Annotated in this window: 51 protein-coding genes, 1 tRNA gene and 3 pseudogenes (1 of these 55 running past the window's edge); 29 read left to right on the top strand and 26 right to left on the bottom strand. The window is 63.1% G+C overall.

The features are described from left to right. From HUI96_RS26885 to HUI96_RS26865, 5 genes are all read right to left on the bottom strand, one after another. On the bottom strand, positions 1–560 hold the 5' portion of the coding sequence (locus tag HUI96_RS26885; protein WP_188257779.1) for an alanyl-tRNA editing protein. Its footprint begins 181 nt before the window's first position; only the first 560 of its 741 coding nucleotides appear in the window; the start codon lies at positions 558–560; the stop codon falls past the left edge of the window. Positions 561–562: 2 nt separating this feature from the next. Further along, a complete protein-coding gene (locus HUI96_RS26880; RefSeq protein ID WP_188257778.1) occupies positions 563–1,594 on the bottom strand; it encodes a cysteine synthase A in 1,032 nt (343 codons plus the stop codon). Between the two features lie 198 nt (positions 1,595–1,792). Next, complete coding sequence (locus HUI96_RS26875; protein WP_188257777.1) at positions 1,793–2,992, bottom strand: MFS transporter; 1,200 nt, start codon at positions 2,990–2,992, stop codon at positions 1,793–1,795. Positions 2,993–3,101: 109 nt separating this feature from the next. Then, complete coding sequence (locus HUI96_RS26870; protein ID WP_337918656.1) at positions 3,102–4,559, bottom strand: DEAD/DEAH box helicase; 1,458 nt, start codon at positions 4,557–4,559, stop codon at positions 3,102–3,104. 331 nt (positions 4,560–4,890) lie between these two features. Beyond that, positions 4,891–5,439, bottom strand: a complete 549-nt coding sequence (locus HUI96_RS26865) for a DUF1697 domain-containing protein (protein WP_188257776.1) — start codon at positions 5,437–5,439, stop codon at positions 4,891–4,893. Positions 5,440–5,579: 140 nt separating this feature from the next. Between HUI96_RS26865 and HUI96_RS26860 the strand changes: the two genes are divergently transcribed. Together HUI96_RS26860 and HUI96_RS26855 are read left to right on the top strand one after the other, a co-directional pair. Beyond that, complete coding sequence (locus tag HUI96_RS26860; RefSeq protein WP_188257775.1) at positions 5,580–7,037, top strand: potassium transporter TrkG; 1,458 nt, start codon at positions 5,580–5,582, stop codon at positions 7,035–7,037. 72 nt (positions 7,038–7,109) lie between these two features. After that, positions 7,110–8,263 (top strand): annotated as a pseudogene (locus HUI96_RS26855) (alpha/beta hydrolase). A gap of 13 nt (positions 8,264–8,276) precedes the next feature. Here HUI96_RS26855 and HUI96_RS29700 read toward each other — a convergent pair. The 3 genes and pseudogenes from HUI96_RS29700 to HUI96_RS26845 all read right to left on the bottom strand — a co-directional run. Then, a pseudogene (locus tag HUI96_RS29700) lies at positions 8,277–8,658 on the bottom strand (adenine deaminase C-terminal domain-containing protein); the annotation flags it as partial. Beyond that, the gene (locus HUI96_RS30370; RefSeq protein WP_210320338.1) at positions 8,649–8,888 is read right to left on the bottom strand and encodes a hypothetical protein; all 240 of its coding nucleotides are present in this window, start codon (positions 8,886–8,888) and stop codon (positions 8,649–8,651) included. The pseudogene HUI96_RS29700 and the gene HUI96_RS30370, both read right to left, overlap by 10 nt. A 110-nt stretch (positions 8,889–8,998) precedes the next feature. After that, positions 8,999–10,039, bottom strand: a complete 1,041-nt coding sequence (locus tag HUI96_RS26845; RefSeq protein ID WP_188257774.1) for a zinc-dependent alcohol dehydrogenase family protein — start codon at positions 10,037–10,039, stop codon at positions 8,999–9,001. 204 nt (positions 10,040–10,243) lie between these two features. Here HUI96_RS26845 and HUI96_RS26840 point away from each other — a divergent pair, with 204 nt between their 5' ends. The 7 genes from HUI96_RS26840 (at position 10,244) to HUI96_RS26810 (ending at position 15,427) form a co-directional block, all read left to right on the top strand. Continuing rightward, a complete protein-coding gene (locus HUI96_RS26840; protein WP_188257773.1) occupies positions 10,244–11,221 on the top strand; it encodes a tripartite tricarboxylate transporter substrate-binding protein in 978 nt (325 codons plus the stop codon). Positions 11,222–11,344: 123 nt separating this feature from the next. After that, complete coding sequence (locus HUI96_RS26835) at positions 11,345–11,806, top strand: tripartite tricarboxylate transporter TctB family protein (protein WP_188257772.1); 462 nt, start codon at positions 11,345–11,347, stop codon at positions 11,804–11,806. Positions 11,807–11,812: 6 nt separating this feature from the next. Beyond that, complete coding sequence (locus tag HUI96_RS26830; protein WP_188257771.1) at positions 11,813–13,321, top strand: tripartite tricarboxylate transporter permease; 1,509 nt, start codon at positions 11,813–11,815, stop codon at positions 13,319–13,321. A gap of 253 nt (positions 13,322–13,574) precedes the next feature. After that, positions 13,575–14,177 (top strand): thioesterase domain-containing protein, encoded by a 603-nt coding sequence (locus HUI96_RS26825; protein WP_188257770.1) that lies wholly within the window; start codon positions 13,575–13,577, stop codon positions 14,175–14,177. Positions 14,178–14,274: 97 nt separating this feature from the next. Then, positions 14,275–14,361 (top strand) — tRNA-Leu (locus tag HUI96_RS26820). Positions 14,362–14,502: 141 nt separating this feature from the next. After that, positions 14,503–15,162 carry an isoprenylcysteine carboxylmethyltransferase family protein gene (locus HUI96_RS26815; RefSeq protein WP_188257769.1) on the top strand — a complete coding sequence of 220 codons (660 nt, stop codon included), beginning with the start codon at positions 14,503–14,505 and terminating at the stop codon, positions 15,160–15,162. A gap of 82 nt (positions 15,163–15,244) precedes the next feature. Beyond that, a complete protein-coding gene (locus HUI96_RS26810; protein ID WP_188257768.1) occupies positions 15,245–15,427 on the top strand; it encodes a DUF3606 domain-containing protein in 183 nt (60 codons plus the stop codon). 181 nt (positions 15,428–15,608) lie between these two features. On the opposite strand, the gene HUI96_RS26805 is transcribed toward HUI96_RS26810, so the two are convergent. From HUI96_RS26805 to wrbA, 7 genes are all read right to left on the bottom strand, one after another. Then, complete coding sequence (locus HUI96_RS26805; protein WP_188257767.1) at positions 15,609–16,364, bottom strand: SH3 domain-containing protein; 756 nt, start codon at positions 16,362–16,364, stop codon at positions 15,609–15,611. Between the two features lie 187 nt (positions 16,365–16,551). Beyond that, positions 16,552–17,313: a trehalose-phosphatase gene (gene otsB, locus HUI96_RS26800; RefSeq protein ID WP_188257766.1), complete on the bottom strand. Its 762-nt coding sequence runs from the start codon at positions 17,311–17,313 to the stop codon at positions 16,552–16,554. 8 nt (positions 17,314–17,321) lie between these two features. Continuing rightward, complete coding sequence (locus HUI96_RS26795) at positions 17,322–19,118, bottom strand: alpha,alpha-trehalose-phosphate synthase (UDP-forming) (RefSeq protein WP_188257765.1); 1,797 nt, start codon at positions 19,116–19,118, stop codon at positions 17,322–17,324. 102 nt (positions 19,119–19,220) lie between these two features. Then, positions 19,221–21,407 (bottom strand): amylo-alpha-1,6-glucosidase, encoded by a 2,187-nt coding sequence (locus HUI96_RS26790; protein WP_188257764.1) that lies wholly within the window; start codon positions 21,405–21,407, stop codon positions 19,221–19,223. Continuing rightward, entirely contained in the window at positions 21,407–22,495 is a 1,089-nt protein-coding gene (locus HUI96_RS26785) for a glycosyltransferase family 4 protein (RefSeq protein ID WP_188257763.1), read from the bottom strand. Before HUI96_RS26785 ends, HUI96_RS26790 begins: the two co-directional genes overlap by 1 nt. Positions 22,496–22,607: 112 nt before the next feature. Beyond that, positions 22,608–23,603: an alpha/beta fold hydrolase gene (locus HUI96_RS26780; protein WP_273033223.1), complete on the bottom strand. Its 996-nt coding sequence runs from the start codon at positions 23,601–23,603 to the stop codon at positions 22,608–22,610. A gap of 126 nt (positions 23,604–23,729) precedes the next feature. Next, positions 23,730–24,329 (bottom strand): NAD(P)H:quinone oxidoreductase type IV, encoded by a 600-nt coding sequence (gene wrbA, locus HUI96_RS26775; protein WP_188257762.1) that lies wholly within the window; start codon positions 24,327–24,329, stop codon positions 23,730–23,732. Positions 24,330–24,497: 168 nt separating this feature from the next. On the opposite strand from wrbA, the gene HUI96_RS26770 reads away from it, so the two are divergent. The 13 genes from HUI96_RS26770 (at position 24,498) to HUI96_RS26710 (ending at position 41,657) form a co-directional block, all read left to right on the top strand. Continuing rightward, on the top strand, positions 24,498–25,238 hold the full coding sequence (locus HUI96_RS26770; RefSeq protein WP_188257761.1) for a competence/damage-inducible protein A: 741 nt from the start codon (positions 24,498–24,500) through the stop codon (positions 25,236–25,238). 62 nt (positions 25,239–25,300) lie between these two features. Next, positions 25,301–26,137: a universal stress protein gene (locus HUI96_RS26765; protein ID WP_188257760.1), complete on the top strand. Its 837-nt coding sequence runs from the start codon at positions 25,301–25,303 to the stop codon at positions 26,135–26,137. Between the two features lie 92 nt (positions 26,138–26,229). Beyond that, positions 26,230–26,727 carry a xanthine phosphoribosyltransferase gene (gene gpt, locus HUI96_RS26760; protein WP_188257759.1) on the top strand — a complete coding sequence of 166 codons (498 nt, stop codon included), beginning with the start codon at positions 26,230–26,232 and terminating at the stop codon, positions 26,725–26,727. 123 nt (positions 26,728–26,850) lie between these two features. Beyond that, positions 26,851–27,342: an NUDIX hydrolase gene (locus tag HUI96_RS26755; protein ID WP_188257794.1), complete on the top strand. Its 492-nt coding sequence runs from the start codon at positions 26,851–26,853 to the stop codon at positions 27,340–27,342. A 100-nt stretch (positions 27,343–27,442) separates the two neighbouring features. Further along, positions 27,443–28,978 (top strand): inorganic phosphate transporter, encoded by a 1,536-nt coding sequence (locus HUI96_RS26750; protein ID WP_188257758.1) that lies wholly within the window; start codon positions 27,443–27,445, stop codon positions 28,976–28,978. A 578-nt stretch (positions 28,979–29,556) separates the two neighbouring features. Then, positions 29,557–33,423 carry a vitamin B12-dependent ribonucleotide reductase gene (locus HUI96_RS26745; protein ID WP_188257757.1) on the top strand — a complete coding sequence of 1,289 codons (3,867 nt, stop codon included), beginning with the start codon at positions 29,557–29,559 and terminating at the stop codon, positions 33,421–33,423. Between the two features lie 381 nt (positions 33,424–33,804). Next, on the top strand, positions 33,805–34,980 hold the full coding sequence (locus tag HUI96_RS26740) for a hypothetical protein (RefSeq protein WP_237684402.1): 1,176 nt from the start codon (positions 33,805–33,807) through the stop codon (positions 34,978–34,980). Next, positions 34,940–37,168, top strand: a complete 2,229-nt coding sequence (locus tag HUI96_RS26735) for a ThiF family adenylyltransferase (protein ID WP_188257756.1) — start codon at positions 34,940–34,942, stop codon at positions 37,166–37,168. Before HUI96_RS26740 ends, HUI96_RS26735 begins: the two co-directional genes overlap by 41 nt. Next, on the top strand, positions 37,168–38,319 hold the full coding sequence (locus HUI96_RS26730; protein ID WP_188257755.1) for a patatin-like phospholipase family protein: 1,152 nt from the start codon (positions 37,168–37,170) through the stop codon (positions 38,317–38,319). The genes HUI96_RS26735 and HUI96_RS26730 overlap by 1 nt, the downstream gene beginning before the upstream one ends. Positions 38,320–38,451: 132 nt before the next feature. Next, positions 38,452–39,294, top strand: coding sequence for a DUF3800 domain-containing protein (locus tag HUI96_RS26725; RefSeq protein WP_337918654.1), 843 nt, complete (start codon positions 38,452–38,454; stop codon positions 39,292–39,294). 321 nt (positions 39,295–39,615) lie between these two features. Then, the gene (locus HUI96_RS26720; protein ID WP_188257754.1) at positions 39,616–40,293 is read left to right on the top strand and encodes a hypothetical protein; all 678 of its coding nucleotides are present in this window, start codon (positions 39,616–39,618) and stop codon (positions 40,291–40,293) included. A gap of 42 nt (positions 40,294–40,335) precedes the next feature. Beyond that, positions 40,336–41,058, top strand: a complete 723-nt coding sequence (locus HUI96_RS26715; protein ID WP_188257753.1) for a hypothetical protein — start codon at positions 40,336–40,338, stop codon at positions 41,056–41,058. Between the two features lie 275 nt (positions 41,059–41,333). After that, on the top strand, positions 41,334–41,657 hold the full coding sequence (locus HUI96_RS26710; RefSeq protein WP_337918653.1) for a metallophosphoesterase: 324 nt from the start codon (positions 41,334–41,336) through the stop codon (positions 41,655–41,657). Here HUI96_RS26710 and HUI96_RS26705 read toward each other — a convergent pair. Beyond that, complete coding sequence (locus HUI96_RS26705; RefSeq protein WP_188257751.1) at positions 41,629–41,892, bottom strand: helix-turn-helix domain-containing protein; 264 nt, start codon at positions 41,890–41,892, stop codon at positions 41,629–41,631. The two genes, HUI96_RS26710 and HUI96_RS26705, sit on opposite strands and share 29 nt — an antisense overlap. A gap of 203 nt (positions 41,893–42,095) precedes the next feature. On the opposite strand from HUI96_RS26705, the gene HUI96_RS26700 reads away from it, so the two are divergent. The 5 genes from HUI96_RS26700 (at position 42,096) to HUI96_RS26680 (ending at position 45,448) form a co-directional block, all read left to right on the top strand. Next, the gene (locus HUI96_RS26700) at positions 42,096–42,437 is read left to right on the top strand and encodes a DUF6634 family protein (protein WP_188257750.1); all 342 of its coding nucleotides are present in this window, start codon (positions 42,096–42,098) and stop codon (positions 42,435–42,437) included. A 9-nt stretch (positions 42,438–42,446) separates the two neighbouring features. Beyond that, positions 42,447–43,196 carry a hypothetical protein gene (locus tag HUI96_RS26695; RefSeq protein ID WP_188257749.1) on the top strand — a complete coding sequence of 250 codons (750 nt, stop codon included), beginning with the start codon at positions 42,447–42,449 and terminating at the stop codon, positions 43,194–43,196. A 352-nt stretch (positions 43,197–43,548) separates the two neighbouring features. Then, on the top strand, positions 43,549–43,854 hold the full coding sequence (locus tag HUI96_RS26690) for a hypothetical protein (protein WP_188257748.1): 306 nt from the start codon (positions 43,549–43,551) through the stop codon (positions 43,852–43,854). Positions 43,855–43,870: 16 nt separating this feature from the next. Beyond that, entirely contained in the window at positions 43,871–44,629 is a 759-nt protein-coding gene (locus HUI96_RS26685) for a metallophosphoesterase (protein ID WP_188257747.1), read from the top strand. 210 nt (positions 44,630–44,839) lie between these two features. After that, positions 44,840–45,448 (top strand): metallophosphoesterase, encoded by a 609-nt coding sequence (locus tag HUI96_RS26680; protein ID WP_237684401.1) that lies wholly within the window; start codon positions 44,840–44,842, stop codon positions 45,446–45,448. A 489-nt stretch (positions 45,449–45,937) separates the two neighbouring features. Here HUI96_RS26680 and HUI96_RS26675 read toward each other — a convergent pair whose 3' ends face one another. From HUI96_RS26675 to HUI96_RS26630, 10 genes are read right to left on the bottom strand one after another with little or no spacing between them, the layout of a single operon-like run. After that, positions 45,938–46,999: a putative sulfate exporter family transporter gene (locus tag HUI96_RS26675; protein WP_188257746.1), complete on the bottom strand. Its 1,062-nt coding sequence runs from the start codon at positions 46,997–46,999 to the stop codon at positions 45,938–45,940. A gap of 10 nt (positions 47,000–47,009) precedes the next feature. Further along, positions 47,010–48,527, bottom strand: coding sequence for a tripartite tricarboxylate transporter permease (locus HUI96_RS26670; RefSeq protein WP_188257745.1), 1,518 nt, complete (start codon positions 48,525–48,527; stop codon positions 47,010–47,012). An 18-nt stretch (positions 48,528–48,545) separates the two neighbouring features. After that, the gene (locus HUI96_RS26665) at positions 48,546–49,007 is read right to left on the bottom strand and encodes a tripartite tricarboxylate transporter TctB family protein (protein ID WP_188257744.1); all 462 of its coding nucleotides are present in this window, start codon (positions 49,005–49,007) and stop codon (positions 48,546–48,548) included. A gap of 21 nt (positions 49,008–49,028) precedes the next feature. Continuing rightward, complete coding sequence (locus HUI96_RS26660; RefSeq protein WP_188257743.1) at positions 49,029–50,003, bottom strand: tripartite tricarboxylate transporter substrate binding protein; 975 nt, start codon at positions 50,001–50,003, stop codon at positions 49,029–49,031. A gap of 26 nt (positions 50,004–50,029) precedes the next feature. Beyond that, positions 50,030–51,334 (bottom strand): NAD(P)-dependent malic enzyme, encoded by a 1,305-nt coding sequence (locus HUI96_RS26655; RefSeq protein ID WP_188257742.1) that lies wholly within the window; start codon positions 51,332–51,334, stop codon positions 50,030–50,032. A gap of 55 nt (positions 51,335–51,389) precedes the next feature. Then, positions 51,390–52,544: a hypothetical protein gene (locus HUI96_RS26650; RefSeq protein ID WP_188257741.1), complete on the bottom strand. Its 1,155-nt coding sequence runs from the start codon at positions 52,542–52,544 to the stop codon at positions 51,390–51,392. A 29-nt stretch (positions 52,545–52,573) separates the two neighbouring features. Beyond that, entirely contained in the window at positions 52,574–53,845 is a 1,272-nt protein-coding gene (gene hisD / locus HUI96_RS26645; protein WP_188257740.1) for a histidinol dehydrogenase, read from the bottom strand. A gap of 30 nt (positions 53,846–53,875) precedes the next feature. After that, positions 53,876–54,649 (bottom strand): HpcH/HpaI aldolase family protein, encoded by a 774-nt coding sequence (locus tag HUI96_RS26640; protein WP_188257739.1) that lies wholly within the window; start codon positions 54,647–54,649, stop codon positions 53,876–53,878. Continuing rightward, entirely contained in the window at positions 54,646–55,416 is a 771-nt protein-coding gene (locus HUI96_RS26635) for an aldolase/citrate lyase family protein (protein ID WP_188257738.1), read from the bottom strand. Before HUI96_RS26635 ends, HUI96_RS26640 begins: the two co-directional genes overlap by 4 nt. Positions 55,417–55,449: 33 nt before the next feature. Then, positions 55,450–56,169, bottom strand: coding sequence for an FCD domain-containing protein (locus tag HUI96_RS26630; protein WP_188257737.1), 720 nt, complete (start codon positions 56,167–56,169; stop codon positions 55,450–55,452). A gap of 234 nt (positions 56,170–56,403) precedes the next feature. Between HUI96_RS26630 and HUI96_RS26625 the strand changes: the two are divergent. Together HUI96_RS26625 and HUI96_RS29170 are read left to right on the top strand one after the other, a co-directional pair. Beyond that, positions 56,404–56,748: pseudogene (locus HUI96_RS26625) on the top strand (TerC family protein); the annotation flags it as partial. Between the two features lie 723 nt (positions 56,749–57,471). Next, positions 57,472–57,671: hypothetical protein (locus HUI96_RS29170; RefSeq protein WP_210320337.1), on the top strand; the 200-nt coding region annotated here is incomplete at its 3' end.

Below are 57,671 nucleotides of genomic sequence, written 5' to 3'. Positions count from 1 at the left end.
GACGGGGGTCGCACGTTCTTCGACTTCACCAGGTTTGGATTGGCGGCGAGATCTTCGTCGGTAATCCAGCGAGTGAAGACCGGGTGGTCGGCAGCGATCAGTTGCATCAGCCGCTCGCTGACCAGTTCCTTCGTGTAGCTCGGATCCGGGATGTCGAAATCCACCCTGCTCTCCGCCTCGCCGACAGCAGCGCCGGTGATCGGGAAGGGACAGACCACGGTGAGCAGATGGCAGGCCGTATGCATGCGCATCAACTGAAGACGCCGCGGCCAGTCGATCACGACCCGGACCATTTCGCCGGGCTCCGGCAGGCTCTGGTCTGGAGCAGGAACGTGGATGATCTCGTCCTTGGTCTCGCCGGTGACCGTCGTCGCGATGGCGATGCGGCCGCCATCCGGCCGAACAATATAGCCCGTATCGCCGGGCTGGCCGCCGGAGGTGGCGTAGAACACAGTACGGTCAAGCAGGATGCCGCCGCGCTCGTTCACTCCGATGACGCGCGCCTCGGTCTCCTGGAGATAGGCATCCTCGCGGAAGAGCGCCCCCGTGCCCTCAGTCATCGTCAAACCTGCTCGTAGGGCACGGAGATTTCGGGCGTGCGGTCCATCCACTCAGGCACCGGCAGGTTCTTGCTGCGCAGGAAGGACGGATTGAACATCTTCGACTGATAGCGAGTGCCATAGTCGGCGAGGACGGTGACTATGGTGTGGCCCGGCCCGAGTTCGCGCGCCAGCCGGATCGCACCGGCGATGTTGATGCCGGTCGACCCGCCGAGGCAGAGCCCCTCCTCCTGCACCAGATCGAACACGATCGGCAGCGCCTCCTCGTCCGGGATCTGGAACGAGAAGTCGGGCGTGAAGCCGTCCAGATTGGCGGTGATCCTGCCCTGCCCGATTCCTTCGGTGATCGAACTGCCCTCGGCCTTGAGTTCGCCGGTGGTATAGAAGCTGTACAAGGCTGCCCCCAGCGGATCGGCGAGGGCGATCTTCACGTCCTTGCGCTTCGCCTTCAGTCCCATGGCAACACCCGCCAGCGTGCCGCCGGTCCCGACTGCCGAAACGAAGCCGTCCACCTTGCCCTGCGTGCCGGTCCAGATCTCCTCGGCGGTCGTTCGGATGTGGCCGTCGCGATTGGCGATGTTGTCGAACTGGTTGGCCCAGATCGCACCGTTCGGCTCGGTGCGCGCAAGCTGCTCGGCGAGGCGCCCGGACACCTTCACGTAGTTGTTCGGGTTCTTGTACGGAACGGCGGGCACTTCGATGAGTTCGGCGCCGAGCACGCGCAGCGCGTCCTTCTTCTCCTGGCTCTGGGTGTCTGGGATGACGATTACGGTCCTGTAGCCGAGCGCCTTGGCGACGACGGTGAGGCCGATGCCGGTGTTGCCGGCGGTGCCTTCGACGATCACGCCGCCCGGACGCAGCAAGCCCCGCTTCTCGGCATCACGGATGATGAAGAGGCCGGCCCGGTCCTTCACCGACTGGCCGGGGTTCATGAATTCGGCCTTGCCGAGGATTTCGCAGCCGGTTTCCTCCGATGCGCGCCGCAGACGAATAAGCGGCGTGTTGCCGATCGCGTCGATCACCGAACCAAGCATTGGACGTTTCCTGTTGTCGACCGGCGCTCACTCGCCCCGGTTGCGATTTAGGCGAAGCAGCGGCGATTGCGCCGCACGCGACCGCTTTCCTGCCAGAGACCGCCCTGACATTCAACGATGGCTGTTCTGGCGAATGGGCTTGGCGTGGACGAATTTTCCAACCGAACCCCGTTCAGCCGATCGGCTTGGCGCCAAGGCTCAGGAGACGGTGTCCGGCTTAGCGTCGCGTGAGAACAGGTAGATCAACAGCGATGCGCCCAGGACAGCCCCAATGAACAGGAAGAGCGCGCGGTAGGCCGCTTCAGGCGCCTCCGGCACCATGCTGCTGGTCACCACCCAGCCGGTTGCGAACTGCATCAGGGCGACGCCGCCGATCGCAAAGAAGTTCATCAGCGTCACGCCGCGCCCGATGAGATGGGACGGCAGAAACGCACGGCCATGCGCCATGAGCAAACCGTAGCTGGCGCCTGCGAGCCCAACCAGCATCAGCAGGACGGTCGAGGCGGTCACCGAATCGTCGGGGAAAGCGCCCAGCGCCAGGATCGAGACCATGCTGAGCATCGTCCCGCCGACAGCGACCCATTTACGCGTACCGAAGAACTGATCGAGCGGCCCGTAGATGAACGAGCCGGCCACCATGGCGAGCGCCATGAAGAAGGTGACGCGGCCAATTCCCAGGACATCGGCTGCAAACACGTCCGCAAGATAGGGTCCGGCCCACAGCCCGCGGATTCCTATCGACGGAGCATAGGCAAACGTCATCAATGGCAAAATCGCCCACAGCACTGGCATGCGGAGCAGTTCCGCGTAACCGGAAAAACCTGCCGGCTGCGCCGACTCGGAGCACTGGCGTTCCGGATCGCGGACGAGGATGTACAAAGCGGCAGCGACAGCGAGCGTCACCAGGCACAGTCCAGCCATTGTCGCACGCCAGCCGAATGCCTGCTCGGCGTAGGCGAGCGGCGCGGTGCCGATGACGTTGCCTGCCGTCCCGAACGCGACCAGCCAGGACGCAAGCATGGCGAAGCGAGCCGGAGAATAGAGGCGCGCGAAGATGAAGAGGGCGGCCATCAGCACGGGTCCGCATCCGATCCCGGTCAGGGCAGTCGCCGCGACGATCATCCAGGGCCCGGTCGCAAGCGCGAACAGCAAGGTGCCGCCGCCGGCTCCGAGCGCGAGAACAATGGCTACCGTCTTGCGGGGGCCGATCCGGTCCAGAGCGACGCCGATCGGAAACTGGGAAAGCGCGAAGGTCAGATAGAAAGCGCCGGAGGCGATCGATAAATCGGCCTTGGTGACGCCGAGTTCAACACCAAGCACAGGCGTCAGCACCGCAAGAAACGAGCGGTAGAACTGGCTGAGTACATAGGCGACCGCGAGCGCCGATATTCCGGCCATGAACTGTCCTTGAACAGAAACGGCCGGAGCCGTGGCTCCAGCCGCCGTAATTCAACTTTCCTCCTCAGGCAATTGGACCAAACCAATACTCGTTCGGCCCAGATGCTTGTCAGGCGGCGTTCTGCTGGCCGCGGCGGCGGAAGGGCCGCTTCTTGCCGGGAGCGCGATTCTCGCCCGCTGGCTGCTCGGCAAAACGCTTGGCGCCCTGCGGCTTGTCAGAAAAGCGCTTTCCGCCCTCCTTGTTTGCGGAGAACGGCTTCTTGCCAAAGCCTTGCCGCGGCTTTGCCGGCCCGCCCGGCCGTCCGGCGCGATGGTGCTCGCGCGGTTGCTGCGCATGTTCCCTGTCCGACTCTGCCTGGCGAATACGCGGCTCGCCCTGCGGGTCCGGCTCGCCAAGATGATCGGCCGCGACCGGCAGCTTCATGCGGATGATCCGCTCCACGGCCCGCAGCTTGGCGTTCTCGTTCGGGTCGACGAGGGTCAGCGCGACACCATCCGCACCATTGCGACCGGTCCGGCCGATGCGGTGGACATAGGTCTCCGCCTCGTCCGGAAGGTCGAAGTTCACTACATGCGAGATGCCGGGGACGTCGATGCCGCGCGCCGCGATATCGGTTGCGACTAGGATGCGCACCGAGCCATCACGAAAACCGTTGAGGGCCTTCTGGCGGGCGTTCTGCGACTTGTTGCCGTGGATGACCGCAGCACTGAAGCCGTCGCGCTCAAGGTCGCGCACCACGCGGTCGGCGCCGTGCTTGGTGCGGGCGAAGACCATGACGGAAGACATCGCCGGATCGGCGAGCATTGTGGCCAGCACCTTGCGCTTCTGCTTCAGCCTGGCCAGCACGACGCTCTGCCGGATCTCGGCCGCCGTGGTACCCTGCGGCGCCACCTCGACATGCACCGGATCCTTCAGGATCGAGCGGGCAAGCGACTCGATCTCAGACGGCATGGTGGCGGAAAAGAATGCGGTCTGGCGGTCGCGATGCGTGGCGCCGGCGATGCGGCGCACGTCGTTTATGAAGCCCATGTCGAGCATGCGGTCGGCTTCGTCGAGAACCAGCCAGCGTGTCTCGTGCAACTTCACCTCGCCTTCGCGGACGAGGTCGGTGAGGCGCCCGGGGGTGGCGATCAGGATGTCGACGCCCGGCGCCATACGCTTGACCTGGCTGAAGCGCGACACGCCGCCAAGCACCAGCGCGGTGGAGATGTGCGTTCCCTTCGACAGAAGACGGATCGTCTCCTCGATCTGGACGGCGAGTTCGCGGGTCGGCGCCAGGATTAGCGCGCGTGCAGTACGGGGAAGCCGCTTCGTACCGAGCGCCGCGATACTGGAGAGGATCGGCAGCGTGTAGGCCGCGGTCTTGCCCGAGCCGGTCTGCGCAACACCCAGGATGTCGCGGCCTTCGATCTGGGGCGGAATCGCCTTGATCTGGATCGGCTTCGGGCTGTCGAAGCCGGCGGCCTCCGTGGCCTTCAGCAACGCGCCGGTAATTCCCAGGGATGCAAAGCCTTCGAGCTTTGCCGGATTTTCAGTTTGCAATGTTTTTCTTCTTTCGTGCGGCATGCAGCCGCGAAGTGCCCGCAACGGGGCGCAACCCGCCATGAGCAAGGAATCGTGAAACAACAAGACGGCGGGAAGAAAACAGGCCCGCACGGCTGCGCTGTCGTGCCCGCGCTTCAGATTTCGCGGGGCTTAGCTTCCTCCCGCAATACGCGGGTAAGGAGAGCCTTAGACGCAACCAGTCCCCTCCGATCGGGAAAGCCGCCAACTCGCGGCCCATGCGCCTGTCGCGCCGCATATGGATGATCGGGGAAGCGAATGCAACCCCGGCTATCTGCATTGCAGCAATGTCTAAGAAGTGGTGCGGAGGCCTCAGACCCCCTTTCTGCGGAGCTCAGCCTGAGGCCGCCTTTTCCGCCAAGTCCCGCAGCTTCAGCACCGAATTCCAGTTTCGCGCGGTGTTCTCCACGCCGATCAGCCTGTCGAACTTCTCGGCGAGCTTCGAAGTGCCGAAGCCGTCGGGCGTGTGGATATAGGCGACCTTGCCAATCACAGCGAAACCTTCACCATCGGCTGCAAAAGCTTGCACCGCCTCGATGCTTTCTTCTGCAGGCCCCTCGGCAAGCACGGCGGCGTGCAGGAACTTTGGAACGGCGACGGCATGCGGGAACGGGTTTTTCGCAATAAGGTCGGTCCACTCCTCGAGGGTGGGCGCGTGAATTGCTTTGGTGAAGCCGAACTTGTCGCGGCAGATCTGCGCAACCGAGGAGATCACCTCGTCCCGGCCGAGCGACGTCCGCACGACCGCATTGCCGCTGTTGATGTAGGTCGCGACATTCTCGAAGCCGGCGGCGGAGAGCGCCTCGCGAAGCGGCGCAGTGGGCAGCTGAGTCTTGCCCCCGACCCCGCGGAACAGGAGGATGTAGACGGTCTTGTCGCTCATTCCGTGTGCTCTCCACGTTCCAAATTCTTTGGAGCGCCACCTGCCGCTATTGCATATTCGGGCTCACCCAGCCACTGTCGCGCCGCCAATGGCGCGGGCATCCGCCTCGCCATCGCATCCGATGCTAGGACACGCATTTCGTGAATAGAGCCGCCGTCCGTGCCGCAGTCCACATTGCGGCGGTGTTTGCGATCTACCTGTCCCTGGCGATGCTGTTTCCAGCGGCGATCGACCTCTATTTCGGCAATCCTGACTGGCGGGTGTTCGCCTTCTCCGCCCTGTTCATGGGTGCCTTCTCGCTGGCCGTGGCGATGTCGACGCAAGGTCGCCCGCCACAGGTCACCACCCGCTTCGCCTTCTTTCTCGTCAACCTGCTCTGGTTCACGCTGGCCATCGCCGGAGCCGTCCCCTTCGTCGCAGCTTCCATCGACATGAGCATCGCCGACGCCTTCTTCGAATCGGTGTCGGGCATCACGACCACCGGCAGCACCGTCATCAACGGCCTGGATACTGCACCGCCTGGGCTTCTCCTCTGGCGCTCGCTGCTCACCTTCATGGGCGGTCTCGGCGTTATCGCCCTGGGATTGTTCTTCCTGCCCTACCTCAACGTCGGTGGGGTGAACTATTTCAAGATTGAATCCTCGGACATCGAGGATCGACCGTTCGAGCGCTTTCAGACCTTCACGATCAGTATGATCGCTATCTACACCGGCCTGGTGGTGACCTGCGCCATCCTCTACACGGCCGCAGGTATGAACGGCTTCGACGCCGTCAACCATGCGATGTCCACGCTGGCGACGGGCGGGATGTCGACGCACGACACCTCATTCGTGCGCTACACCGATATGCCCGGTATCCTCTGGACCGCCATCGTATTCATGTTCATCGGCGGGCTGCCGTTCTCGATCCTGATCCTTTTCGCCGTGCGCGGGCGCCTGGATGCACTGAGGGATCCGCAGATCCGTCTGTTTGCCGGATATTGCATCGTCTTCACCGTCGCGATCGCGATCTATCTGCGCGTGCACTTCGACATGCCGTTCTTCCAAGCCCTTACGCAGTCGGCGTTCAACTTCGTCTCGATCATCACCACGACAGGCTTCGCAAGCGACGACTATGCAACATGGGGGCCGTTCGCGGTGGCCTGCATCTTCGTCGCGACTTTCCTGGGCGGCTGTTCGGGATCGACGACGGGCGGCATCAAGGCCTACCGTTTCCTGATCCTTTTCGAGCTGCTGTCGAACGGCCTGAGGCGATTGATCTACCCGAACAGCGTTCAGCCGGTTCGCTATGGAGATCGCACGATCGATCCGGACATGCAGCGTGCCATCGTGCTCTTCATCTCCTCCTTCCTCGTCATATGGGCGATCGGGACGATACTGCTCGGCGCAACGGGACTCGATCTCATCACGGCCACGACCGGAGCCCTCACGGCAATGACGAACGTGGGTCCGGGCCTCGGGCCGATCATCGGTCCCGCCGGCAACTTCTCCAGCCTGCCGGACTCGTCGAAGTGGATCCTGTCGTTCCTGATGCTGCTTGGGCGGCTGGAAATACTCGCAGTGCTCGTGTTGTTTACACCTGCATTCTGGACTCGCTGACTGTTCTCCCGGTACGCTGAGAGGCCAGCCGTGGATTGGGGACGAAGAGGTCGGCACGCACCGGAGAGGGTCATGGCCGTGCGCCATCTGAGAAGCCTGGTCGCGATGCTGCTCGTCGCGATGCTTTCCGGCTGTGTCAGCCAGTACCCGGTGGAACTGCTTACAGCGGAGAGGGTCGCCGCTAGGGACAGCCAGATCGCCGGTCGCCATCGTGTCTTCGTCGCCACGACGCGCGCGCGGTCCGATCAGCCGCTGGAGGTATTCTCCGGCGGTCGTTCTCCTGGCCCCACTTCGCTTCGGTCTCCCTCACCGTACCGGCGACCCACAAGGCGGGAGAGATAGAACGGCGCAAGAAGGGCGCGAAGGCCGACGCGGCCAAGGTCTTCGTGGCCGAGTCACTCGAACTTTACGCCGGCGAGCAGCAGTTCACCGATGCGCTGCGTGCCGACATCAAGCGTAGCGGCGGCCGGGCGCTGATCTTCGTTCATGGCTACAACACCGCCTTTGACGGCGCTGTATACAGGATGACCCAGATCGTGTATGACGCGGGTTACCCAGGCACCCCGGTGCTGTTCACCTGGGCTTCCGCCGGGCGCACCGTCGACTATGTCTACGACACCAACAGCGCGACGGCCGCGCGCGATGCGCTGGAAGAGACGATCAGGTCGGTAGCCAAGGCCGGCGCGAAGCGCATCGACATCATCGCGCACTCCATGGGCAACTGGGTCACCATGGAGACGTTCCGGCAACTCGCGATCACCGGCAACCGCGACATCGACAAGCGGCTAGGCGATGTCGTCCTCGCCTCCCCGGACATCGACGTGGACGTGTTCAAGTCGCAGATGGCGCGCTATGGCGTGCCGGACAAACCCTTCTACCTTCTCGTTTCTGGGGATGACCGCGCCCTGCGCCTGTCAGGTTTTATCGCTGGGAAGAAGCCGCGCGTGGGGGACTATGCAGATTCCGCCGACCTCGCCAAGCTGGGCGTCGTGGTCGTCGACCTGTCCAAGGTGGAGGCGGGCGACGCCCTCAATCATACCAAGTTCGCCGACAATCCTGTACTCATCAAGATTCTCGGCGAGCGGCTGAGACGCACGGACGATCTCGCGTCACCGCAGGAGCAGATGGACCGCATGACCGCCAACATCACCGGAACCGTCGCCTCCGCCGCCGAGATCGTGATCACCACGCCGATCAATGTCCTCAGGGTAGCGGTGGGCCAATAGGCCCTCGAGCGGTTCAGACGAACAGATCGACCTTTTGGAACGCCCGCACGTCAACCAGGCCGACGTCGGAGATCCGCAATTCCGGGATGACCACCAGCGTCAGCAGCGAATGCTGCATGTAGGCGTTGTTCAGCGTGCAGCCATCTCGCGCATGGCCTGGGTGAGGTGCTCGCCTTCTCTGCCACGATCTCTGCCCGTTCGTCCGACATCAGGCCGGCAATCGGCATCTCGACCAGTGCGAGTTCCCTGCCCTGCGAGACCAGCACGACGCCTCCGACGACCTCGCCCAGCCTATTCGCCGCCTGTGCCATGTCGGCCTTGTTGGTGCCGACGACAATCATGTGATGGCTGTCATGTGCCACGGTCGAGGCCATGGCGCAGTCCTTCATGTAGCCGAGCCGATGGCGTGGCTCGCATCCGGGCCGCAATAGGCGAAGCGTCCGCCCACGATCGCGATCGCAAGGTCGATTCCCGGGATGATCTCGCCGGAATGCACATTCACCCACCGGCCGTTGCGAACGACGAGATCAGCAGGCTTTCGCCCGGTCGCGACAACGACCAGCAGAGGCGCGATTTCGGCCAAAGGCTTCGGCTTCTCGAAACGCGGCGTCGGCTTGTTGGCCATCGGAACACGGCTCCTGAACGATGCGGTGAATGTGCCAAGGCCCGGAGGCTTTGGCCAGCCTCCAGGCCCACCCATAATGATCAAGTCGGGGGTATGGGCAGAACTAGCGGCTAGAAGCTGGTGATGACGCTGATGCCCGTCCCTTCAAACCGGTCCATCGCCATCAGGGCGGCCGGTGCCTCGTCGAGGGAGATATTCCGCCCGACCAGCTTCTGCGGCTTCAGCTTGCCAGTCGCGATCATGTCCATCATCGCCTTGTAGCGGAAGGCCTGCATGCCGTGGCTGCCGAGGATTTCCAGTTCATGCGCGATGATGCGCGCCATCGGCACCTTGGCGTCGGTATGGTCGCCGAGCATCAGGCCGACCTGCACGTGGCGCCCGCGGCGACGAAGGTTTGAGATCGAGTTGTAGCAGGTCACGGGATGGCCGAGCGCGTCGATCGAGACGTGAGCCCCGCCCTGCGTGAGTTGTTTCACTGCGCGCGGGACATTGTCCGTTTCCGCGGCGTTGATGGTGTGGACCGCGCCCATATCCCTGGCGAAGGCGAGTTTCTCTTCGGTCAGGTCGACCGCCACGACGTTCGCCCCCATGGCAGTCGCGATCATGATGGCGGAGAGCCCTACCCCGCCACAGCCATGCACCGCGACCCATTCGCCGGGCAGGACCCGCCCCTGGTCGACGATGGCGCGGAAGGAGGTGACGAATCGGCAGCCGAGGCTGGCCGCGGTGGCGAAGTCGAGATCGTCCGGCAGGCGGACCAGGTTGGTGTCGGCGAAGTCGAGCGCGACGTACTCCGCAAACGAGCCCCAGGCGGTGAAGCCCGGCTGGAACTGCCTTTCGCAGACCTGGTGGTTTCCGGAATTGCACTCGAAGCAATGGCCACAGCCGCACACGAACGGCGCCGTTACTCGGTCTCCTACCTTCCAGCGCGTGACCTGGCTGCCGATCGCGGCCACGGTACCGGCGAGTTCGTGTCCCGGCACGTGCGGCAGCACGACATCCGAATCATGCCCCATCCAGCCGTGCCAGTCGCTGCGGCAGAGGCCCGTCGCCTCGACCTTCACCACCACGCCGTGCGGAGCAGGTGTCGGATCCGGAACGGTCTTGACGCTCGGCGGGGTTTCGAACTGTTCGTAGACTACGGCTCTCATCGGTGACCATCATTTGCGGTTGCGCGACCATATCGTCCGCGGGCGCACGGCACAATGTGACCGATCCCCAGGATAAGTCAGGGCTTTCCCATGCGGTACCGGTTGCAATCAAATCCAGTGCCTTATCTAATATGGCCGAGCCGAAAGCGGGACGACGGGGGACTGCCGACGTCCGCGCGGCAACAGACCTTGGGAGGAAATCGGATGAAAAGCCTGTTGAAATCGCTCGCGGTCGCCGCCGCGCTGGTCATCGCGCCTCAAGTTTCGGAGGCTCAGACCTATCCTGAGCGGACGATCACGGTCGTCGTGCCGTTCTCCGCCGGCGGACCGACGGATACGGTGACCCGCCTGGTCGCGGAGGCGATGTCGAAGGATCTCGGCCAGCAGATCGTGGTGGAAAACGTGGGTGGCGCGGGCGGCACTCTGGGTGCCGGCCGCGTCGCCGGCGCCGACCCGGACGGCTATACGCTGCTCCTGCACCATATCGGCATGGCCACCAGCGCCACGCTCTACCGCAAGCTCGCCTACGACACGCTGAATGCCTTCGAATATGCCGGCCTGGTCACCGAAGTGCCGATGACGATCGTCGGCCGCAAGGATCTGGAGCCCGCCGATCTGAAGAGCCTGGTCGACTATGCCAAGGCCAACAAGGACAGCGTCACCGTGGCGAACGCCGGCATCGGCGCGGCGTCCCATCTCTGTGGCATGCTGTTCATGAGCGCCATCGAAACGCCGCTGGTCACCGTCCCCTACAAGGGCACCGGCCCGGCGATGACCGATCTGCTCGGCGGCCAGGTCGACATCATGTGCGACCAGACCACGAACACGACCAAGCAGATCCAGGGCGGCACCATCAAGGCCTATGCCGTGACTACGGTCGAGCGGCTTGAGGTTCTTCCCGACGTACCGAGCGTCGTCGAGGGCGGTCTGCCGCAGGTTCAGGTCTCGATCTGGCACGGTCTCTATGCGCCGAAGGGCACTCCGGCGGAGGTGATGGACCGGCTCTCGAAATCGTTGCAGGTCGCGCTCAAGGACCAGAACGTCATCGATCGGTTCGCAGAACTCGGGACAAAGCCTTCGCCCGAGTCGGACGCGACGCCTGCGGCGCTGAAGGCCAAGCTGGAAAGCGAGATCGGACGCTGGAAGCCGATCATCGAGGCTGCCGGCCAGTACGCGGACTGAACACGGTCCAAAGCCTGCAAAAATAGCGCAACGCCCACTCCGGCCACGACTGCCTCTCGTCAGGGAGGCGCGGGATAGTCCCCGAAGAGGCCGGCGTGGGAGCCGAACGGGCCACCATCGCACATGGGCAAACTGACCTTCGACCGCACCAATGCGCTCTGCGGGGCGCTCTTCATCGCGGCCGGCCTGTTCTTCATGATCCAGTCCCTGGACCTGGAGATGGGCACGGCCTTCCGCATGGGACCCGGCTACTTCCCCATGCTGCTGTCGGGCATCCTTGTTCTGCTCGGCCTGATCGTGCTGATCCAGGCGACCCGCGTGGAGGGCGAGCCGGCGGGCCCGCTCGCATGGCGCGGCATGCTCCTACTCCTGCCGGCGCCGATCCTGTTCGGTCTCACGGTGCGGGGACTCGGCTTCGTGCCCGCGATCTTTCTCGCTGCGCTGGTCGCTTCCTTCGCCAGCCGCCGCATGACGATCACAATGGCTCTGGTACTTTCCTTGATTCTTACCGTGTTTTCCGTCGCGGTGTTCAGCTACGGGCTCAACCTGCCCTTTCAGCGTTTCGGCCCCTGGTTGAGGTTCTGACCGACGATGGAACTCTTCAGCAATCTCGGCCTTGGCTTTGCGACCGCTTCGACGCTGGCCAATCTCGGCTTCTGCCTGATCGGCGTGCTACTCGGGACGCTCATCGGGGTGCTCCCCGGCATCGGCGCGACGGCAACGATCGCCATGCTCCTGCCGATCACCTTCCAGATCGGCGATCCTGTATCGGCACTCATCATGCTCGCCGGCATCTACTACGGCGCGCAGTACGGCGGCTCGACCACCGCCATCCTGATCAACATGCCTGGCGAATCTTCCTCCGCCGTCACCGCGATCGACGGCTACCAGATGGCGCGCAACGGCCGGGCCGGCGTCGCGCTCGCAGTCGCGGCGATAGGCTCCTTCTTTGCCGGAACCGTGTCGACGTTCCTCGTGGCGATCTTCGCCCCGCCGCTCACCGCGATTGCACTCGAATTCGGGGCCGCCGAGTATTTCTCTCTGATGGTGGTGGGCCTCGTCTCCTCCATCGCTCTCGCCCACGGCTCCGTCATCAAGGCGCTGGCGATGGTCGTGCTTGGACTGCTGCTCGGGCTCGTCGGAACCGACATCTACTCGGGCACGCCGCGCTTCACGCTCGGCATCCGCGAATATGCCGACGGCCTCAACTTTGTTGCGGTGGCGGTGGGGGTGTTCGGCATAGCCGAGATCCTCCGCAACCTGGAGAACGAGCATACTCGCGACGTGCTGATCCGGAAGGTAAGCGGACTGATGCCGACAAGGGAGGATTTTCGCCGCATGACGGCGCCGATCCTGCGGGGCACCGCAATCGGCTCGGCGCTCGGCATCCTGCCCGGAGGCGGCGCGATCCTTGCCTCCTTCGCCTCCTACACAGTCGAGAAGCGCGTCTCCGATCGTCCGGACGAATTCGGCAAGGGCGCGATTGCAGGGGTGGCCGGGCCGGAGTCAGCCAACAACGCCGGCGCCCAGACTTCATTCATCCCGATGCTCACCCTCGGCATTCCGGCCAATCCGGTTATGGCGTTGATGATCGGCGCGATGATCATCCAGGGCATCGTGCCCGGCCCGAACGTCGCCACCGAGCAGCCAGCGCTGTTCTGGGGCGTCATCGCCTCAATGTGGATCGGCAATCTGATGCTGATCGTGCTCAACCTGCCGCTGATCGGCCTATGGGTGAAGCTGCTCACAGTGCCCTATTACGTCCTCTTCCCGATCATCATGGCCTTCTGCTCGATCGGGGTCTACAGCGTGAACTCCAATGTCTACGACCTTTTCGCCGTCTCCTTCTTCGGCCTGCTTGGATACGTGCTGGCCAAGCTTCGCTGCGAGCCGGCGCCGCTCCTGCTCGGCTTCGTGCTCGGGCCTCTCCTGGAGGAAAATCTCAGGCGAGCGATGATCCTCTCGCGCGGCGACCCCTCGACATTCGTCACACGGCCGATCAGCGCCGCCCTGTTGGCTATAGCTGTGGCGGTCTTGGTCGTCGTTCTCTTGCCCGCCGTTCGGAAGAAGCGCGATGAGGTTTTTGTGGAGGAAGATTGAGCTCCGGGAATTCAGTCGTTGATCAGGGATGCCGGTGAAAGCACAGGGCGATCCGCCATGATCGAGGGTGCGTCGGCAACCTTCTACAAAGTCCACTGGGGATAGACAGCATCGCTTCGAGGGCTCTGTGTCGATTTGGTCTGTAGCGCGTTCCTTATGCTTGGCCTTGCTGCTTGGGGTTCCCGCCGGTTGCGTCTCCAGCGAGGTGACGCCCACGGGCGGCCTACCGAACCCGCCATTCTCTGAAAACGGCGTGGTCTACCTCTTTGCAGGATTGACGCCGATGGGCGACACGGTGGCGCGCAGCGGCATGTACACGCTCACCCAGAATATCCGCGCCTCCGGCATCAGGGCGGAGGTCTACAACCCGGCCTACTGGCGCGCGGCCGCGGACGACCTGCTCGCCCAGCCCGGCGCGGCGGAGGTGCCGGTGGCCGTCGCCGGCTATTCCATGGGTGGCGAAGCAGCGACGCGCTTCGCGGAGAGGCTGCGCAGCGCCGGCATACCGGTCCAGACGCTGCTCGCCTTCGAGGCCTACAAGCCGGCTCCGGTCGCGTGCAATGTCCGTCGTGTCATCGATATGTACGGCGCCGCCGGTCCATTGAGGATGTCGACGCGCTTGCAGCCCGGCAAGGCCTTCACCGGCGAGATCGAACAGGTCGACTGGTCGAAGCTTTCGCCGGACGGTCGCCACGACCATCTGGGCGTGTCCAAGGAGCCGGCCGCGCTCCGCTATGTGCAGAACGCGCTGATCGGTGATGGACGCGTGCGCATGAGCGCTCCGCCCCCGGGCGAAGCGGCCTGCCTCGGTAAGCCGGCAGAAAAGCAGACCGTGGCCACGCTCCCGGAATCGTAGGCATCCGGACCGCCCAGCTAGCCAAGCCGGCCCCCACATTCGTGAATGAAGACTCGGGCTTGGCGTTTAGCCCCTGGTGCTTTACCAGTTGCGGCGCGCGGGCGTGGAGAAACTGGTAAACTCAGCAGACTTAAAATCTGCCGCCTACAATGGCTTACGGGTTCGATCCCCGTCGCCCGCACCAGAATTGGCTCGACACGTAGCCTAGACCAGAAAAGATCAAGGCGCTCGCCGGAACAGTGTTATGCGCCGCGCTCGTTTGCATTCAGTGGTTCGGCCGGTCCGCTGACGTAGTATAGATCGCCCCCTAAGGAGCGGTGTCGCCGTGGCGGTCACACCAAGATTGGCGGTCTTAACGATCGTTTCGACGATTGCCTATCTCGGACTGGCCGTGCTCGGCTGGGGTGGCATTTCCGCCTTCTTTTCCAATCCGGCCAGAACTGTCCTCGCGCTCGCGACCATCGTCATGGCTGGCGTGGCGCTCCTCAGCAGCGGCAATTTGAGCTCGGGCGAGCGGGAGGATCGGGGGAACCGATGGGTACTCGTCGTCTTCGGGATCATTGGACTGCTGAGCGCCTGGCTGCCCGCCTATACGGACCGCGTGGATTTCTGGACCATCGACGGCGACGCCGTCCGCTGGTTGGGCGTCGTCCTCTACACAGCAGGCGGTGCGCTCAGGCTGTGGCCGGTCTTTGTGCTCGGCCACCGCTTCAGCGGGCTGGTCGCCATCCAGCCCGGGCACCGGCTGGTCACAAGCGACGTCTACGGCATCATCCGTCACCCCAGCTATCTCGGGCTGCTGGTCAGTGCACTGGGCTGGGCCCTCGCCTTCCGGTCGGGCTTGGGCGTGCTGCTGGCGGTACTGCTCATCCCGCCGCTGCTCGCGCGCATCAATGCGGAAGAACGGCTGCTGCGGACGCAGTTCGGTCGGGAATACGACGAGTACTGTGCTCGTACGTCACGGCTCATACCCGGGTTCTATTAGGGCGGGGCAGAACGAAACGTGATCCCATCAAGGAACAAAGCAGCCCGGTTCTCGATTTCCTCCTACTGACAGGGAGAGCATCATGGCAGACGACAAGAGCAAGCAGGGCAACCGGGACCGCAGCCGCGTGGCGGGCGACGAGGATTACGAGATCCGCTATTTCGCGCAGGAGGCCGGCATCAGCATCGAGCAGGCCCGCGATCTCATCGCCAGACACGGAAACGATCGCGAGACGCTGATACGGGAGGCAAAAAAGCTCTCCTGAAATTGATTACGCGCAAAGCCGCACGCCCGCGGGCGGTTTATGCGATTACGTCCTCCTCGGAGAGGGCCGGAGGGTAGCACCAGCCGACAATACGAGCCCCAGGCTGGGGCTTTCCTCCGAATGCCGTAGCTCAACCCCGCCACGGCCTTGGCCTGGCGGGGTCCTTTTTGACTAAGAAGCGCTATTGCTCGAGATAGATCCTGCGCGGATCCCTACCGTCGCGCCATTCTTCGCGACGTCCATCGCGACGGTTCTCACCCTTGCGATCATGGTGCCGATCTTTACGCGCTTCCTTGCGATCCTCGCGCCGATCTTTACGTGCTTCCTTGCGATCTTCGCGCCAGTCCTTCCGCTCCTCCCGACGCTCTTCGCGCCATTCTTTGCGATCTTCCCGGCGGCCCTCCCGCCAGTCCCGGCGCTCCTCTCGGCGACCTTCGCGCCAGTCCCTGCGATCTCCGCGCCAGTCCCTGCGCTCCTCTTGGCGATGTTCGCGCCAGTCCCTGCGATCTTCACGCCAGTCGCGGCGCTCTTCCCGCCAATCCCTGCGGTCCCATCGCGCGCGATCGCGGTAGAAGGAGCGGCTCCTGTAATGCCTGTCCCAATAGTCTCCCACCGTGAAGGTGACCACGGGAGCGCGTAGCGCCACGATCGCAGGATCGCCGGTGTACCTGCGGCCGCCCTGCAGGAAGGCCATATAGTTCGAGGACATCCAGCCGCGCTGGCCGGCATAGCCGACGTCGCACCAGCTTCGGGTGGATAGGCACCCGAACACATGCACGCTGTCGCCGCCTCCCACAACATTGACCGCGGGATAGGCGGTGGAGGGTCCCGCACGCAGATTCACGTTGGTTGTCGCGATAGCCGTCGCAGCCATCGCGATGCCGGGGATCGCAAGTGCCGAGAGAAATGCGACTGCACCGAGCGTTCTTCTTATCATTCCTGATTCCTCTGTCTGCGGAGCCATCAGCGAAAGCTCCAAGGGAGGCCCTCTATCCGCACCAACATGACTGGGGGATGAACAAGCACATTAACTACCAGGGATTAACCTATTGAGATGGCTCACGCCGGAGCATTCCCCAACGCGAACCGCGTGGGGAGATGAGAAGCTGCCAAACGGGGATACGTCAGCCGGCCTTTCGCGCCCGCCGCTCGGGCAGGACCTGCTCGGCAAGCCACTCCCGCACCGCCGCGACATCGGGCAGTACGTAGCGGGCCTCCGTCTCGCCGCGCGGCCTCACGCGGATCGACATGCCGCCGAGTTCGTTCACGAAGGAAAAGCCGCTCTCGTCCGAGACGTCGTCGCCAATGAAGACCGGGAACCGATCGGCGAAGGGCTCGATCTGCATGAACCGGTCTATGGCCGCGCTTTTCATCGCGTTCACCGGGAGGAACTCGAGTCCGGCATTGCCGACTACAATCCGATAGCCGTCCGACAGACTCGGGAGCGCCGCCTCGGCGGCGGTCTTGACCCGCTCCAGCGCCTCGGGCGCGGCACGAGTGTGGATCGCGAGCACTGGTCCCTTGCGCTCGAAATATATGCCCTTGTTCTCGGCGAACTCGCGCTCCAGCGCATCGGCGACCGCCCGCATGTCCTCCGGCTCGTCCGCCGCCTCGATCTCGCCGCCGGGGGTCATCCTGTGCTCAAGGCCGTAAAGCCCGGCTACAGGCAGTTCCAATGGCCTGAACACTCGGTCGACCATGGCAATGGTGCGCCCGGTGATGAAGGCAAGCGCGCCGTCGACGGCCTCGCCGGCCGAGATCAGCAGCTCTCGCAGCACCGGGTCGACCGATATCCCCTCGGGATTCGGTTGGTGCTCGATCAGCGTTCCGTCAATATCAAGGAACAGCGCAAAAGGTCTTGTAGGAGAAGGTGGTAGTGATCGCATAAAATCCCTCAGACTCGAGCCTTCATAGGCGTCTCGATTACCCGCGCCGGCGGAGGAGAAGCAGCCGGCGTTGCAGCCGATGCCGGCATACTCCCGAGTTCCCTGAACTGCTCACGTTGCCGCAGCCGTGCTGCGTCCATCAGCATGCTCCCTGCCCAGCGGTACACATTGTTGCTACGCACGACTTCGCGGAGCCTTCGCATGCGCATCCTCTGCTCTTCGATTGGCATGGTGAGGGCCTGGTAGAATGCCTCGCCCATGCCGCTGGCATCGAATGGATTGACGATGATCGCCTCCAGAAGCTCGCGCGAGGCTCCTGCGAAGGCGCTCAGCACGAGCACGCCAGCCTCGTCGTCGCGGGCCGCGACGAACTCCTTGGCAACAAGGTTCATGCCGTCATGAAGGCTGCTCACCACGCAGAGATCGGCCGCACGGTAGAGGTCGCTGAGTTCGTGCTGGTCGTGATGCTCAGGGATCAGCACGATCGGCTGATAGCCTTCACTGCCGTAGCGGGCGTTGATCTCCTCGACCAGCGTCTGACACTCCTGATAGAGGGCCTGGTAGGCCGGAAGACTGCTCCGGCTGGGTGCGGCGATCTGCAGGAAGACGAGCCGCCCGATCCAGTCGGAATGCTGCTGGAAGAACTCGTCCATCGCATGGAAGCGGTCGAGGATGCCCTTGGTGTAGTCGAGGCGCTCGACGCCGACGGCGAGCTTCACGTCGGGACGCAGATTGAAGCGCTCGAGCACCCGGCGCCTGGCCCAGGCGGAGGTGCGGCGGCGCGGGGTCGTCTGTTCGGGCCATTCGATCGAGATGGGGTAGGAGTGGACCAGAGTGGTGCGGCCGCCATAAGAGATCGCCGCCCCTTCCCGGTCGACGCGCGACTCGAGGAAACGGTCGACGCTCTCGATGAAATTGTTGCAGTGCAGTTGGATATGGAAACCGAGGATCGAACTGCCCAGCATGCCGTCGAGGATCTGCTCGCGCCACGGACAGACGCTGAACACCTCCGAGTTCGGCCACGGGATGTGCCAGAAGGTGATGATGATCGCCTCCGGCAGTTGCTCGCGGACCAGCCGCGGCAGCAGGGCGAAATGATAGTCCTGGACCAGGACGATCGGCCGCTTGGTCTTCGCCTCCTGCACTACGGCATCGGCGAACTTGCGATTGACCGCCTGATAGCACTCCCAGTCCGCGGCCCGGAAGATCGGGCGCTCGAAGGCGATGTGGCAGAGCGGCCATAGACCCTCGTTGGCGAAGCCGAGATAATAGCCCTTGTACTCCTCCTCGCTCAGCCAGACACGGCGCAGCGTGTAGGCAGGCGCATCCGGCGGAACCATCACGTGATCGTTGGCGTCCGCCGTCTCGCGGTCCGCCGAACCGCCGCCGTGGGCGATCCAAGTGCCGGCGCAGGTGCGGGTGATCGGCTCCAGCGCGGAGACGAGGCCGCTTGCGGGAACCTTCAGCTCGACGCCACCGGGCCCATGTTCATGAACATAGGGCTCCCGATTGGACACCACGATGAGCTCGGTATCAGGCAGTTCGGCCGCGAGAATTTGCTTCAGCATCTCCGGCGACCAGTGGATCAGCGCTTCCTCCGGAGAGCGCCCGTTCTTCTCGCTCTCTCGCAGCAAAGGTGCCGAAGCTGCGGCGGCAGGCATTGGTGCCGCCTTCACAATTGCAGGCCTGTTCCTCAGCAGCACAATCACCGTTGTAAGTGCCGCGACTGAAATGACGAGGCTAAAACCGAGAACTGTCCAAAGAAGAATGGGAGTTATGTCTGTGTATAGGCTGTCGGCTGTCATCTTCTCGCGTCATCGCTGTTGGCCAGCACCCGGAACGTAGGGCCCCTCTGCGGCGAGAGAGTAACTTGCCGCAGCGCAATAAGTTCCGAGGTAGAAGAAGCCTCAGCTTCGCACGATCAGCGGAGCCATGCCCTCGTGACGCCGGTCGAGATAGCAGACGACGCGGTCGCGCAGGCGTTCAAAGACGAGGTCGACGCTCGCTTCACCGACCCTGATGTGCCGGACCGAAAGATTGTCGATGCCGATCGGCAGGCGCGGGTTCGTCACCTCGATCTCCCCCTTCCAGCCGTCGACCTTGAGGCCCAGGCAGGCCTGCAGCAACATGAAGGCGGAGCCCGCCGACCAGGCCTGCGGCAGGCAAGCAACCGGGTATGCAACCGGAGCCTCGCCAGGCGAGCGGGTAAAACCGCAGAACAGCTCCGGCAGCCGCATGCTGAAATTGACCGCTGCCTCGAAGGTGCCGCTCATCAGCTTGACGACGTTGTCGCGGTCGCCATAGCGCGCCAGCCCCGCAGCACAGATCGCCGTGTCGTGCGGCCAGATCGATCCATTGTGATAGGACATCGGATTGAAGGGCAGTTCCGTTTCCGCCAGCGTGCGGATTCCCCAGCCCGTGTAGAAGGGGCCTGAAAGAAGTTGCTCGGCTAGGCGTTCGGCTCTCTCCGGCGCCGGAAGGCCCACGAAGAGAAGATGGCCGGCGTTGGAGGCGCGCACGGCGCACTGCCTCCCCTCCCCGTCCAGAGCCAGCGCATAGTAGCCGTGCTCCTCCATCCAGAAGCGGCGCTCGACCGCCTGCTGTATTTTGTCGGCCAACGCGCGCCAGTGGGCGGCTTTTTCGTACTCTTCACGACGCTCCGCCAGTTCGGCCAGGCCCGCGAATGCCGCGAACACATAGCCCTGCACCTCCACCAGCGCGATTGGGCCGGGAGGCGGGCTTCCGTCGGCATGGAAGATGGCGTCGGCGCTATCCTTCCAGCCCTGGTTGGAGAGGCCAGACCCGGCAGCGCGCCTATAGGTCAGAAAGCCATCGGGGTCACGGGCGCAGGCCTGCTCGATCCAGTCTGCCGCCGCGCACAGCGACGGCCACATATGATCGACGAACTCCAGGTCGCCGGTGCGGGCGGCGTATGCCGAAGCCAGATAGATATAGAGAGGCGTCGTATCGACGCCGCCATAATAGCGGGCGAACGGCAGTTCCCTCAGGACCGCCATCTCGCCCTTGCGCGTCTCGTGCATGATCTTGCCGGGCTCGGAATCGCTGAACGGCGATGTCTCGGTGGCCTGATGGCTCGCGAGGAATGTCAGAACCCCGCGCGCAAGACCGGGATTGAGCCACAGCATCTGCATTGCCGAGATGACGCCATCGCGGCCGAAAGCCGTGGAGAACCACGGTATTCCCGCATAGGGATAGGGGCCGGTCTCTAGCTCGGTAGTCAGCAGGGCAATGTCGGCGCGCGTGCGGGTCAGCCAATCGTTGAAGACACGGCCGGAGCTGTAGACCAGGGCGCCATGCCGGCGCTTGCTGCGCATGGCCCAGCGAGCGCGGGCCGCCGCCGCGCGGAACCGCTCACGGCCGGGTACCGCGTGGTCCTTGCCGACCTCCACATAGATCACCTCTCGTCCCCGGTTGGGGATCGTGATGGTGAACTCGGCCCGGCCGCGCGCCAAATCGTCCGGCGTGCGCGAGAATGCGATCACCGAACGGCGGACGACCTGATCAAGTCCATCGTAGCGGAAGGTGATCGCATCGGGCGCGGTCTCGGCCTCGTAGATGCGGCCGCGCTTGGAGCGCGTCGAGCCACGCACCTCGAACATGTCCCGGAAGTCGACGTCGAAGTCGAGCCGGAGCGGAATGCTCAACGCCTTGCCGGTGTAGTTGGACAGCGCCAGCCGCTCGTACATACGCTCCTGCCACAGGAAGCGCGTGCGTTCCAGGTGAAGCACGCCCTGCCGCAACTCGGTGCTTTCACGCAGCTTGAGAGGCAGATTGGTGAGGTTGGCGGTGAAGAGGATATTGTCCTGCGAGAGCGAGGCACCGAGGAGCGACGGCGTGCGATCGCCGAGATAGACGCGGAAATGGGAAAGCACCCGCGTGTCATCGCGAAAGAACCCGTCTCCTGCCCCACGGATATCACCATAGGCATCGCAGACGGCAAAGCAGTCCTCATGCTTCAATGCAAACTGGCGATGGGGCTCCCTCGGCCCCGATTCATCCATCGCCGCCAGCGCCACCGCCGGATCAAGACGCCGCTCATCGAGCGATACAGCGGCGTCCAGCAGTTCATCCATCAGGTACCTCCAGCCGTCACTTCTGCGAGCTTCGGCGAGCGGGACGGCGCTACGACGGAAGCATAGATTCGCTCGTAGTCGTCGACCATTCGCCGAACGGAGAACCTCTCCTCGAAAATCCTGCGGATTCTATGGCGATCGAGAGGGGCCAGCAATTTGACCTTCTCCACGGCCTCTTCGATCGAATCCACGACGAAACCGGCCTCGCCCTGATCGACGATCTCGGGCATGGCGCCTTCACGCCATGCGATCACGGGCGTGCCGTAGGCCATGGATTCGATGACCACCAGGCCAAACGGTTCCGGCCAGTCTATCGGGAAGACCAGTCCCTCGGCATTGGTGAGCAGGTCGGCCTTCTCCGCCTCGCCCACTTCGCCGAGATAGACGACATCATCGCCATCGATCCGCTGCTCGATGTTGTCGTCGAAGTAAGCACGATCGTCGACGCCGACCTTGGCGGCGATCCTGAGTTGCAGCCCCGCGCGCTTGGCGATCTCGATGGCGCGGTCCGGCCGCTTGTCGCGCGACAGCCGCCCCAGGAAGGCGAGGTAGGGTCGCTCACCGCTCCTTTCCCTGCGCGCCCTGAACGGCAGGGTCTCGACCGGCAGCCCGTGATAGACGGTGCCGACCCAATTCGCATCCGGCAGCGGCTTCCGTTGCCTATCGGAGATCGAGATCATCGGGAAGCCATGCCAGCGGGCGTAAGCGCCAGGCAGGTCGACATAGTCGAGGCGCCCATGCGGCGTCGTCACCGTCCGCTCGCGGATGTGCTCGAAGAAGGGGAAGTGCTGGAAGTGGCTGAGATGAAAGTGCAGCAGGTCGAATTCGTCGGCTCGGCGCCGCACCTCGTCCAGCATGGCAAGGTGCGCCGCGATCTCCGATTTCTTCGGCGCCGGGTCGAGGCGCAACGCCTGCCCGCGCCCGGCAACCAGGCAAGCTGTCGTCTTCGACTCCCCGCTGGCGAAAAGCGTCACCTCATGGCCACGCGCGACCAATTCTTCGGTAAGGAAGGACACGATCCGCTCCGTCCCGCCATAGAGAGGCGGCGGCACGGGTTCATAGAGCGGCGCGATCTGGGCAATTCTCATCGGCTGAGCGAAACCTGGGAACATCTCGGGATGGGATTGATCAGATCAACCCCCGACCGCGCGCGAAGTTCCCCTCGTCGCGAGTGAGCCTGCTGCCTTCATTTTGTCGCAGTCAGTGCCCCGTCGTCAGCACCGAGCGATGAGAAAATGCCTTAGCCGCCATGCGGCGGATAAAATCCTCGACGCGGTCGGGCACCACGAACTGCGGCATATGCCCTACGCCTTCGACCAGTTCGAGTTCGAAGTCCCTGATCCGTCCGGCGAGCGGCAAGGCATGCTGTTCGTGGCTGATCAGTTGATCGGCGGTGCCGAACAGGACGCCGACAGGCATCCTGAGTTCCTCCAGCCTCGCCTCGTAGCGCCCCAATTCGTGTTCCAGGGCCACGAAATCGGCGACGGTCGCTTCGAAATGCGCAGGGCGCAGGCCGAGGATACCGCCTGCGCCGATGATGAAATCGTCAGGCGTGGCCTGTGGGCCGAACACGAAGGCCAGCGTCTGCGGCGCGTGCTTGAGAGCCAGGGGAATGGCCATCGTATGCGCCAGAAATTTTCGCTTGAGCGCGGAGCGGATCAGCATGGGCTGGAATGCGGGCGGAATACTCTCCTGCTCGTGCGTGAGCGGGGAGAGCAGCGCCAGGGCGCCGACCTTATCCGGATGATCGAGAGCCGTGGCCAGCGCCACTGCGCCACCCAGAGAATGCCCCACCACTAGAGGGCGTTCGAGCGACAGCGCATCGATGAACTCCGCGATCACCGCTGCTTGCTCGCCGAGGCGACCGCTGGCACTCCTGGCGCGAACCGAATAGCCGGAGCCGGGACGGTCCAGCGCAATCACGCGATAATCGCCCGCGAGTTGGTCGAACAGCGTGTGTCGGAAGTGATGCAATTGCCCGCCCAGTCCGTGGACGAAGAGGATCGGCGGCCCCTGCCCCGCCTCGACATAGTGGATGCGGTTGCCCCGGATCGCCACGAAATGGCCGTTCGCCGGAACTTGCTTCTCCGCGCTGGCGGCGAGGCGCCGGGTCTGAAAGACGAAATACGCGAGCACCAGCAGGCTCACGGTCAGCAGCGCCGCCACCGCCCAGCCGATCATGTGAATTCCCGCCATCGCTGCACTCCTGCGGAAGTCAGGCTGCGGGGAGCGTAGTGGAAGCGGCGGGCCGGTCCAAGCCTCGTCCGCACATCGCGTGGCGGGAGCGCGGGTGGGCGCCGCGCTCCCGCCGGTTCCTACGGGTCAGCCGCGCAGCTTTGCGGTGATCTCGGCGACGCGCCGTCCCTGGAACCTCGCGCCTTCCAGTTCCTGCGCAGAAGGCTGGCGCGAGCCGTCGCCGTCCGAGGTCGTGGTCATGCCATAAGGGGCGCCGCCGCGAACGACGTCGTTGCCCATCTGGCCCTGATATGCGTACGACAGCGGCACGATGACCATGCCGTGATGCTGCAGGTGGATCTGGGCGTTGATCAGAGCGAGTTCCGCACCGCCATGCTGGGTGGCGGTCGAGACCATCACCGAGCCGACCTTGTCGACCAGCGCGCCGCGGGCCCAGAGCGGGCCGGTCTGGTCGAGGAAGTTCTTCATCTGCGCAGCCATCGTGCCGTAGCGGGTCGATGTGCCGATGATGATGGCGTCATAGTTCTCGAGCTCGAGTGGTTCGGCGACGGGCGCCTCCTGGTCGAGCTTGTAGTAGGCCGCCTTGGCGACCTCGAGCGGCACCAGTTCGGGCACCCGCTTGATCGTGACGTCGGCGCCCGCCTCACGCGCACCTTCAGCGGCTGCCTTCGCCATCTGCTCCATGTGGCCCCAGCTCGAATAATAAAGCACCAGTACCTTCGCCATTCTTCTTCTCTGTCCGTTTCATGTTGTGGTTGCGGGAAGGGGTAGAACTATCGGACCAGCCTACCTTTTCAATCATGGGCCCGCGGACACAGTGTTCACCGTTCGGGGACCGTTGCCGGCGCGGCGCAGTGGCGCTATCTCCGGTTGTTCGGTGTCCCGGGGGCGAGCATGACGGAAACAGTGACCGCAGCGATGATCGTCATCGGCGACGAGATCCTCTCGGGCCGGACCAAGGACCGCAACATCGGCCATCTCGCCGAGATGATGACCGCGGTCGGCATCGACCTGAAGGAGGTCCGCATCGTCGCCGACGACGAGGATGCGATCGTCGAGGCGGTCAATGCCCTGCGCGAGCGCTACACCTACGTGTTCACGACCGGAGGCATCGGCCCGACCCATGACGACATCACCGCGGACTCCGTCTCAAAGGCTCTCGGCGTTCCCTGCGAGCACGACGAGAAGGCGATGGCGCTTCTGGCCGAACACTATGCCCGTCGCGGCATGGAGTTCACGGAGGCACGGCAGCGGATGGCGCGCATGCCGCGCGGCGCCGAGCACATCGACAACCGGATCTCCATCGCGCCCGGCTTCCACATAGGCAACGTCTACGTCATGGCAGGCGTGCCCGCGATCTTCCAGGCCATGCTCGACGCGGTCGTGCCGACGTTGAAGACCGGCCAGAAGCTCCTGTCCGTCGCGATCACCTGCCCCTACGGCGAAGGGGTGATTGGAGGGCCGCTGGCCGAGATCCAGAAGGCCCATCCGGACACCATTATCGGCTCCTATCCCAAATACCGGGACGGTTCCTTTTGGACGGAACTGGTTGTACGCTCGCGCTCGCAAGAGGCGCTTGATGCCGGTCGCGTCGCGGTCGAGGCCATGCTGAAGGACCTTGCCCACGCGACTTGACCGAAGCCCTCGGGGCGACAGCACTGGCTGCGTCCCACCGTCCAGGCAAGGGAGGCTCGCCTATGCCGTACAAGACGCTCGCGGTTATTTTGCAAAGCACGGAAGACACCAGGCGGGTTCTAGACAGCGTCCTCCCCCTGGCGCAGGCTTGGAACGCACATGTGGTCGGGGTCCATGCGGAGCCCTATCCCGTCGCCTACAGCGCAGCCGTGGGCTTTCCCGACGTGACGGTGATCGAGGCGGCAGCGGAAGCGGCCGAGGAACGCACGACCGAGATCGAGGCGCTGTTCCACGGTCAGATGCGGGCTGCCGGCCAAAGCCATGAATGGCACGCCTCCCGCAGTTTCTCCGGAGACACCGCCTATGCAGGCGCCGCGCTTGCCAGGACCGCCGATCTGGTCATTGTGGCACAGCGAAATCCTGACTGGGCAGCCGACGATGCGAGCGGCGTCGAAGGCGTCCTCTACGAGGCCGGGCGGCCGGTGCTAGTGGTCCCGCATTCAAGCCCGATGGTGAGGACGTTCTCCCGGATCCTGCTCGCGTGGAACGGAAGTCGCGAATCAGCCCGCGCCGCGTTTGACGCCCTACCGCTGATCAAGGAGGCGGAAAGCACGGAGATCTTCGTCGTCGACCCGCCCGCGGAGGGCGAGGATGTCGAGGCGAGCGCCTCGTGCCTCGCCGCGGCCTTGTCCCGCCATGGTGCGGAAGTGGTGGTGGCCACCGAGCAATCTCGGGGCCGCCACGTCGACGAGGTCATTCGCGACCGCGCAACTGCCATGGGCGCCGACCTGTTGGTGCTCGGCGCCTACAGCCACTCCTGGCTGCGGCAGTTGCTGTTCGGAGGCGTCACCCGCACCGTGCTCCAATCCATGCAGGTGCCCTGCCTGATGTCGCGGTAGCGGGGTTGCCAAGTCGGGCGAGTCACAGCTAAGTCAGCGCGCATTCCATTCATTTCCCGCGTCAGGCGGCGCGTCAGCGGAGTGCGCATTCCATGTCCCTTCCCGAAAAGGCCTTTCCCGTCTCCTGGGATCAGTTTCACCGGGATGCGCGGGCGTTGGCCTGGCGACTCGCTGGGGCGAACACGCAGTGGCGTGCAATTGTCTGTATAACCCGTGGCGGCCTCGTCCCGGCTGCCATCATTTCGCGGGAACTCGGCATCCGCGTCATCGAGACGGTCTCTGTAGCTTCCTATCACGACTATGCGTCCCAGGGGGAACTTGCGGTCCTGAAGGAAGTTACCCCCGCACTGCTGGAGAAGGATGGCGAAGGCGTTCTCATCGTCGACGACCTGACCGACACCGGCAAGACCGCAACAGTGGTGCGCGCGATGATGCCCAAGGCGCACTTCGCCACCATCTACGCAAAGCCGAAGGGACGGCCGTTGGTCGATACGTTCGTCACCGAGGTGTCGCAGGATACGTGGATCTACTTTCCGTGGGACATGGGCTTCACCTACCAGAAGCCGATTGCGGAGGATCACGCGGGCTAGGCACCTGCGGATCGCGCAAAGGCCTCGACCGAGCCGCCGTAACGCGATCCTCCCTTTCAATAGCAGGCGTTCGCCGTAAAGTTGTCGAGGCGGCTAATGAGTCGCGTCCGGGCGGCACCGATGATGCTCATGGGATACATCAAGCGCGGCTATTTGGCCGAGAAGGTACGGCGCCTTCTCGGGGGAACACCGTCGCGCATCCAGGTGGCTGCCCTCCCCTGGCGGACGACGGCCAGTGGCGTCGAGGTGATGCTTATCACCAGCAGGGAAACGCGCCGCTGGGTCCTGCCGAAGGGCTGGCCGGAGGGGAACGAAGAACTCTGGGACGCCGCGGCGCGCGAAGCCTTGGAAGAGGCAGGCCTTGGCGGTCGGATCGCCCACCGGGAACTCGGCCGATACTACTATGCGAAGCTGCTGCGCTCGGGAGCAGAGAAGCGTTGCGAGGTGCACGTCTTTCCGATGCGGATCGAGGAAGTCAGGGAGAAATGGCCCGAGCGCGAACAGCGCGAGCGCCAGTGGTTTTCGCCCAAACAGGCAGCGCTGAGCGTGCGCGAGCGCGATCTCGCCGAACTCATCCAGGACTTCGGCAGAGACCCCAGCCGGTTCGCAGCGTGACCGGTCTCATTGCATCGCGGCATTGCCGCGCTTCGATCCCGTCGACGGGTGCCGACAGAGTGACCGCTCCACCATTCGGGAAGCGGGACGACGGTCTCGAATGACGGCAAGGCCCAAGAAGAGCGCGCTCGACAAGGATCTCGCCAAGGTCGACGCCATGAGCGAGGCCGCCCGGGTCGTCTCCCGAAGATTGGTGGCGCCAGGGCTTGCACTCGCATTCATGGCGCTGGCGGGGATAGTCGCATTTCTCGGCACGGGCGCAACGCCAGGGACGATCGTGATCGCGCTCGGGGCCGCGATCGCCGCCTACATGGCGCTGAACATCGGCGCCAACGATGTCGCCAACAATATCGGACCGGCAGTCGGCGCCAAGGTGCTGACCATGGGCGGCGCGCTGGCCATGGCCGCGATATTCGAAGCAGCCGGGGCACTGATCGCGGGGGGAAATGTCGTCCGGACGATCTCCAGCGGGATCGTGGTTCCGACCGACATCGCGCCATCGGACCTGATCCGCGTAATGTTCTCCGCGCTCCTGGCAGCAGCGATCTGGATCAACCTTGCGACCTGGCTTGGTGCGCCGATCTCGACGACTCACTCGATCGTTGGCGCGGTAGTGGGTGCGGGGCTGATAGCTGCCGGGACCGCCTCCCTGGACTGGTGGACGCTTGCGACCATCGGGCTCGGATGGCTGTCATCGCCTGTCCTGGGCGGGATCATCGCGGCCGCATTCCTCGCCCTGATCCATGCGGCACTCGTCTATCGCGACGACAAGATCGCAGCCGCGCGCTTATGGGTACCGCTGCTGATCGCCATCATGGCGGGGACATTCGCCACTTTTGTTGCACTCCAGGGGCTGGAGAATGTCGCCAGTTTCTCCGAACGGGGCCTGGAAATCATCGGGTTGGCAGCCTTTTCGTCGACATGGCTTGTCGCACACCTTCATGTCCGCCGCGCCGCCAAGGGACTGGAGAACCGCAATCAGTCCCTGAAGAGGCTGTTCAGGCTTCCGCTGATCATTTCGGCCGCGCTGCTTTCCTTCGCGCATGGCGCAAACGACGTCGCCAACGCGGTCGGGCCGCTGGCGGCGATCATGAGAGCTTCTGGGCCGGACGCCGCCGGCCTATCGCAGGCGCACCCGCAGTTCGTAATGGGGATCGGTGCCTTCGGCATATCCGTGGGGCTCCTGCTCTACGGGCCGCGCCTGGTCCGGATGGTCGGGCAGCGGATCACTCGCCTCAATCCGATGCGGGCCTTCTGCATAGCGCTTTCGACGGCGTTGACGGTGATCGTTGCATCCTGGCTTGGGTTGCCTGTGAGTTCGACCCACACGGCCGTCGGGGCCGTGTTCGGAGTGGGCTTCTTCCGCGAATGGTACATCGCGAATTCGCGCCAGCGGCGGCGCTACCTCCAGCGCAAGCGTCAGCGGCGCTTGGCGGAGCGGCGCTCTCAGGGGTTGGACGCACCTGACGAGAAGGAGGACGAACAGCCGGCGCAGCCTTCCCCTCATGACGTCTTGCGCAGGCGACTTGTCAGGCGCGCCCACGTCATCCGCATCATGGCGGCGTGGCTGGCGACCGTGCCGGCCGCGGGCCTGCTCTCGGCGGCGATCTACCTCGTCCTTGCGGGCGTCGCCTAGCCGTTGCCCACCCGGAATACAGCTCTCGCCGTTGGCCAAATACGCAGGTCGAAAAGTTCCATCCTCATCCCCAATATCCACATTCCAACCCACAACATCTTGCGTCGAGTCCATCGCGCTCAACGAGCCCTTGACGGGTGGGGCCGAGTCGATTCTTATGGGGGACGCGCTCGCGTTTTGGGCGCAACCGGTGAGTCCTTGCCGGTCTGATCGAGCGGATCTTCCTGCGTTTCTGGGCATTGCGCCGCCCCTTGGGCGGCCGCCCTGCCGTGCGCGTTTTCTGCTCCGGACTACTGGTAGAAATGTGTGAGTTAAACTATATTTAGTGTTTACGAGCGACCCTGACCGCTACATGAAGGGCTACTACCACGAATGGTAATCTTCGACGGCGGGGTACGCGGAGTGCGTGCGATGTCCGTCGAGGATGGGTTGAGAGGCTTTCCGATACGAGGGCGGGAGGGTCTCTGGGGCATGTCGCGGCATGAAAGCCGCGGCTAGGGAAAATGGGCGGGGCGCGCAATGAGGGCCGTTGGACAGACGGCGGGCGCTCGCTAGATTTGGATGTGAAGGACTGACCCATGCGCATAGAGCGGCATTTCACCAAGTCCGGCCAGTCGCCGTACGCGGAGATCGAATTCCGCAAGGCGACCAGCGAAATCAAGAACCCAGACGGGTCGATCGTCTTCCGTCTGGCTGACATTGATGTTCCCGCGCAGTTCTCCCAGGTCGCTGCCGACATCCTGGCCCAAAAATATTTCCGCAAGGCCGGTGTGCCGGCCCGCCTGAAGAAGGTCGAGGAGAATAACGTCCCTTCCTTCCTCTGGCGCTCCGTGGCCGATGAGGCGGAACTCGCCAAGCTGCTGGAGAGCGAGCGTTACGGCTCCGAGCTTGATGCCCGCCAGGTGTTCGACCGGCTCGCCGGCACCTGGACCTACTGGGGCTGGAAGGGCGGCTACTTCGCCTCCGAGGAAGACGCTCTCGCCTTCCGCGACGAGGTCGCCTACATGCTCGCCACCCAGCGCGTGGCTCCGAACTCGCCGCAGTGGTTCAACACCGGCCTACACTGGGCCTATGGCATCGACGGACCCGGTCAGGGCCACTTCTATGTAGACCCCTTCACCGGCAAGCTGACCAAGTCCAAGTCGGCCTACGAGCACCCGCAGCCGCATGCCTGCTTCATTCAGGGCGTCGGCGACGACCTCGTCAACGAGGGCGGGATCATGGACCTGTGGGTGCGCGAGGCGCGCCTGTTCAAGTACGGCTCGGGCACGGGCTCCAACTTCTCGATGCTGCGCGGCGAAGGCGAGCGCCTGTCGGGCGGCGGAAAATCCTCCGGCCTGATGAGCTTCCTCAAGATCGGCGACCGCGCCGCGGGCGCGATCAAGTCGGGCGGCACGACGCGCCGCGCCGCCAAGATGGTGGTTGTCGATGCCGATCACCCCGACATCGAGGCCTATATCGACTGGAAGGTGACGGAGGAGCAGAAGGTCGCCTCGCTGGTGACCGGCTCCAAGATCGTCAAGAAGCACCTCGCGGCCATCATGAAGGCTTGCGTGAACTGCGAGGGCAGCGACGACGACTGCTTCGATCCCTCGATCAATACGGCGCTGAAGCGCGAGGTCCGGGCGGCCAAGAAGAGCGGCGTGCCGGAGAACTACATCAAGCGCGTCATCCAGTTCGCCAAGCAGGGTTACACCTCGCTTGAGTTCAAGACCTACGACACCGACTGGGATTCGGAGGCCTATCTCACCGTCTCCGGCCAGAACTCGAACAACTCGGTTTCCGTGAAGGACGATTTCCTTCGCGCGGTGGAGTCGGATCACGAGTGGAAGCTGATCCGCCGCACTGACGGAAAGCTGGCTAAGACGCTGAAGGCCCGCGAACTGTGGGAAAAGATCGGCTACGCCGCCTGGGCGTCCGCCGATCCAGGCCTGCACTTCAACACTACGATGAACGATTGGCACACCTGCGCCTCCGCAGGTGCGATCCGGGCGTCCAATCCGTGCTCGGAGTACATGTTCCTCGACGACACGGCCTGCAACCTCGCTTCGATCAACCTGCTGCCGTATCGCCGCGCGGACGGCACGATCGACATCGCCGCTTACGAGCACACGGTCCGGCTGTGGACCATCGTGCTCGAGATCTCGGTGATGATGGCGCAGTTCCCGTCGAAGGAGATCGCAAAACTCTCCTACGAGTACCGCACGCTCGGCCTCGGCTACGCCAATATCGGCGGCCTGCTGATGACCTCCGGCATCCCCTATGACTCGGACGAGGGCCGCGCCATCTGCGCCGCGCTCACCGCGATCATGACCGGCATGGCCTACGCCACGTCGGCCGAGATGGCGGCCGAACTCGGTGCCTTCCCCGACTACGACCGCAATGCCGTCCACATGCTGCGCGTCATGCGCAACCATCGCCGTGCGGCTTACGGCGAGAAGGACGGCTACGAAAAACTTTCGGTCAACCCGGTGCCGCTCGTCCATGCCGACCTCAAGCAGACGGAGCTCGGCGAGCACGCGAAGGCCGCCTGGGACCGCGCCATCGAACTCGGCGACGAACACGGCTATCGCAACGCCCAGGCGACCGTGATCGCGCCCACCGGCACGATCGGGCTGGTCATGGACTGCGACACCACCGGCATCGAGCCCGACTTCGCGCTGGTGAAATTCAAGAAGCTCGCCGGCGGCGGCTACTTCAAGATCATCAACCGCGCCGTGCCGGAGGCGCTGCGCACGCTCGGCTACTCGGAATCGCAGATCGCCGAGATCGAGGCCTATGCGGTCGGCCACGGCAACCTGAACCAGGCGCCCGGCATCAATCCCGGCACGCTCAAGGCGAAGGGTTTTACCGACGAGAAGATTGATGCGCTGAACGCTGCGCTGAAGTCTGCCTTCGACATCAAGTTCGCATTCAACCAGTGGACGCTTGGCGCGGACTGGGTGAAGCAGACGTTCGGCTTCACCGACGAGCAACTCGCCGACTTCAGCTTCGAGATGCTGCCGGCGCTGGGCTTCTCCAGGAAGGAGATCGAGGCCGCCAACATCCACGTCTGCGGTTCGATGACGCTGGAGGGTGCGCCCTTCCTCAAGGCCGAGCACCTGCCGGTGTTCGACTGCGCCAATCCCTGCGGCAAGATCGGCAAGCGCTATCTCTCGGTCGAGAGCCACATCCGCATGATGGCGGCCGCCCAGCCCTTCATCTCCGGCGCCATCTCCAAGACGATCAACATGCCGAACGAGGCGACCGTCGAGGACGCCAAGAACGCATACATGCTGTCCTGGAAACTGGCGCTGAAGGCCAACGCCCTCTACCGCGACGGCTCAAAACTGTCGCAGCCGCTCAACGCCTCTCTGATTGCCGACGAGGAGGAGGACGAGGAGGAAGCCGCCGAGGCGCTGGCCGCGATGCCGGCCGCGCAGAAGGCCGTGCAGGTCACCGAGAAGATCGTCGAACGGGTGGTGGAACGTCTCTACCGCGACCGCGAAAAACTGGCGAACCGCCGCCAGGGCTATACCCAGAAGGCGGTCGTCGGCGGCCACAAGATCTATCTGCGGACCGGCGAGTTCGGGGACGGCCGCCTCGGCGAGATCTTCATCGACATGAGCAAGGAAGGCGCCGCCTTCCGCGCGATGATGAACAGTTTCGCCATCGCCATCTCAATTGGCCTGCAATATGGCGTGCCGTTGGAAGAGTATGTGGAGGCTTTCACCTTCACGAAGTTCGAGCCGGCCGGCGTAGTGATCGGCAATGACGCGATCAAAAACGCCACTTCGATCCTCGACTATGTGTTCCGCGAACTCGCCGTCTCCTATCTCGGCCGGCACGACCTCGCCCATGTCGACCAGTCCGATTTCACCAACACCTCGCTGGGCAAGGGCATTCAGGAGGGCAAGACCAATCTCCACTCGACCGGCTGGACACGCGGCCACAAGCCGACCCTGGTCGCCGGGATGGGTAGCGAGCCGAAGGGTTTTGCCGGTGGCGCCGGCGCTGGCGGAGCCGCTCCGTCCGGGACGGGGTCCCCTGCCCCGGCCCGCACCGCGACGACCGCCTGGACCGGCTCCAACGTTCGGGCGATCGGCTCGGCCCAGAGCGCCTCGGCCCTGAAGCCGGTGGTCTCGGATCTCGCGGAAGAGGCGACCGCCTTCAAGCGCGACTACGAGGAGCGGGCGGCGGAGTTCGCCGAGGAGGTCGAGGAGGACAGCCCGCCGGACCTGTTCGACCAGCCGTCGGCGACGACTGCCCTATTCTCCGACAAGGCGGCCGCCGACGCGGCCTCGGCCAAGACGGAGGCCAAGGCACTCGCCGCCGAACGCCGCCAGCAGGCGCTGATGCAGGGTTACACCGGCAACATGTGCTCGGAGTGCCAGAATTTCACGATGGTGAGAAATGGCACATGCGAAAAGTGTGATACGTGCGGAGCGACGAGCGGGTGTAGCTGAGGGAACTTTTGGAGGAATGGTCGGACACCCAAAGTTGGGTACTTGAAAGCCAATGTTGTGTACTTGGACGCAGATTCCGCGGGGAGATGGGACGGAACGACACCTGCGAGCTTTGACAGAGCCGTGGAAGCACATCTCGTCGCAAGCTTCTGGCACGACCTCTGACCCTGACGCGTCACTGAATCTCGCTCAACGTCAAGGTAGACTGCTCATCCGACACAGGAAGTCTGCTCACCCCCGGTAGCAAGCCGGACAATGCAATACCCCGGGCGCTTCGGCGCCCGGAATTACGAAAGGGAACGAATCGGAAACAGCTGCAAGGCAGGAGGTCGAAACCATGGCCAAATGCCGATCAGATCAGAGAGAGGGACTACCCGCTTCATGACTGCCTATCTGACATTCTTCCCCCTTGGGAACGCTGACACGACGCTGATCCGCCTCGCGAACGACGACCTGGTCCTGATGGACTACGCGGACATGCGTGTAGCGGATGACCCGACCGACAAACGCATCGACTTGCCGAAGGCCCTTCGCGACGAACTTGACGACGCGGGGCGCGACTCGTTCCGGGTCGTGGCCTTCACCCATCTTGACGACGACCACATCTGTGGCGCTCGGGACTTTTTCTGGTTCGATCACGCTCGAATCCTGCAGGGCGACGACCGCGTGAAAATCGATGAGCTTTGGGTCCCGGCGGCAGCGATTACTGAGACAAACCTCACAGGGGATGCGTGGACCATCCGCGCGGAAGCCCGCCACCGTCTGAAGGAAGGTTATGGCATCAAGGTCTTCTCGCGCCCGGAAAACCTCGCCGAGTACCTAGCCGAATGGGACCTCACCGTTGAGGATCGAGCGGACTGTATCGTCAACGCCGGAGAACTCGTCCCCGGCTTCTCGAAGTGGGATGCCCGCCAAGCGGAGTTCTTCGTCCACAGCCCGTTTGCGTGGCGCACCGACGATGGTCTCGAAGATCGCAACGAATGCTCGATCGTGGTGCAAATGACGGCGCGCGAGGGGCTGAGCGAAAGCTACGCTCTTCTTGGCGCCGACATTGACTACGAGTCGCTTTCCCAGATCGTCAGGACATCAAAGAGGCATGGGAACGAGGACCGTCTCAGGTGGGACGTGCTCAAGCTCTTCCATCATTGCTCGTACAAGTCGCTGTCGCCCGAGAAGGGCGAAGACATCACCGACCCGGTAGAAGACGTCAAATGGCTCTTCGAGGAGCTTGCCCGGGAGCGGGAGATCATCGTCTCGCCGAGCTGGCCTATCCCGGCGAAGGGAACGCCAGAGGACAGGGACAAGCAGCCCCCGCACCGACAGGCCGCGAACTACTACAAGAAGATCATCCGGGACTCGAACGGGCAGTTCAAGGTCACGATGGAAACGCCGACGCAATCCAAGCCGAAGCCGATCAAGCTGAAAAACCTCGGCGGCGGGGGTAGCAGTGGTAATGACGGCCGCCCCGACGGTCGCCAGCGTGGCATCCGCATCCACGACACGCGCGGGCTGACGCATGTGGCAGCCGGAAACGAGCGAGCCGATCAACCCGGATGAGCTCGCCGTCCCTCTTGCCTGCGCATTCGCGATGCATGTCGCGAAGGCATGCTCGGACTTCGCTCGCGTGGTCGAATGCCGCAGGCAGCCCGAGAATGGGGTCGAGATCGTCACTTTCGAGATCGACATCGGCGTGCCGCAGCGCCCGGTCTATGCGATCAATGCCACGGAGGTGGTTTCGGTCTGCTTCGTGCCCGGCAATAGTGCTCCTCCCCTGATCGCAGTCGGGCGGCCGGACTTTCCAGACACTCCGCACCAGAACCTCGTACCGGAAGGGTTCCCGAGCGTTCTGTGCGTGGACGATCGGCCATGGCAAGACATCCGCGGCGGCTATACCGCCTCGGAACTCATGGCCCGAATCCAGGTGTGGTTCACGAAGGCCTGCGAAGGCGAACTTCACGGAGACGACCAACCGTTCGATCCCTTCTTCCTCTACGACGGGACCCACGAAATCATCGTTTCGCAGGATGCGGCCAAGGCGATGAACGCGAAGGGCAAACTGAGCATTTGGGCCGCCGCCCAGCCGCCGCGTTTCCTGATCGTAACCAGCGCGCGCGAAGGAACGGGCGCTAACGGACAGCTGCACTTGCATGTCCTGCATGTCGATGTCGCGCCGGAGGCGATGAGGCGGATGCGCAAGGCTCCTAGAACGCTAGGCCAGCTCGCAGGGCTGTTGGCGGAAAGGAACGCTGACCTCATCGCGCCGCTGAAGCAGTCGATCCTTGAATGGCTCGCTACCGGCAAGACGGACGAGGATGTGACCTGGCTGACCTGCATCCTAGTGCGCCTGCCACAGATACACCCGCACACCGGAGAAATCGGTGCGGCTAGGCCTATGGCCTTTCTGTGCGCCGACAGTCCGGGCAGGATTGGCGAAGCGCTGGGCGTTCTGAGTAGGAACGGCTCGGACGCAGCGCAGGCGGTCCGCTACCTGCCGATGATATCCCCCGAGATCACTGCGGACGGGCTGGATGGCTTTCCCATTCAGATCGCGCCCGTTCACCTGGAGACGGATGGGGCAGGTGCATCGGACCTTGCCGGAAGGCGGACCGACCTCCGCGAGCTGGTAATGATCGGCGCCGGCTCACTTGGCTCCCATTTAGCCGAGTACCTGTCCCGGGAGGGACTGTTCCGCTGGACAGTGGTCGATGATGACGTCTTGCTGCCCCACAACGTCGCGCGCCACACGCTGGCGAGGGTCCATTTCGGACAGGGAAAGGCTCGTAACATCGCATCGCGCCTGGATCTCATCCGCTGCGACACTGCCCCCCGCGCAATCGAAGAAAACGTCTTGGACGTTAAGCCAAGCGACACGCTCGTCCAGGCGCTTCAACGAGCTGACATCATCATCGACGCTTCAGCCTCCGTTCCTGTGTCCCGGTGGCTGTCAGACCGCCCGGATCAAGCGCGTCGGATGTGCGCCTTCTTCACGCCAGACGGGCGTTCGGCCGTTTTGATGGCAGAAGCGGCAGACAGATCGGTGACCCTGCGGGACCTCGAGTCGGCATACCTTCGGGAGATCCTTGCGAACCCGACGCTCAAGGATCATCTCCGCCCGGGCCAGCAGCTGAGATACACGGGGGCGTGCCGTGCCCTCACCAACCAGATTCCAGCCTCGTCCATCGCCGTGCTGTCGGGCCTCCTGGCAGCGGGCGTCGCTGAAGCCTCGGGCGACGATGCCGCCGCGCTGCGTTTCTGGACGATGCGGGAGGATGGCAGCATCGATTGCGCGAACGCTCCTACCTCGGCGATCAAGATTTCCACCTCCGGCTGGACCGTCACTCTCCCGGCAGCGCTGCGCGACGATCTTGTTGCAAGGCGCGAGGGAGCCTTGCCGAGCGAGACGGGCGGTCCGCTTGTCGGCGTGATCGACTACGAGGCCAAACATCTCGCCGCGATTCACGCGCTCGCCACGCCCCCTGACAGCGCCGGGACTCGCGCGCACTTCATCCGCGGCACACGAGGGCTGCAACGCCTCATCGAGGAGGCGCAGAGCCGATCCGGCGGTCAGGTGCGTTACATTGGTGAGTGGCATTCGCATCCGCCGGGGGCATCGGCATCACCCAGTTCCACCGACATCAATCAGATCTATCAGCTATCTTTGGTGTTGGACCTGGACGGGCTTCCCGCGCTGTCACTGATCGTCGGCGAGCAAGGAATGGCAATGCTCGTCGGCAAGGTGGTCTGATGGGCGGAGGTGCTCTCCCCGGTTCTACGCGGCTTGGCCTCGCTCTTTCGGGCGGAGGCTTTCGCGCGGCTGTGTTCCACCTTGGGGTTCTCAGGTACCTGGCTGAGGAGAAGCTCCTGGAACAGGTGACGCAGATTTCGACAGTGTCTGGGGGCACCCTGCTCACTGGCGCAGTCTTCTCCGCCGCCGGCGGTAAGTGGCCGTCCTCCTCCGAGTTCCTGCAAAGCGTCTATCCGTCAATCAGAGACATGCTCGTGTCGGAGGACCTCTTCAGCTTCCGAGCGCTCGGACCCGGCGGCATTCTGCGCCAGAACACTCGCATCCTTTTCCGTCGCGCAAACGTACTTGCTTGGCTCATCCGCAAGCGTTGGTGCATCTCCCTAAGGCTCTCGGACCTCCCCAAGAATCCAGTCTGGCACATCAACACCACCTGCCTTGAGACCGGGAAGAACTGGCGCTTCACCCGCGATTCCATGGGTGACTGGCAGTTCGGCCGTCACTATTCACCTGACGTTGCTCTGGCGGACGCGATGGCGGCCTCGGCAGCCGTGCCATATGCCATAGGTGCCCTCAAGCTAGCGTTGCCGAAGAATGGCTGGTGGCAGACCGATCCTGCGACCAAGACTCCCACGCGCAAAGTGGAACCGCGACATGCGAGCGTCCGTCTCTGGGACGGGGGCGCGTACGAGAACATGGCGCTGGAGCCTCTCTATAAACCCGTGGAAGGCCTCCAAAACTGCGATTTTCTGATGTGCAGCGATGCGTCCGCTCCTCTGGCCGCACCTTCTGGAATCCTGAGGAGCCTGCTCGACGGAAAGCTGGCATCGCCACGTCTGTTCGATATCGCGAGCGATCAGATAAGATCTCTACGTTCGCGCATGCTGATGAAGTCCATCACTCAGGGGGAGATAAATGGCTCCCTGTTTAGGCTCGGCACCCCCGCTCGCGACTTTGAAAAGGCAAGCGGCAATCTGCCCGGGCTAACCGACGAGGAGTGCGCATTCTGCCTAAACTATCCCACCAATCTGACCAAGGTCGCGCCCGACCATTTCGACCTGATGGCTCAACACGGACAGGATGTCGCCCGCATGACGACACGCACATTCGAAAACGCTATCCGTGACGGATCGGCCTCGACGCCAGCACCTTGATCGGGCGTGGATCGAATCGGCCGTTCGTCGCTGCCAACCTCGATCACTTTCAGCAATACAATCTGTAAACCCGGATGAATGTAGTCGTCGCAAGAGCTTAGTGCCGAGAGCATTTGTGATGGAAGAGATACTGTGAACGACGAACAGCCTCATCTAACTTTTTTCATGGACGATTTCGGAACTCGTACCATGTGCAAGCCCGGTGACTCCCTACCTATGGAGGCTCATATATTCAGCTTTGGCCTCGGTGGGATAATCGTTCCTTCGGAGGCGGTCCAGGAGCTGTCTGATGCGACAATTGAGTTTTGCAAGCGCTGGGATGTACCGCAACTGCACGGGAATAAGATTCGAACAGGAAAGGGCAAATTCGGTTTCTTGAAAAAAGACGAGGAACGGAAGAACCGCTTCTTCGAAGAGCTGGACGCCCTGATCATCGAAAAGCGCATTACAGCCCATGCTTGCGTGATCTGCCGCCCGGGCTATCGCGACCGATATTACGAGAAGCACGCCGAAGGTTCGCGATGGGAGATGAGCCGGACGGCCTTCGACATCGCAGTCGAGCGTGCGGCCAAATACGCGAGGCTCGTCGGCCGGAAACTCTCCATTGCCTACGAGCGCACCGGGGCGACCGAAGACCGCCTAATCGAGAACTATTTCCAGGGACTTCTCAAAAACGGAACTGGCTTTGATGCGACAAACTCATCGAAGCATAGCCCTTTGACGACAGATGAGCTGACGGAGACGCTTCTGACCATATGGCCAGACGGGAAAAGCAACCCCATGCTGCAATTGGCCGATCTCGTGCTACACCCCCTCGGTCACCGCCCAACTGGCTTACAAAATCGAGCGCATGACCGTTTGTCAGATGCAGGGCAAATCATCGACTTGAGAAGCAACGGCGACGAGACGATCGCTGTTAAGTACTCCTGCTATGATGATCCCTACAAGGTATGGGTGAACCCCAGAAACACATAAGGGACCCGAAGGTCCCTTAAGGCGGTCGGCGTAAAGCCTGACCCCGTGGCAAAGCCATGAACATTAGTTAGAGCATCGCCTTAGATTTTGCAAGAGTTTTTGGATCATCAGAATTGTGACCCGCCGCTTGAGACGAAGCGCGCGGCACAACGTCGTTCTGCCCAGTAATCCCGGCGCTGCCTGCCGCTCAATCCGATGCGATCAATATCCGATGAGCCGAAGCTACAGTGCCTGAGAACCTTGTGCTCGCTTGCATCAGTGCCTTAACCGCGGCGACTGCCACTGACAAGACCGATCCCTGCTTGATCCCGCAGGCTTCAGATGCCTAAGTTACCTTTGGGGAAGCGGGGGATTAGCGGTCTGGAACCGAATGCTGCGACCATCGACGAACTGAAGACTCGCGTCAACAGGCTATACGTGTATTGCGTGCTGACGGGTTTCGGGGCGGCATCTCTCATCGCTGTTGCAGCGGCTCACTACCTACTCGACCAACCCAGTATCACCTCCCTCGGCTTGGCTCTGGTGGGCAGCTTGATCGCTGTGGGCCTCCTTCTTGCACACAGATGGGCCAGTCGACCGATCGAGAAGCACGAGGCTCGCCAGGCGGCGCTGACGGAAGCGTTCAGGGATATCCGATATTCCTGTTCTGACCGGGTTGAGGAGCTGTTCCAGAGTTCCCCGGCTGCCCGTGCTGACAGGCTGATCACGGAAAGCCTGCACAAAATTACGGATATCCGGGAAAGCGTGGCCGCGCGTTGGGAGCAGGCCTACGCGGGCATGTCATGGTGGGGGAAGGCGACCAGCGAGCCACCGGACCTATCAGGCATGGACAAGAAGATTGCCGAGCTGGAGAAGGCGAAGCAGCGGCTGGCCGCCACCGGGGAGTTGCAGAAGGCGCGGGCGTTATTCAATAACTTGGAGGAGCGCAGCAGGCGTCGCATCGATGCTTCGGAACTTGCCGCTCTGAAATCGGTGCCGCAGTCACATCTGGAGCCATAGGACGAAAAGTCGATTGCTAAGAATGCGCTCCTGTTTTCCGCAATGTCGCTGCCAGTTTCTGCCTGGGGCGATCTCAGCCGCGCAGGCAACATTTACGATACCCTGCGTGAGGTGAACGGGAACTACGCGGGGATGTCCGATTTCGACATCTGGCTGAACACGCTGATCTTGCCGGGGGAAAGCCTTGCCGGTCTCGTCTCCCTGACGAAGGGCGCCTATTTCGAGAAGCTGGTCGAAGCAGATTTCGGCGGCGAGCGCTTTGAGCACTTCAACCATCCTGACACGGACATCGTCATTGATGGTTTAGCGTATCAGCTGAAAGCAACCGACAGCGCAAGCTATGTGGAGAGCGTCGCTGACGGAATTCCCGTCATCGCCACGACAGAGGTTGCCCAGATTACAGGCGCAATAGACGGCGGTTACAGCAACGAGGAAATCGAAGGCTCCGTTGAGTTGGCCCTTGGCGGCACCGTCGTGGATTTTCAGGACACAGCCGTAGACGCTCTCCTAACTGGCGTTGGTGGGCTGGGACTTCTTGCGACCCTAAGGGGCATCAATCATGCCTTCGCCAAGCATCAGGAAGGGAGGGACGGATTCGAAGCCGTACTGGAGGGGGCTGGAGTTGCGGTCGCTGGAACGGCAAAGGGTTTAGTCGACACCGCAGAACTCGGCTACAAAGCCATCACCTCCAAGCCTAGCCGCTTCGTCGGTCGGACACTCCTCAAAGTGGCAGGTGCGGTTGACCGGAAGCTGTTTGGCGGGTGAACCTGTCCGCCCCAAGGCGGGCGGTCCGTTGATGATGGTGGTCAGCAGGCCAGACGCGAATCCAGTCCGGTGCATTCCCTCGCGGCTCATCTGGCCCATCTCCGGCAAACCATCGATATCGATCCGATCATTTGCTCGAGCTAGTGTCTTTCCTGCAGCCGTTTTGGCCCCGCCGAAGTTCTGGTGCACGGGTGAACGCCTCATATCTTGGTCATTCTCCCACCGTGCGCGCCGTCTGCCTCATATGTTGGTCATTCACCCGGCCTCTGCCTCATATGCGACGCAGACGGCGGGCACGGCTTCCCAGCTTAATCAAACGACAACCTGGCGCCGCTACGTCAAATCCGATGCCCTACACCACCTACGCCATCGGTGACGTCCACGGCCGTGCCGACCTGCTTGGGACTCTCCTTGATGCCATCGCCCGCGTGCTTTTCCTCGGGGACATCGTCGACAGGGGACCGTCGCGCCGGCAGTCGATGGATATGGTCTGCGACACCTTAGAACGATGGCCGCGGTCCCTGCTAATGCGTGGCAACCACGATGCCTACTTCTGCGACATAATTCCGCTCAGAACCTCAGATTGCCCTGCTGAATGAGGTCCCTGCGCAGCCGCATTCCAGGCCCCGACACGCCGTCATCGGGGACGAACGTCACGCCGGCCTTCTCGAAGGCATCCTGCAAGCGTCGGCGCGTTTCCAGCGTGACCGTCTCGTCGTTGCGTTCGATGCGCAGGATGGTGCGCTGCCCCACGCCGGAGAGCTTGGCCAGTTCGCGCTGGCCGATGTTGAGGGCGACACGCGCAGCCCGCAAGAGTTCGCTGGGGACATCCATGCCCCATTCCTAGCCGTCGCCTCTCCGGCACTCCAGATCGCGCCAGCGGTAATCCAGAGGCGTCTGCATGCGCGGCGTCGGTGACGCCGATAACGGCCCGGTGGACGCCGATCGTTGGGCGCCGTATGTCTCTCCCGATGATTCCTGGGAATCACAAGGGATCCGATGCACGGATCCTTGGGCGGACAGATGGAGACTTGCTGATGCTGCTATTCAACCACCGGGATGAACCCAGTGCCGACTTTGCGTGCGAGAAAGAGCGCCTCGCTGCGCTGGTCGACGACATGGAGAGGATACATCGTGGTGTGTCGCCGGAGGTCATGGCCGGTGGCGATGCTCCCATTCTCGATCGATGGGTCCTTGCGCGGAGGGTGGTGCCGTGCCTGGCCGGCCTGTCGACCGGCCATCCGGAGCTTGTCGGCGAGAACCGGCTGATCGGCACGTCGGACCTGTGGCTTCTCTCCGAGGACCACGCCTGGGCGCGAACGCTGTCGCGCTGGTATCGGCTGGGTCGCCCGGCCGAAAACCCTGGCCTGAATGCTTGAGGCATGACCATGAGCGCCACGGATTCACAAGCCCGTCATTTCAGCCGCCGGCTTTCTGCGGCGACGCAAGGATTGCACCTCCCGAGCGAGGACGAGTTGCTGCACGGCATGAGCTTCTTCCGGGACGACCTCGGCGAGGACATCCGGGAATATGCCGAACGCCTGTCGCGGCGGATCAGGAAACGCGGCAATCCCGCGCTGGCTTCTCTCGCCGCCGCCCTAGACGAACTGACCGTCGAGCAGAGCGAGGACGGCGTGCAGTGCCTGGAGAAGTCCCTCGATGACGTCGATGACGTGAAGGGCGTGCCGGTCGAGGCGTGCCGGCTGCGGTGCCGGTACTATCTCGCCTCCTTCGGCGATCCTGGCGCTGCGGCATCGATCGCCGGCGAAGCGGCGACGCAGGCGCTGCGGGGCATCAACGGCAGCGATGAGCTGCGCATGGTCGTGCGCGCGCTCGCCTGGGCGGTGATGGCGCGCACGCTCGCCCATGCGGCCAAGGTCGACGGTCTCTATGCGTCGCGCCGCTCGCTGTCCCACATGCGGCACGGCTACGAACGCCAGTTTGAGGCGACAATCCAGCGCGCGGTGAGGCCGAAGGAACCGGAGCCGAAGCCTGCTGTCGTCGATGACCTGGCGGTCGGCCCGGAAGGCGAGGAACCAGACGCTGCCGATATGGATGGATCCGTGGTCGTGTTCACCTCCATCCGGACCGAGCGACGGCGCGCTCGGCGGCACGGCGCGCCGCTGGACATCGGGTGAGCCGAGCCAGCTCTGGCCGCCGCCTGGACCGGAGGCTCGATCCGGAAAGTCGAGGTCTCTCGAAACCCTCGTGGACACCGCGAACGGCCCCGGGAGCGGCAATGGACGTGCGTGTGCTGCAGGATTCGAAGCGGGATCGGACCTTGTCAACAATTGCGGGAATCCTTGGCCGAGCCTCGGCGCGCCGCAGCATTCGGCGAGGGTGCCTGTGACCATCGTTCGTGCCCGTTGGGACTCGACGGGCGCGTGGCTGCCTCAAAAGGGGGTCTTGAATGGACCACAAGCTCGTAAGAGCCCTTAAGGCTGTCGGCAGCAAGAGCAGGCAGGAGGCCGCGACGACGTTGGCTGGGCATTGGTCGCCGTCGGCGCGAGGCGGCATGCGGTTCGGGCGGCTCGGAACGGTTTCAGCGCCATCCTCGCCCAGGCACGGAACGGCACCCCGCATCTGATCGGCCACAAGACCGAGGGCATGACGGTCCTCGTGTCGCTCTCCGCTCTCGTCGACATGGTTCAGGCCGTCGCAAGGACCCAGTCCTTTGGAGAGGCGCTCGATGCTGAAGGATTCCGGCCAGTCTCCGGCAAGAAGATCATGGTCGGGCCGGGCTTCCCTCTGGAACCGCTTGTGAGGAGGAAATTCAAGGGGGCGGACAGCGAATGACTGCGAAGCTGACGACATGAAGATCTGGCTGCTCTCCGACCTGCATCTGGAGTACGCCGACCTGCAGCAGCCGCTGGCGATCCCCGACGCCGATGTCTGCGTCATCGCCGGAGACCTGTGCCGCGCTCCAGCCAATGGCGTGCATTGGCTGGCCAAGCACATCGCCCACGCCATGCCCTGCGTCTACGTCGCGGGAAACCATGAGTTCTACAAAGGCTCGATCAAGGAATCCCTTGAAGACGGGCGATCAGCGGCTGCGGGATTCCCCAATGTCCATTTCCTCGAGAACGACATCGTCGTCATCGGCGGGGTCCGCTTTATCGGTGCGACGCTCTGGACTGACTACCGGATCGAGGGACATCCCGAGGTGGCGATGTTCCACGCGCGCGAACGCATGAATGACCACCGCCAGATCGCCAGGCAGCGGACTCCCTGGCAGCGCTTTGTGCCTGAGGCGGCGTACCGGATGCATCAGCAGTCACGCCTGTTTATCGACTCTGCCCTCAAGGCCGACCCGATCAAGACCGTCGTGGTCACGCACCACCTGCCACACGCCGGGTCTATTTCATCGAGGTTCCAGGGTGACTTTCTCAACGCCGCCTATGCATCGGACCTGTCCGACGTGATCGAGGCCGGCCGTCCCGCGCTCTGGGTCCATGGCCACACCCATGACAGCTGCGACTACAGGGTCGGCGACACGCGCATCGTCTGCAATCCACGCGGCTACGACGTTGAGAACATCAAATTCGATCCGTTGCTGACGGTGCGGGTGTAGCTGCGTCGCCGCTGGCGGCGCGGCCCCGCGTGCATCAGCAAGCGGATGAAGGTGATCGCCTGACTCGATGCTGACATCCCCGCGCCTCCACTGGGCGGCGGTTTTCCTGCCGGGAACGCGCTCCAAGGACACCATCCGAACGAACAATGATGTCCGTTCATCGGCGCGCCGCAAGGCACGCGATTTCACCACCTTACGAGGGGAACTTCCTTGGCCGTCCCGACGAACTACTACACCGCGGATACGCATTTTTCGCATGCGCTCATGCTGTCGCCGACCGCCTGCAACAGGCCCTTTGCCGATGTCCGCGACATGGATGAATTCCTGATCCGCGCCTGGAACTCAGTCGTGATGCCGGGTGACGTCGTCTATCACCTTGGGGATTTTTCCATGGGCCTTCACGACGGCGATCGCGTGCGCAGCATCTTCGCGCGGCTCATGGGCCGGAAGATCTTGATCCTGGGCAACCATGACTACCAGAGGCAAAACCGAATCCACCCGGTTATCGCCTCGCTTGAGTGGGACCAGCCGCCGACGCAGCAACTTGAAATCACCGACGACGGACAGCGCGTCTTCCTCAGCCATTATCCGTGCCGCACCTGGCCCGGGATTCTAAAAGGCGCCTGGCATTTCTACGGTCATGCCCATGGCGAGATGCCGCATTACTACCGCTCCCGGGACGTCGGGGTCGACTGTCCGGATACAGGTTTTGCACCTCGGAGTTTCAGGCAGCTAACGCGGCAAATGAAGGAGCAACGTTTCCCAATGTACAGCCCCCGTGCCAAAACCGCGCATGAGCCGCCGAATTCGAAATTGTGACCCGTATCCCGCAAGGGGATGTGGGAATGGCAGCTTTGGGCCGATTTCAGACTGTCCGCTCTGGGGAAGCCAAAGGCCAAAGCTGCCGTTCCGGTTTCCGATCAAAGTCGCTTTCAGCGCAAACAGGAGCGCATCCACAAAGCAGACTCTCATTCCTGGCCCCCGGTTCGTATTCCTCATCTCGTAAGTGTTGAGGGCCTTGCATTAGCCTGCGACGTAAGGAGCCCAAACGTTCACTACGCGGCACACTGGAACGTGTATTGGATGGCGGGTCTGTCCGAGCCGCGCCTGCCCGTGCCAGAGCAAGGTGGGATGCCGTGCTGTCGCAGATGCTGGCGCCGGTCCGGCATCTACTCGGCAGGCAGATCAGCCGCAGCCGCTTCAGCTCCTCTATGAAAAACATCAAGCGGTGCGGCCGGACATCGATAGCCCGATTTACATGAGCGGTGACGTCCAATGGAAGGGGACTGCTCGCAACCCGGTGGCGGCTCAGGCGAGCGACGCCAGCAGCGATGCGAGAAGGGTGGCTGCGCCAAGACACACCCCCGTTGCCAGCACCACGATGGCGCTGCTCTTGAGCGGGACACGCAGAAGCTCGGAAACCGGGCTGCGGATTGCGATCGCGGCAATGGCGGTGAGCATCAGCCAATCCCCGGCAAGCCTGAGAAAACCGTGCGCCGGGAGATAGTACGGCAGAAGTGATGCGCTGCTGGACAGCAGCGTGTTGGCGACGCACAACACCAGGAAACCAAGCACGAACCAGGGAAACGGTGCCTTGCCGCTCACATTGCCGCGACCAAAGACGTATCCCACGATCACCAGGACAGGCAGCAGCAAGGAAACGCGTGCGAGCTTAACCACCACGGCAGTATTGCCGGTCTGTTCCGATACAGCATAGGCGGAGCCGATGACCTGCGCCACGTCGTGGATCGAGGCGCCGAGCATTACGCCCATTTGCGTGTCGCCAAAACCGAGGGACGCGCCCAGCAGGGGATAGACGACCATGGCGATGGTCGAAAGAATGTTGACGGTCAGAATGACAAAGAGGACATCGGCCTCCTTGCCCTTGTAACTGGGTAGGACCGACGCTGTGGCCAGCGCGGCGGACGCTCCGCAGACCGCGGTGGCGACACCAGCCACAGTGCCAAACAGACTGGATTGGGAGAGCAGGCGCGCCGCGACAACTGCAGCCGCAACCGTCATCGCCATCATGACGACAAGTCCGACAAGCGTGGCCAGGCCGAGTTGGGCAATGTCCTGCAGCGCGACGCGAAGGCCGAGCAGCACGACGGCAACCTTCAGCAGCGTCTTCGCACAGATTGCCAGACCCGGCGCGACGACCGGCTCACGACCGATCTGGCCAATGGCCAGGCCGATGACCAAAGCCAGCACCAGTGCGGGCACATCGACTGTGGGAAGCATCCAGCTCGAAGCAGTCCGGGCCGTGATCGCCACGAGGCCCGCGAGAGCCAGGCCCGGCCAGAGGAGGCTGAATTCCTCCTGAAGGCTGGAGGGGCGCGCGTCGTGCGCCGAGACTGGATCCGCATTCACCGCATGTGCCTCAGAGCTGCTCGGAGACGTGCCCCTCGGCAGCCTCTTCGCCCTTGCGTCGGAATGCACTGACGACTGACCACAGGACGATTGCGATCGTCAGGGCGGCAAGGACCGCAGCGATTGGACGATCGATGAAGCCGATGAAGCTTCCGTCCGCCTTGATCATCGAGGCGACGAAGTTGTTCTCGAGCATCGGCCCGAGAACGATGCCCAGAATGATCGGCGCAACGGGAAACTCGTTCTCCTCCAGGAAGAACCCGAAGAGCCCGAAAGCCAGCATGATCAAGACATCGAACAGGTTGTTGTTGATGGCGTAAGCGCCGACCATTGCGAACAGCAAGATGATCGGCATGAGCACCCGGCGCGGAACCTTGAGCACGTGACGTGCTGTCTTGATGATCGCCCATCCAAGCGGGATCATCAGCAGGTTTGCCAGCAGGAAGATCAGGAAGATCGCATAGACGTTCTGCGGCGCGTGGATGAAGATGGTCGGACCGGGATTGAGGTTCTTCATATAGAGCACGCCAATCGCGATGGCGGTGATGGAGTCGCCGGGAATGCCGAAGACCAGGGCGGGAATCCAGGTTCCGCCCAGCGCGCTGTTGTTGGAGGCGCCCGCTTCCACCAAACCTTCCGGGTGACCGGTACCGAACTTCTCCGGCTCCTTGGAAAAGCGCTTGCTCATGGCGTAGGACATCCAGGCCGCGATATCGGCGCCAGCGCCGGGGAGCGCACCTATAATCGTGCCGAGCACGCTGCCGCGTGCGAGTGGCCAAGGGTACTTCTTTGCCAGCCCCCACATACCGCGGAAGATGCCGTCTATGCCGCCGACATTCGGCGCGCGAACGGCTTCCGGGCGGATGATCGAGCGCAGAACTTCCGAAACAGCAAACATACCCACCATCACAGGGATCAGCGAGAACCCGCTCAAGAGATCGACGCTGCCGAATGTGAAGCGTGGTAGCCCAGCCGGGTTCTGCATGCCGACCAATGCAATGGAGAGGCCAACGAGCAGCATGAGAACGGCTTTGACAGGCCGGCGCGCACCGATGAACACGGCACCGCCGAGACCCAGCAGCACCAGCCAGAAGAATTCGACCGAACTGAAGTGCAGGGCGAAGTCGGCGAGCGCGGGTGCCGCAAGCATCAGGACGAGCGCTCCGAAAAGCCCTCCGATGACCGAAAATACCAAACCGATCCCGAGCGCGCGCTCAGGATGGCCCTTCACGTTCATCTGATGCGCCTCATCGACATAGGCGGCTGAAGCGGGCGTGCCCGGAATGCGCAGCAGGCAGCCCGGGATATCGCCAGAAAAGATCGCCATTGCGCTGGTCGTCACGATAGCCGCGATGGCGGGGATCGGAGGCATGAAGAACGTCAGGGGCACCAGAAGCGCAATCGCCATTGTGGCGGAAAGGCCCGGAATGCAGCCGATCACCAGGCCATAAACGCCCGACAGGAGCATCACCCCCAGCACGTAGGGATTGAAGACCATCTCGAAGGCAAGGAGGTATGCGTCCAACATGACAGATGCTCTTCAGCCCTAGAAAAGATCGCTGCGTGGCAGCGGGACCCGCAGCAGCATGTCGAAAATGCCGTAGACCAGTATGACCATTCCGATCGTAGTCGGTACCGCCACCACGAGCCGTACGGACAGCGCGACAAGCAAGCCAAGAAGGACCAGTGCGGCGGTAAGCAGGAAGCCGAGTTCATCGACGGCGTAGACGTAGAAAATAACCGCGGTTGGCACGAGCAGGAACTGCAGCAGTCGCCGCGGGTCGCGAACCCAATTGTCGAACGCGACAAACGGCTGCGATCCGACCTGCGACCAAGACGCCGCGATCATGATCGCAGCCGAGATGCCCATCGCCAGGGCGATCCACTCGGGGAAGAAGGCCGGGCCATACGTTTGGTCGCCAGGGTTCGGCAGGCCCTGCGCCGATGTCCAGAGGACGATCGAAAACAGGAGCAGAATGATTCCGCTGGTGACGTCGTTTACCTTCATGGCCGGCCTCCCTGCCCTCGCCTACTTCGCCAGACCGAGGTCCTTGAGGATCGCGCCGTTGACGATATCGGCCTCAACCATGAAGGCAGCGAAGTCGGCGCCATTGCGCCACTTCATGCCGAAGCCACGGTTCTTCATGAAATCCGCGAACTCCTGGCTGTTGTAAGCTTTCTCCAGGGCGGCGCTGAGCTTTGCGATGGCCTCATCGGGCATGCCGACCGGGCCGGCAAAACCTCGCCACGTCGCATAGCTCCAGTCGACGCCGGATGCTTCCTTGACAGTCTGGACATCGTCGAAACCTGGAAGGCGTTCGTCAGCCATCACCGCCAGTGGGCGAACCTTGCCGGCCTCGGTAAGGGCACGCGTTTCGCCGAGCGACGAGCCCACGACTTCGACACCACCGGCAACCAGTTCCTGCTGCGCAGTAGCGGCCGAATCCATGGTGACCCACGGGGCGGAGTCGGGAGCAAGACCGGCAGCCTTCATCAGGCCTGCAATGCCGATATGCGACACCGCACCTGCGCCACCGCCGGAGGACTTGTACTTGCCCGGCTCCGCTTTGACCGCCTCGATGAACTCGCCGACCGTCTTGTACGGCGCGTCCGCACGAACCGTCACGGCTGCCGGATCAAAGTTGACTTGGCCAAAGGGCACGAAGTCGGTCGACTTCAGCTGGCTGAAGCCCACCCAGTGCATCGTCGTGACTTCCATCGTGATCATGCCGATCGTGTAGCCGTCCGGCTTTGCGCCGGCGATTGCCTGATGGCCGACGGCGCCACTGCCCCCCGTCTTGTTGATGACGGCGATCGGCTGGCCGAGCTCTTTCTCCATGAGCGACGCTATGATGCGTGCAACCGCATCGGAGCCGCCGCCCGCGCCCCACGGCACCACCATCTGGATCGGGCGATCCGGATATTCAGCGAATGCAGGCGATGCCGCGGTGGACGCCAGCGCCACTGCGGCGAAGGCGGAAAGTAGATTTCTACGAGTCAGCATGATTCCTCCAGAGTGCTGTTCAGTGTCTATTGCTGGGATGGTCTAAGTGCGCCGAGTTCCGACAAGACGTGCTGGCGCTTGGCGACCAGACTGCGAAGGCGACGAGTTTCGGCTTCGACGACGCCGACGCCTGGGTCTCTTCGGGCAAGCCCGGCATCGACGATGGCGCGTGCGGTAACTTCCGAGACGCGTGGATAGAGCGTCTCGGAAAGGGGTGTGGGCAGGATGTTCTGCTCGGAAAGCTCATGGTCGGGCACGTCGCCGGCGATCGCAGCGGCAGCGGCCAGATAGACGTCGCGGGTCAGTCGCTTGGCGCGAGTGTCCAGAGCGCCCCGCATCAGTGCCGGGAAGGCGAGCACATTGTTGCACTGGTTGACATAGTCGAAGCGACCGGTGCCAATGATCGCGGCGCCGCCGGCGATCGCCTCCTCCGGCATTATTTCCGGAATAGGATTGGCCAGCGCCAGGATGACCGGAGCCGGGGCCATCGTCCTGACCATGTCGGCAGTCAACTGCGCAGCGACGGATACTCCGATGAATGCCGTCGCACCCCGGATCGCCTCAGTCAGCCCGCCTGTGATGCGACCATGGTTCGATGCTGCCGCGATGCGCCGGTGATGTTCCGTAGCGCAGGAGCGCCCCTCGCAAAGTATGCCGTCCCGCTCATGAACGATGATGTCACGGACACCCAGGCCGAGCAGCAGATCGAAAACGGCACTGCCGGCGGCGCCAGCGCCATTTATGACTACTCGCTGTTGGGCCGCGGAGCGGCCCAGCACCTTCCACGCGTTGATGAGTGCCGCCATTGCGACGGTGGCAGTGCCGTACTGATCGTCGTGGATGCAAGGCACCGACAGTTCGGCATCAAGGCGTTGCATCACCGAAAAGCAGGTCGGTGCCGACACGTCTTCCAGATTGAAGCCGCCGAACCCCGGCTCGAGCGCCTTGATGGTGTGGACAAGATCATCGCCGTCGGCGACGTTCAGACACAACGGTATTGCGTCGATGCCTGTAAGCAGCTTGAACATCGCTGCTTTGCCTTCCATGACCGGGACGGCGGCATGCGGACCCGTCCTGCCCCATCCGAGCACCGCCGTGCCATCGGTGACTACGCCGACGGTGTTGTCCTTGGATGTAAGCTCATGCAGCGCTTCCGGATGATCCATGATCTCGCGCACCGAGTAGGCGACACCCGGCGTGTAAAGCGTTGCCACGTCGTCCAGGTCTCCGACCAGAACCTTGGGCAGCATCTCGATCTTGCCATGTCCGAAGTAGGGCGAGCGATTTGCCGCCAGCGCCGCTTCGGGCCGGATGGAAAATGGACGATTCATGCAATTTCCCTACGGGCATGGCCGGCTACTAGCCGGCCATGCGGCTGCTACAAATTCAATTTCTGGAAACCAGGCGGCCAATCGTCTTGTTGGCGGCCTCACGGCCTTCCCGCACCAAGATTTCGTAGAGCGGGATCTGGCCGATCTGCGACCAGACGTAATTCTTGAGCTGGTTGTACTCCCGCCCCTTGCCAGCCACGCCGAGCTGGCTCTCGGCATGTTCACGTAGCAGTGGCGCCGTGTAGAGGTGCGCCGCACCCATCGTGTAAGGCCAGTTCATGTCGGCCAGATGGGTGACCCATTGCTCGGCCGGCTGCGGAGCGAGCACGAGCCTGCCGCCCTTGCGTTCGAGCAGCCCGTAGTCGACAGGATCGACCTGCGCGAGAACCGCCGCCGCCTGAATGAAGTGAGAGACCCGATCGAGGCCGACCCAGTCGCAGACCACGTCGCGACCATCCATGCCGGCATTGAGCGCCGAAAGCTGGTGCGCCGCCGCCATCGCCATGACGATGCGCGAATCGTAACGGCGGTACATCAGCTCCGCTGTGACGTAGATGCAGTGCGCGTGCCAGGTGTCGTCATAGACGGTGCGCGGCTCCTCGAGCCACGAACCATCATTCTGCCACTGGTAGAGCCAGACCTTGGGATATTCGTGCACGCACAGCGCTGCTGACGGCAGGTCGCGATTGATCGGGATTCCGAACATCTGGCGGTAGTTGTTCGTGTAGGCCTCGGCCATGCGGATGTTGTACGCGACTGTCACCGCAAGGCCGCCCGGGTGCGCATTGTAGAAATCATTGTGGCTCGAAGGCGCAGTCAGGTAGGTCTGCGGCGTCATGTTGCCGGCCGGGAAGACGTAGTCGGGGCTATCGTCCTTGTTGAAGAACCCAAGCCGGACCATCTCGTCGAAGATCCTGCGACGGTCCTGGTCGGTCGGATAGAGCTCCAGGAACGCGACTTTCGGACCGGCGATGCATTCGGTCATCAGTTCGCGGTACTGCTGGTTTTCGAGGCTGGCGGCGACCTGCAGCAGCTCGTTGTAGGCGGCAGAGACGATGCGCGAGGACCGTGCCATGTCTTCCGGCGACATGGCTACGACCTGCTCGAGTGAGCGAGTCGGCGTCAGGTCGAGTTCGGCCGAAAACGCAGAGTACTCAAACTTGCCTGGCACCGGCGCCCCGACGCAGCCGCAGAATCTTAATTTACACATGACATTCCTCCCGGTGGCGCATGGATTGGTCAGGCCGCGTAGCGCTTCAGCCTGACGTCGGCAGTGATCTCGTGGGCCAGCATGCCTTCCATGTGGCAGAGCCGGCCCATGATGGGCGCAATGCGACCGCTGGCCTCGGCTGACAGCCGCTGATAGGTAACGGTCTTGATGAACTTGCCGACCCAAAGGCCACCCGTGTATCGGGCAGCACCTGCCGTCGGCAGCGTATGGTTGGTACCGACACCCTTGTCGCCATACGCAACCGTGCTCTCCTCACCGACGAACAGGCTTCCGTAGTTGCGCAGCTTCTTCAGGAAGTAGGCATTGTCGGCGGTCATGACTTCGAGATGTTCCGGCGCGTAGACGTCCGACAAGGCAATCGCCTCGTCGAAATCAGCCACGACCGCGACCTCGCCGTGGTCGCGCCAAGCCAGCGACGCGACTGCCGCCGTCGGCAAAGTCTCCAACTGACGCTCGACTTCACGGATGACCGCGGCACCAATCTCTTCCGAAGTCGTGATCAGCCACGCCGGACTGTCCGGCCCGTGTTCGGCCTGACCGAGCAGATCGGTCGCGACAAGCGCCGGATCGGCGGTCTCGTCGGCGATCACCATGATCTCGGTCGGCCCGGCGAGCAGATCGATGCCGACCTGCCCGAACAGCTGGCGCTTGGCCTCGGCCACGAAGGCATTGCCCGGCCCGGTGATGATGTCGACGGCCGGCATGCCTAGGCAGCCATAGGCCATCGCGCCCAGAGCCTGGACACCGCCGAGCACGAACACCTCGTCGGCGCCGGCCTTGTGCAGGGCATAGATCTGCGGCGCGAACATGCCGTCCTTGTCACGCGGCGGCGCGCAGGCAATCACATTTTCGACGCCGGCCACGCGAGCGGTCGCGATGCTCATGATGGCGGCCGAGATCAGCGGATACTTCCCGCCCGGAATGTAGCAGCCGGCGCTTGTGACCGGGATCAGCTTCTGACCCAGCACGATGCCGGGCTCGATCTCGCTTTCGAATTCGCTCATGCTGTCGCGCTGGCGCTTGGCGAATTCGGTCACCATTCGATAAGCGAAATCGAAGTCCTCCTTGAAGGATTCCGGCAGGCGCGAGGAGGCTTCGCGGAACGCATCCTTGGAGACGCGAAAATCGGGTCTCTCCCATTTGTCGAGCGTCGCGGCATAGCGGCGGACGGCATCGTCACGATTCTCGGCGATATCGGCCAGCATCTTGCGCACCGTATCTTCGACGCCATTCGACGCTTGGCGGAATTTTGGCGCAGCCTTCTTCAGGAACTTGGTCATGGTCACAGGTCTCGATTCAATTCACAGACATTAGGCGCTGAATGCGGCGCGACATGTCTTCAATCCGCGGGAATAGGCAGCAGTCAGCATCGCGCGGTCCGAAGGCACGGTCACCGTCTCAGCACCCGCCGCACGCCACGTCTTCATCTCGGCTTCGAGCGCAGCTGGTTCAGTACCTCCCAACGACACGACGCAGTCGCAACCGGCGGACTTTGCGGCCTTCAGGACTCTCTGCTGCGAATCCCACACCTCCGGGCGGCCCGTGTCGCCCTCGAAGCCGAGACTGAACGCCAGATCAAAGGGGCCGAGCACGACGCCGGTCAGTCCGGCGGCCAGGATGGCATCGACGTTCTGGACACCGGGACCGCTTTCGATCAGGCCCCAGATGTGCAGCGCGTTTCCGCGCTTGATCACCGACTGGAAGTCATGGATGCCATGGACGCTGGTGCGCGTGGTTCCGCACGCCCCACGGATTCCCTTGCCGGGAAAGCGGCACGCGGCAACCATGTCTGCGGCCTGCTGGGCTATCTCAACCTTCGGAACAAGGACCCCATCCACCCCGAGATCAAGCGCCTTCTGCAAGGTGCGCTGGTCGCCGCCGAGAACCCGGACTATGGCCGCCGACCCCAAGGCCTGCGTCGCCCGAACGAGATGCACGGTCGTGTCCCAGCCGAACGTCCCGTGCTCCATGTCGATGATGCAAAAATCGTAACCAGCACCGGCCGCCGCTTCGCAGGCCTCCGGGTTGGGTGACTGGATCCAGGTGCCGACGCCGGCGCCGCCCGTCCATGGCTGCGCCATCATGCCGCTCCCTTGACTGCCGCGCGGGCGGCGTCGATTTCGCGCTTGGCGCCGCTCTTCAGGAGTTCGATGTCGGTGGCGACGGTCACCATGCGGTAGCCCGCCTTGGCATAGGCGCCGGCTACTTCTCCATTCGGGCAATGCAGCCCGACAGCGATCCCGGCGGCATCGCAGGCCTTCTTGATCGTGGCGACGGCATCGATGAAGCGTGTGTCATCAGACGGCATCTTCGGCCCGATGCCCAGGCTTATCGAAAGGTCGACCGAGCCGATGTAGATCGCCGACAGGCCGGGCGTGTTGGCGATCGCCTCGACGTTCTCGATGCCTTTCACGGTCTCGATCATGGCTACCGCCGCGACATCGCCGAGCACCTCGGGATCCATCGTCCCCCGCAGCATGGAGGCACGCACCGGTCCGTAGGAGCGGACGCCATGCGGCGGATAGCGGCACGCCTGCACAAGCTGGGCCGCGACACTCGCATGCTCGACCATCGGCACGACGACGCCCGACGCCCCGCCGTCGAGCACCTTGCCGATCATCTCGATGTCGCAATGCGGCACTCGGACCAGTGGATGCGCGCCATGGAATTGCGCGGCGCGCACCATGCCGATGGCCTGCGCGATGTCGGCTACGCCGTGCTGCAGGTCGACCAGCACATAGTCGCAACCCTGAGCGGCGGACATCTCCATCGCGAGATCGTTGTTGAGATAACACCATACGCCGCAGGCAACTTCCTTGCGGCGCCACATCTCGACCAAACCGTTCTTCACGTCGTCACCTCAAAAAATCCATCAATCAGCAGGTCAGCGCGACGGACCGCGCGGCGAGCGTTTGCCATCCGACCCGCGCGCCGGCGCGCTATCTTGGACGACGCTTGGTGCAACCAGCCGGCTCGTCCGCAGCAGGAGCATGAGAAGCGATTCCGCCGTCGCCACATGCTTGCGCATGGCCGCCTCCGCACGCGACCCGTCGGCAGCACGAAGCGCATCGAGGATTTCGGCATGTTCAGCGACTGACTGGTCCTGGCGCTGAGGCATGCCGAGCACCACCTGCCTGAAACTGTTCGTGATCATCCGGAAGCGCTCGATTTCGCGCGCCAGCGGCGGATTGCGCGCGGCCTCGATGATCGCATCATGAAAAATCTGATTGGTCTCGATGAACGCCGCGGGCGACTCTGTCTGCTCGCCCTTCATCCGCTCGTGCATCACGGCGAGTACGTCGACTTCGGTTTTCGTGATGCGCTCTGCGGCAAGACGAGCGGCAAGCCCCTCCATGACGGCAATCATCGGATAGATGTTGGCGACTTCTTCGACGGTCAGCTGACGTACGATGGTCGATGAGCCACGCCGCTCCAGCAGCCCCTCTTGAATCAGCCGGCGGACGGCCTCGCGAACAGGCGTTCTGCTGACATTGAAGCGCGCAGCAAGATCCTCCTCCTGCAGCAACGCCTTCGGAAGCAATCTCTGCTGACGGATATCATCGAACAGCACACGATAGACCACCTCCGATGCGGACTCGCTCACTCCCACCTCCTCAGGCTCGGACGCAGCTCTTAGCCAACAACGGATACATGAATCAAGACCTATGTATCCATGGCGGCGCGAACTTGTTTATAACTGGTAGAACAGTATGCATACCTTTGATGCAACTGATCGGACGCCAGGGCTGCGATCGTCCCTTGGCAGTTGTGCTGTGTGCTGGCGAGGTTTCTGGTGGCCAAGCGACGAAGGGTTTGTCCACCTCGGGAGGTTGAAATGGCCGAAGCATTCGAAGGCCATGACATCAACCTTGATGGAGAGATCGCGGCCGGTGTCCCGCGCAAGACCTTCGCCCAAGCGACATGGCTAATCGTCATCGCCGACGTATCGATGTCGCTCGACAACGTGCTCGCGGTCGCGGGTGCTGCACGTGATCATGTGCCCGTCATGGTATTTGGCCTGGTCCTGTCCATCGCGATGATGGGCCTGGCTGCCACATATATCGCGCGCCCACTGCAGCGTTACCGCTGGATCGCCTATGTCGGCCTCGCCATCATCCTTTATGTCGCGCTGGAGATGATCTACCGCGGGTCCCACGAGGTTTTGGCGCATCTCAATTCCTGAGGTCATAACGCGCGGCCTGGCTGGGATATGACGCAGCCAAGGCCGCCTCTGGCGTTTGGTAAACGGGCAGCGCAGGCCACGTCAGCTTGCGGGACACGATCGGCCTTAGGTGCGCACGGCACCTGCCCCATCTGCCCTAGCGCGCCAGTCCCGACGCCGCACCCTCTAGCGCGAGCGGATTCGTTCTCTGGCGCAGCCGCGACTTACGGCGTGATCTCTGGAGATATCTGCTTCCGGGTAAGCCACAACTGACCTCTACGACCGACATGGGCGCAAAGCTGACATCCCACACCGCAGTCGGCTACGGGTCAGCTCTTCGCCTACGGAGATTGGACCCGGATCAGGCTCTGCTACGCGCCACAATGTTCCGATTTTGGATCTGTATGTCGGAAACGTCGCTTATCGCGTCATTTTCGGTACGCCACATCGAGCACAGCCAAGCCGATTGCCCTGGGCGCCAAGAGATTGTCACGCCCTGTCTCCGCTCTAACCTGCCCAGGAATGTCTGCTTCGGGTACCGGTTTAGCTAATTGCTGCCCTCCGGCAATGTTTAGTCGAGCGTGAGGTCGCGTCTTCAGGCAGCAGGCCGGTGTGATCGACGAGCGCGCCCGCGTTAGGGGCAGCCGCGGCGGTGTCGAACTGCAAGTGCATGTGCCACGATCATGACAAAAGTTGGTCTGCCACCACCACGAATATAGTGACTAACTTTACTCGAGCGAAACGATGCCTGAAACCAAAGCAGCCAAGCGTCCGCGCGGCCGTCCGCGGAAATATCCAGAGGCATCGATGACACCGGCCGAGCGGCAGGCCGAGCGCCGGCGACGGCAGAATCGGGCCGAGTCCGACCTTGACGCGCTCCGGGACGCTATCGGACGGATCATCCGTCACACCGAACGTCTCTATGCGGTCATGTATAGTGGGAA

Source organism: Pseudaminobacter soli (ex Zhang et al. 2022), assembly GCF_014595955.1.
In the GTDB taxonomy this organism is placed as follows: Bacteria; Pseudomonadota; Alphaproteobacteria; order Rhizobiales; family Rhizobiaceae; genus Kumtagia; species Kumtagia pseudosoli.
This window is presented reverse-complemented; position numbering and strand designations above follow the sequence as displayed.

Bases quoted from the DNA above. Each gene is read 5' to 3' on its own strand.
- HUI96_RS26880 (WP_188257778.1), bottom strand. From the start codon at position 1,594: ATGCTTGGTTCGGTGATCGACGCGATCGGCAACACGCCGCTTATTCGT.
- HUI96_RS26875 (WP_188257777.1), bottom strand. From the start codon at position 2,992: ATGGCCGGAATATCGGCGCTCGCGGTCGCCTATGTACTCAGCCAGTTC.
- HUI96_RS26870 (WP_337918656.1), bottom strand. From the start codon at position 4,559: ATGCCGCACGAAAGAAGAAAAACATTGCAAACTGAAAATCCGGCAAAG.
- HUI96_RS26865 (WP_188257776.1), bottom strand. From the start codon at position 5,439: ATGAGCGACAAGACCGTCTACATCCTCCTGTTCCGCGGGGTCGGGGGC.
- HUI96_RS30370 (WP_210320338.1), bottom strand. From the start codon at position 8,888: ATGGCCAACAAGCCGACGCCGCGTTTCGAGAAGCCGAAGCCTTTGGCC.
- HUI96_RS26845 (WP_188257774.1), bottom strand. From the start codon at position 10,039: ATGAGAGCCGTAGTCTACGAACAGTTCGAAACCCCGCCGAGCGTCAAG.
- HUI96_RS26840 (WP_188257773.1), top strand. From the start codon at position 10,244: ATGAAAAGCCTGTTGAAATCGCTCGCGGTCGCCGCCGCGCTGGTCATC.
- HUI96_RS26835 (WP_188257772.1), top strand. From the start codon at position 11,345: ATGGGCAAACTGACCTTCGACCGCACCAATGCGCTCTGCGGGGCGCTC.
- HUI96_RS26830 (WP_188257771.1), top strand. From the start codon at position 11,813: ATGGAACTCTTCAGCAATCTCGGCCTTGGCTTTGCGACCGCTTCGACG.
- HUI96_RS26810 (WP_188257768.1), top strand. From the start codon at position 15,245: ATGGCAGACGACAAGAGCAAGCAGGGCAACCGGGACCGCAGCCGCGTG.
- HUI96_RS26805 (WP_188257767.1), bottom strand. From the start codon at position 16,364: ATGATAAGAAGAACGCTCGGTGCAGTCGCATTTCTCTCGGCACTTGCG.
- otsB (WP_188257766.1), bottom strand. From the start codon at position 17,313: ATGCGATCACTACCACCTTCTCCTACAAGACCTTTTGCGCTGTTCCTT.
- HUI96_RS26795 (WP_188257765.1), bottom strand. From the start codon at position 19,118: ATGACAGCCGACAGCCTATACACAGACATAACTCCCATTCTTCTTTGG.
- HUI96_RS26790 (WP_188257764.1), bottom strand. From the start codon at position 21,407: ATGGATGAACTGCTGGACGCCGCTGTATCGCTCGATGAGCGGCGTCTT.
- HUI96_RS26785 (WP_188257763.1), bottom strand. From the start codon at position 22,495: ATGAGAATTGCCCAGATCGCGCCGCTCTATGAACCCGTGCCGCCGCCT.
- HUI96_RS26780 (WP_273033223.1), bottom strand. From the start codon at position 23,603: ATGGCGGGAATTCACATGATCGGCTGGGCGGTGGCGGCGCTGCTGACC.
- wrbA (WP_188257762.1), bottom strand. From the start codon at position 24,329: ATGGCGAAGGTACTGGTGCTTTATTATTCGAGCTGGGGCCACATGGAG.
- HUI96_RS26770 (WP_188257761.1), top strand. From the start codon at position 24,498: ATGACGGAAACAGTGACCGCAGCGATGATCGTCATCGGCGACGAGATC.
- HUI96_RS26765 (WP_188257760.1), top strand. From the start codon at position 25,301: ATGCCGTACAAGACGCTCGCGGTTATTTTGCAAAGCACGGAAGACACC.
- gpt (WP_188257759.1), top strand. From the start codon at position 26,230: ATGTCCCTTCCCGAAAAGGCCTTTCCCGTCTCCTGGGATCAGTTTCAC.
- HUI96_RS26755 (WP_188257794.1), top strand. From the start codon at position 26,851: ATGCTCATGGGATACATCAAGCGCGGCTATTTGGCCGAGAAGGTACGG.
- HUI96_RS26750 (WP_188257758.1), top strand. From the start codon at position 27,443: ATGACGGCAAGGCCCAAGAAGAGCGCGCTCGACAAGGATCTCGCCAAG.
- HUI96_RS26745 (WP_188257757.1), top strand. From the start codon at position 29,557: ATGCGCATAGAGCGGCATTTCACCAAGTCCGGCCAGTCGCCGTACGCG.
- HUI96_RS26740 (WP_237684402.1), top strand. From the start codon at position 33,805: ATGACTGCCTATCTGACATTCTTCCCCCTTGGGAACGCTGACACGACG.
- HUI96_RS26735 (WP_188257756.1), top strand. From the start codon at position 34,940: ATGTGGCAGCCGGAAACGAGCGAGCCGATCAACCCGGATGAGCTCGCC.
- HUI96_RS26730 (WP_188257755.1), top strand. From the start codon at position 37,168: ATGGGCGGAGGTGCTCTCCCCGGTTCTACGCGGCTTGGCCTCGCTCTT.
- HUI96_RS26720 (WP_188257754.1), top strand. From the start codon at position 39,616: ATGCCTAAGTTACCTTTGGGGAAGCGGGGGATTAGCGGTCTGGAACCG.
- HUI96_RS26715 (WP_188257753.1), top strand. From the start codon at position 40,336: ATGTCGCTGCCAGTTTCTGCCTGGGGCGATCTCAGCCGCGCAGGCAAC.
- HUI96_RS26710 (WP_337918653.1), top strand. From the start codon at position 41,334: ATGCGACGCAGACGGCGGGCACGGCTTCCCAGCTTAATCAAACGACAA.
- HUI96_RS26705 (WP_188257751.1), bottom strand. From the start codon at position 41,892: ATGGATGTCCCCAGCGAACTCTTGCGGGCTGCGCGTGTCGCCCTCAAC.
- HUI96_RS26700 (WP_188257750.1), top strand. From the start codon at position 42,096: ATGCTGCTATTCAACCACCGGGATGAACCCAGTGCCGACTTTGCGTGC.
- HUI96_RS26695 (WP_188257749.1), top strand. From the start codon at position 42,447: ATGAGCGCCACGGATTCACAAGCCCGTCATTTCAGCCGCCGGCTTTCT.
- HUI96_RS26685 (WP_188257747.1), top strand. From the start codon at position 43,871: ATGAAGATCTGGCTGCTCTCCGACCTGCATCTGGAGTACGCCGACCTG.
- HUI96_RS26670 (WP_188257745.1), bottom strand. From the start codon at position 48,527: ATGTTGGACGCATACCTCCTTGCCTTCGAGATGGTCTTCAATCCCTAC.
- HUI96_RS26665 (WP_188257744.1), bottom strand. From the start codon at position 49,007: ATGAAGGTAAACGACGTCACCAGCGGAATCATTCTGCTCCTGTTTTCG.
- HUI96_RS26660 (WP_188257743.1), bottom strand. From the start codon at position 50,003: ATGCTGACTCGTAGAAATCTACTTTCCGCCTTCGCCGCAGTGGCGCTG.
- HUI96_RS26655 (WP_188257742.1), bottom strand. From the start codon at position 51,334: ATGAATCGTCCATTTTCCATCCGGCCCGAAGCGGCGCTGGCGGCAAAT.
- HUI96_RS26650 (WP_188257741.1), bottom strand. From the start codon at position 52,544: ATGTGTAAATTAAGATTCTGCGGCTGCGTCGGGGCGCCGGTGCCAGGC.
- hisD (WP_188257740.1), bottom strand. From the start codon at position 53,845: ATGACCAAGTTCCTGAAGAAGGCTGCGCCAAAATTCCGCCAAGCGTCG.
- HUI96_RS26640 (WP_188257739.1), bottom strand. From the start codon at position 54,649: ATGATGGCGCAGCCATGGACGGGCGGCGCCGGCGTCGGCACCTGGATC.